The sequence below is a fragment of the Vibrio owensii CAIM 1854 = LMG 25443 genome (assembly GCF_000817815.1).
GTDB lineage: Bacteria > Pseudomonadota > Gammaproteobacteria > Enterobacterales > Vibrionaceae > Vibrio > Vibrio owensii.
In genome coordinates this window covers 1-57,671 of sequence record NZ_JPRD01000066.1, presented here as the reverse complement: position 1 = coordinate 57,671, position 57,671 = coordinate 1, and the positions used below count along the sequence as shown (strand labels likewise).

General features: G+C 45.7%; 52 protein-coding genes and 2 pseudogenes (1 of these 54 running past the window's edge). 36 read left to right on the top strand and 18 right to left on the bottom strand.

Annotated elements, in window-relative coordinates:
• The 21 genes and pseudogenes from H735_RS26775 to H735_RS26675 all read left to right on the top strand — a co-directional run.
• Positions 1-875, top strand: a pseudogene (locus tag H735_RS26775) (lactate/malate family dehydrogenase); it begins 78 nt to the left of the window's first position.
• Between the two features lie 161 nt (positions 876-1,036).
• A complete protein-coding gene (locus tag H735_RS26770) occupies positions 1,037-1,702 on the top strand; it encodes a response regulator transcription factor (protein WP_005438307.1) in 666 nt (221 codons plus the stop codon).
• The gene (locus tag H735_RS26765) at positions 1,702-3,075 is read left to right on the top strand and encodes a sensor histidine kinase (protein ID WP_020196822.1); all 1,374 of its coding nucleotides are present in this window, start codon (positions 1,702-1,704) and stop codon (positions 3,073-3,075) included. The genes H735_RS26770 and H735_RS26765 overlap by 1 nt, the downstream gene beginning before the upstream one ends.
• A gap of 206 nt (positions 3,076-3,281) precedes the next feature.
• On the top strand, positions 3,282-5,381 hold the full coding sequence (locus H735_RS26760; RefSeq protein WP_027726754.1) for a TonB-dependent siderophore receptor: 2,100 nt from the start codon (positions 3,282-3,284) through the stop codon (positions 5,379-5,381).
• A 75-nt stretch (positions 5,382-5,456) separates the two neighbouring features.
• Positions 5,457-6,224 carry a DUF3450 domain-containing protein gene (locus tag H735_RS26755; RefSeq protein WP_027726753.1) on the top strand — a complete coding sequence of 256 codons (768 nt, stop codon included), beginning with the start codon at positions 5,457-5,459 and terminating at the stop codon, positions 6,222-6,224.
• The gene (locus tag H735_RS26750; RefSeq protein WP_020196819.1) at positions 6,225-7,592 is read left to right on the top strand and encodes a MotA/TolQ/ExbB proton channel family protein; all 1,368 of its coding nucleotides are present in this window, start codon (positions 6,225-6,227) and stop codon (positions 7,590-7,592) included. It abuts the gene before it with no gap.
• Positions 7,592-8,146: a MotA/TolQ/ExbB proton channel family protein gene (locus H735_RS26745; RefSeq protein ID WP_020196818.1), complete on the top strand. Its 555-nt coding sequence runs from the start codon at positions 7,592-7,594 to the stop codon at positions 8,144-8,146. Before H735_RS26750 ends, H735_RS26745 begins: the two co-directional genes overlap by 1 nt.
• Complete coding sequence (locus H735_RS26740) at positions 8,143-8,547, top strand: ExbD/TolR family protein (RefSeq protein ID WP_005438299.1); 405 nt, start codon at positions 8,143-8,145, stop codon at positions 8,545-8,547. Before H735_RS26745 ends, H735_RS26740 begins: the two co-directional genes overlap by 4 nt.
• Entirely contained in the window at positions 8,547-9,167 is a 621-nt protein-coding gene (locus H735_RS26735; protein ID WP_020196817.1) for an energy transducer TonB, read from the top strand. The genes H735_RS26740 and H735_RS26735 overlap by 1 nt, the downstream gene beginning before the upstream one ends.
• The gene (locus H735_RS26730; protein WP_020196816.1) at positions 9,164-10,336 is read left to right on the top strand and encodes a tetratricopeptide repeat protein; all 1,173 of its coding nucleotides are present in this window, start codon (positions 9,164-9,166) and stop codon (positions 10,334-10,336) included. The genes H735_RS26735 and H735_RS26730 overlap by 4 nt, the downstream gene beginning before the upstream one ends.
• A 174-nt stretch (positions 10,337-10,510) precedes the next feature.
• Complete coding sequence (locus tag H735_RS26725) at positions 10,511-11,368, top strand: CPBP family intramembrane glutamic endopeptidase (RefSeq protein WP_020196815.1); 858 nt, start codon at positions 10,511-10,513, stop codon at positions 11,366-11,368.
• Between the two features lie 137 nt (positions 11,369-11,505).
• Positions 11,506-12,135: a PepSY-associated TM helix domain-containing protein gene (locus tag H735_RS26720; RefSeq protein WP_020196814.1), complete on the top strand. Its 630-nt coding sequence runs from the start codon at positions 11,506-11,508 to the stop codon at positions 12,133-12,135.
• A gap of 23 nt (positions 12,136-12,158) precedes the next feature.
• Positions 12,159-12,698 carry a DUF2271 domain-containing protein gene (locus H735_RS26715; protein ID WP_020196813.1) on the top strand — a complete coding sequence of 180 codons (540 nt, stop codon included), beginning with the start codon at positions 12,159-12,161 and terminating at the stop codon, positions 12,696-12,698.
• A 16-nt stretch (positions 12,699-12,714) separates the two neighbouring features.
• Positions 12,715-13,545: a DUF4198 domain-containing protein gene (locus H735_RS26710; RefSeq protein WP_020196812.1), complete on the top strand. Its 831-nt coding sequence runs from the start codon at positions 12,715-12,717 to the stop codon at positions 13,543-13,545.
• 44 nt (positions 13,546-13,589) lie between these two features.
• A complete protein-coding gene (locus tag H735_RS26705) occupies positions 13,590-13,910 on the top strand; it encodes a hypothetical protein (RefSeq protein WP_020196811.1) in 321 nt (106 codons plus the stop codon).
• On the top strand, positions 13,907-14,461 hold the full coding sequence (locus H735_RS26700) for a DUF6162 family protein (RefSeq protein ID WP_020196810.1): 555 nt from the start codon (positions 13,907-13,909) through the stop codon (positions 14,459-14,461). Before H735_RS26705 ends, H735_RS26700 begins: the two co-directional genes overlap by 4 nt.
• A 23-nt stretch (positions 14,462-14,484) precedes the next feature.
• Positions 14,485-15,411, top strand: coding sequence for a metal ABC transporter solute-binding protein, Zn/Mn family (locus H735_RS26695; protein ID WP_020196809.1), 927 nt, complete (start codon positions 14,485-14,487; stop codon positions 15,409-15,411).
• The gene (locus H735_RS26690; RefSeq protein ID WP_020196808.1) at positions 15,411-16,136 is read left to right on the top strand and encodes a metal ABC transporter ATP-binding protein; all 726 of its coding nucleotides are present in this window, start codon (positions 15,411-15,413) and stop codon (positions 16,134-16,136) included. The genes H735_RS26695 and H735_RS26690 overlap by 1 nt, the downstream gene beginning before the upstream one ends.
• Positions 16,136-17,011: a metal ABC transporter permease gene (locus H735_RS26685; RefSeq protein ID WP_020196807.1), complete on the top strand. Its 876-nt coding sequence runs from the start codon at positions 16,136-16,138 to the stop codon at positions 17,009-17,011. The genes H735_RS26690 and H735_RS26685 overlap by 1 nt, the downstream gene beginning before the upstream one ends.
• A 16-nt stretch (positions 17,012-17,027) precedes the next feature.
• Positions 17,028-17,897: a metal ABC transporter solute-binding protein, Zn/Mn family gene (locus H735_RS26680; protein WP_027726752.1), complete on the top strand. Its 870-nt coding sequence runs from the start codon at positions 17,028-17,030 to the stop codon at positions 17,895-17,897.
• A 215-nt stretch (positions 17,898-18,112) separates the two neighbouring features.
• The gene (locus H735_RS26675) at positions 18,113-19,093 is read left to right on the top strand and encodes a porin (RefSeq protein ID WP_020196805.1); all 981 of its coding nucleotides are present in this window, start codon (positions 18,113-18,115) and stop codon (positions 19,091-19,093) included.
• A 179-nt stretch (positions 19,094-19,272) separates the two neighbouring features.
• On the opposite strand, the gene H735_RS26670 is transcribed toward H735_RS26675, so the two are convergent.
• The 4 genes from H735_RS26670 to speA form a co-directional block, all read right to left on the bottom strand.
• A complete protein-coding gene (locus tag H735_RS26670) occupies positions 19,273-21,438 on the bottom strand; it encodes a S9 family peptidase (RefSeq protein ID WP_020196804.1) in 2,166 nt (721 codons plus the stop codon).
• A 266-nt stretch (positions 21,439-21,704) separates the two neighbouring features.
• Entirely contained in the window at positions 21,705-22,910 is a 1,206-nt protein-coding gene (emrD, locus tag H735_RS26665) for a multidrug efflux MFS transporter EmrD (protein ID WP_020196803.1), read from the bottom strand.
• A gap of 262 nt (positions 22,911-23,172) precedes the next feature.
• Entirely contained in the window at positions 23,173-24,093 is a 921-nt protein-coding gene (gene speB, locus H735_RS26660) for an agmatinase (protein WP_005432598.1), read from the bottom strand.
• 1 nt (position 24,094) lies between these two features.
• On the bottom strand, positions 24,095-26,005 hold the full coding sequence (gene speA, locus H735_RS26655) for an arginine decarboxylase (protein ID WP_042980664.1): 1,911 nt from the start codon (positions 26,003-26,005) through the stop codon (positions 24,095-24,097).
• Positions 26,006-26,341: 336 nt separating this feature from the next.
• Here speA and H735_RS26650 point away from each other — a divergent pair, with 336 nt between their 5' ends.
• Positions 26,342-27,091 (top strand): MBL fold metallo-hydrolase, encoded by a 750-nt coding sequence (locus tag H735_RS26650; RefSeq protein WP_027726751.1) that lies wholly within the window; start codon positions 26,342-26,344, stop codon positions 27,089-27,091.
• 59 nt (positions 27,092-27,150) lie between these two features.
• Here the strand turns inward: H735_RS26650 and H735_RS26645 are convergent, their stop codons facing one another.
• The 3 genes from H735_RS26645 to H735_RS26635 all read right to left on the bottom strand — a co-directional run bounded on the left by H735_RS26645 (position 27,151) and on the right by H735_RS26635 (position 29,484).
• On the bottom strand, positions 27,151-27,579 hold the full coding sequence (locus tag H735_RS26645) for an ATP-dependent zinc protease family protein (protein ID WP_005432588.1): 429 nt from the start codon (positions 27,577-27,579) through the stop codon (positions 27,151-27,153).
• Between the two features lie 61 nt (positions 27,580-27,640).
• Positions 27,641-28,546, bottom strand: a complete 906-nt coding sequence (gene rimK, locus H735_RS26640; RefSeq protein WP_005438260.1) for a 30S ribosomal protein S6--L-glutamate ligase — start codon at positions 28,544-28,546, stop codon at positions 27,641-27,643.
• Positions 28,547-28,869: 323 nt separating this feature from the next.
• Entirely contained in the window at positions 28,870-29,484 is a 615-nt protein-coding gene (locus H735_RS26635) for a TetR/AcrR family transcriptional regulator (protein ID WP_005438259.1), read from the bottom strand.
• Positions 29,485-29,639: 155 nt separating this feature from the next.
• Between H735_RS26635 and H735_RS26630 the strand changes: the two genes are divergently transcribed.
• Complete coding sequence (locus H735_RS26630) at positions 29,640-30,653, top strand: MBL fold metallo-hydrolase (protein WP_020196800.1); 1,014 nt, start codon at positions 29,640-29,642, stop codon at positions 30,651-30,653.
• 110 nt (positions 30,654-30,763) lie between these two features.
• Positions 30,764-31,102 carry a DUF5329 family protein gene (locus H735_RS26625; protein ID WP_020196799.1) on the top strand — a complete coding sequence of 113 codons (339 nt, stop codon included), beginning with the start codon at positions 30,764-30,766 and terminating at the stop codon, positions 31,100-31,102.
• On the opposite strand, the gene H735_RS26620 is transcribed toward H735_RS26625, so the two are convergent.
• Together H735_RS26620 and H735_RS26615 are read right to left on the bottom strand one after the other, a co-directional pair.
• Positions 31,070-31,969 (bottom strand): LysR family transcriptional regulator, encoded by a 900-nt coding sequence (locus tag H735_RS26620; RefSeq protein ID WP_020196798.1) that lies wholly within the window; start codon positions 31,967-31,969, stop codon positions 31,070-31,072. The two genes, H735_RS26625 and H735_RS26620, sit on opposite strands and share 33 nt — an antisense overlap.
• Positions 31,970-32,496: 527 nt before the next feature.
• On the bottom strand, positions 32,497-32,742 hold the full coding sequence (locus tag H735_RS26615; RefSeq protein ID WP_020196797.1) for a hypothetical protein: 246 nt from the start codon (positions 32,740-32,742) through the stop codon (positions 32,497-32,499).
• 167 nt (positions 32,743-32,909) lie between these two features.
• Between H735_RS26615 and H735_RS26610 the strand changes: the two genes are divergently transcribed.
• Positions 32,910-33,776, top strand: a complete 867-nt coding sequence (locus H735_RS26610; protein WP_020196796.1) for a helix-turn-helix domain-containing protein — start codon at positions 32,910-32,912, stop codon at positions 33,774-33,776.
• 688 nt (positions 33,777-34,464) lie between these two features.
• Here the strand turns inward: H735_RS26610 and H735_RS26605 are convergent.
• On the bottom strand, positions 34,465-34,803 hold the full coding sequence (locus H735_RS26605; RefSeq protein ID WP_005438242.1) for a YggL 50S ribosome-binding family protein: 339 nt from the start codon (positions 34,801-34,803) through the stop codon (positions 34,465-34,467).
• Between the two features lie 219 nt (positions 34,804-35,022).
• Here H735_RS26605 and H735_RS26600 point away from each other — a divergent pair, with 219 nt between their 5' ends.
• On the top strand, positions 35,023-37,059 hold the full coding sequence (locus H735_RS26600; RefSeq protein ID WP_042599970.1) for a PhoX family protein: 2,037 nt from the start codon (positions 35,023-35,025) through the stop codon (positions 37,057-37,059).
• Between the two features lie 107 nt (positions 37,060-37,166).
• On the opposite strand, the gene H735_RS26595 is transcribed toward H735_RS26600, so the two are convergent.
• Both H735_RS26595 and H735_RS26590 read right to left on the bottom strand, forming a co-directional pair.
• Positions 37,167-38,558 carry a glycoside hydrolase family 1 protein gene (locus tag H735_RS26595; RefSeq protein WP_020195182.1) on the bottom strand — a complete coding sequence of 464 codons (1,392 nt, stop codon included), beginning with the start codon at positions 38,556-38,558 and terminating at the stop codon, positions 37,167-37,169.
• Positions 38,559-38,705: 147 nt separating this feature from the next.
• On the bottom strand, positions 38,706-40,766 hold the full coding sequence (locus H735_RS26590; RefSeq protein WP_020195181.1) for a sensor histidine kinase: 2,061 nt from the start codon (positions 40,764-40,766) through the stop codon (positions 38,706-38,708).
• Between the two features lie 178 nt (positions 40,767-40,944).
• Between H735_RS26590 and H735_RS26585 the strand changes: the two genes are divergently transcribed.
• Entirely contained in the window at positions 40,945-42,294 is a 1,350-nt protein-coding gene (locus H735_RS26585; protein ID WP_005438233.1) for a sigma-54-dependent transcriptional regulator, read from the top strand.
• 64 nt (positions 42,295-42,358) lie between these two features.
• On the opposite strand, the gene brnQ is transcribed toward H735_RS26585, so the two are convergent.
• On the bottom strand, positions 42,359-43,669 hold the full coding sequence (brnQ, locus tag H735_RS26580) for a branched-chain amino acid transport system II carrier protein (protein ID WP_020195180.1): 1,311 nt from the start codon (positions 43,667-43,669) through the stop codon (positions 42,359-42,361).
• 836 nt (positions 43,670-44,505) lie between these two features.
• Here brnQ and H735_RS26575 point away from each other — a divergent pair.
• The 3 genes from H735_RS26575 to lhgO all read left to right on the top strand — a co-directional run bounded on the left by H735_RS26575 (position 44,506) and on the right by lhgO (position 48,963).
• Positions 44,506-45,516, top strand: coding sequence for a TAXI family TRAP transporter solute-binding subunit (locus H735_RS26575; RefSeq protein ID WP_005374185.1), 1,011 nt, complete (start codon positions 44,506-44,508; stop codon positions 45,514-45,516).
• 88 nt (positions 45,517-45,604) lie between these two features.
• Positions 45,605-47,728, top strand: coding sequence for a TRAP transporter permease (locus H735_RS26570; RefSeq protein WP_020195179.1), 2,124 nt, complete (start codon positions 45,605-45,607; stop codon positions 47,726-47,728).
• Between the two features lie 8 nt (positions 47,729-47,736).
• On the top strand, positions 47,737-48,963 hold the full coding sequence (gene lhgO / locus H735_RS26565) for an L-2-hydroxyglutarate oxidase (protein ID WP_020195178.1): 1,227 nt from the start codon (positions 47,737-47,739) through the stop codon (positions 48,961-48,963).
• Between the two features lie 47 nt (positions 48,964-49,010).
• On the opposite strand, the gene H735_RS26560 is transcribed toward lhgO, so the two are convergent.
• Positions 49,011-49,418, bottom strand: coding sequence for a cystatin domain protein (locus H735_RS26560; protein WP_020195177.1), 408 nt, complete (start codon positions 49,416-49,418; stop codon positions 49,011-49,013).
• Positions 49,419-49,587: 169 nt separating this feature from the next.
• Between H735_RS26560 and H735_RS26555 the strand changes: the two genes are divergently transcribed.
• Complete coding sequence (locus tag H735_RS26555; RefSeq protein ID WP_020195176.1) at positions 49,588-50,832, top strand: NADH:ubiquinone reductase (Na(+)-transporting) subunit B; 1,245 nt, start codon at positions 49,588-49,590, stop codon at positions 50,830-50,832.
• Positions 50,833-51,246: 414 nt separating this feature from the next.
• Positions 51,247-52,647, top strand: a complete 1,401-nt coding sequence (locus H735_RS26550) for a tryptophanase (RefSeq protein WP_009705100.1) — start codon at positions 51,247-51,249, stop codon at positions 52,645-52,647.
• A gap of 239 nt (positions 52,648-52,886) precedes the next feature.
• Here the strand turns inward: H735_RS26550 and H735_RS31940 are convergent, their stop codons facing one another.
• Positions 52,887-53,015: a hypothetical protein gene (locus H735_RS31940; RefSeq protein ID WP_020195174.1), complete on the bottom strand. Its 129-nt coding sequence runs from the start codon at positions 53,013-53,015 to the stop codon at positions 52,887-52,889.
• 356 nt (positions 53,016-53,371) lie between these two features.
• Between H735_RS31940 and H735_RS26540 the strand changes: the two genes are divergently transcribed.
• The 4 genes from H735_RS26540 (at position 53,372) to H735_RS26525 (ending at position 55,150) form a co-directional block, all read left to right on the top strand.
• Positions 53,372-53,773 (top strand): H-NS family histone-like protein, encoded by a 402-nt coding sequence (locus H735_RS26540; protein WP_020195173.1) that lies wholly within the window; start codon positions 53,372-53,374, stop codon positions 53,771-53,773.
• Between the two features lie 248 nt (positions 53,774-54,021).
• Positions 54,022-54,174 carry a Hok/Gef family protein gene (locus tag H735_RS26535; RefSeq protein ID WP_020195172.1) on the top strand — a complete coding sequence of 51 codons (153 nt, stop codon included), beginning with the start codon at positions 54,022-54,024 and terminating at the stop codon, positions 54,172-54,174.
• Between the two features lie 106 nt (positions 54,175-54,280).
• Entirely contained in the window at positions 54,281-54,883 is a 603-nt protein-coding gene (locus H735_RS26530; protein WP_020195171.1) for a DUF2913 family protein, read from the top strand.
• 54 nt (positions 54,884-54,937) lie between these two features.
• A complete protein-coding gene (locus H735_RS26525) occupies positions 54,938-55,150 on the top strand; it encodes a hypothetical protein (RefSeq protein ID WP_020195170.1) in 213 nt (70 codons plus the stop codon).
• Positions 55,151-55,227: 77 nt separating this feature from the next.
• On the opposite strand, the gene H735_RS26520 is transcribed toward H735_RS26525, so the two are convergent.
• The 3 genes and pseudogenes from H735_RS26520 to H735_RS26510 form a co-directional block, all read right to left on the bottom strand.
• On the bottom strand, positions 55,228-55,614 hold the full coding sequence (locus H735_RS26520) for a hypothetical protein (RefSeq protein WP_020195169.1): 387 nt from the start codon (positions 55,612-55,614) through the stop codon (positions 55,228-55,230).
• A pseudogene (locus tag H735_RS26515) lies at positions 55,614-56,120 on the bottom strand (hypothetical protein); the annotation flags it as partial. The pseudogene H735_RS26515 and the gene H735_RS26520, both read right to left, overlap by 1 nt.
• Positions 56,121-56,531: 411 nt before the next feature.
• Positions 56,532-57,671 (bottom strand): cytotoxic necrotizing factor Rho-activating domain-containing protein (locus H735_RS26510; RefSeq protein ID WP_042980654.1); only part of this gene is annotated, 1,140 nt, incomplete at its 5' end.

Here is a 57,671-nt window from a genome sequence, read left to right as displayed (position 1 = left end):
GAATTGGTTCTACTGGATCAAAACTTAGAACGTGCCGAAGGTGAGGTATTCGATTTTCGACATACCGCACACTGACCTTCTCAAAAAACACTCAGATCATTCCTACTGACGATTACCTTGATCTTTTAGGAGCGGATATTGTCGTCATCACTGCTGGTGCGCAAATCAAGCAAGGCCAGACCCGTATCGATATTGCTGAAATCAATGCCAAAATTGGTGTTGAGATTGCTCGTAAAGTTGAGCGAGTTGCACCAAATGCTACGCTTATCGTTGTCTCCAACCCATGCGATATCGTAGCTCACTTTATCGCTACCAATACTGGCTTTGAGAACAACAAAGTGATCAGCAGTGGTTGTGTAATTGATACTGCTCGCTTGATGAGTATTGTGGCAAGTCGTGTCGATTTAGATCCTAAGAACATCTTTGGTTATGTTCTCGGAGAGCATGGCAGTAACTGTTTCACGCCTAAGAGTTTGATTTCCATCGCGGGCCAACCAGCAGATTTCTATTGTGATGCCAATAAGATAGAGCGTATTGATGCCGACGAACTGCTTGAAGCGGTAAAACAGGCAGGATATGAGATTTTCCGTCGTAAGCAAAATACGGTTCATGGTATCGCAGCAAGTGTGTTCCGCATCATTCAGGCTATCAAAATTAATGAGCGCTCAGTTCTCCCTGTCGGTACCATGATGTCGGGGCAATATGGCGTTGAAGGCGTCGTGATCAGTTTACCTACAATCGTTGGCAAAAAAGGCGCGGAGTCAGTGCTTACCCATCCATTTTCTGAAGAAGAACTAGAAACACTTCACTCCATCAGCAGCAACCTGAGGGGAATAGTTGAAGATGTTGCAAAGGTAACCAGATTAAAGTGCTGATTTAAAAGAGTAAAACATACTGAATATTGCAAGAGAGAGCCTGCTGAAAAGTGGGCTTTTTTTACGCTTGTTTTTTGGGCAAAAACCTTAAAAACTATGGTTGTTTAATCTGCAAATGAGTAATAGAATGCGAACCATTTTTATTTAAGTGGTGGTGTGCAATGTCTCGAGTTTTGATCGTAGATGATGACGTTCCTTTGTGTGAATTGTTGGAAACCGTATTGCAAGAAGAAGGCTATATCGTCTCCTCTGTTCATTGCGGAGAAAGCGCATTGCAGTATATGGAAAAAACACCCGTTGACCTTGTACTTCTCGATGTGATGCTACCGAATCTAAACGGTATGCAAGTCGCTCGTCGCATTTGCCAACGCTTTGCTACCCCCATTTTGATGCTTACAGCCTTAAATGATGAGAACTCGATGTTAGACGGTTATCAAGCTGGTGCGGATCAGTACATTGGTAAGCCATTTAACGTCTCGGAACTCTTGATGAGAATCAAAGCCATTCTTCGCCGGGTTGGCTTGGAGCGCCAGAGACAGGCGATGTGTTCTACGGTACAGAGCATTAGTGATCAGTTAGACAGTCTACCTTTAACAGGAACGGAAGCAGAGCTGTTGAGTTACCTCGTAAAAAACCAAGGTGTCGTGATCTCTAAAGCGGAATTACAAACAAAAGTCCTTAAAAAGGAACTGAGCCCGTTTGATCGAAATCTGGATATGCACATCAGTAATATTCGACGTAAATTGGTAGAAGCGGGTTTATCCAAACAGCACATCAAAACGTTTCGTGGTAAAGGTTATAGCTACTTAGAGGCTGTGACTGGCTAATGCGATTTGTGTGTCCATCCTACTTTGTGAAACGAAGAGACAGCCTCGCATTTCAGCTTTTCAGTTACATGACGGCTATCGTCATTAGCATCTTAGCCGTTCAAGCGGTTGCTGAACAAGCCCTAGTCAAAGCCATGTTAAAGGTGCCTGCTAGTGTAAAGACTGAAATGTTGGACTTAGCACATCAAGCTAATGTGTTGATCGAAGAAGGCGACATGGACGAGTTGGCCGATTGGGCGAATGCACAGCACTTTTACTTGTTTGTACTTGACGAAAATCTGCGTCCTCTTACACACCGTTTGATGCACCCGCACTTTGAATTCAAGTTGAAATTTAAGCGACGTTTGGACGAACAACTGGAAGGCCGAGTAAGTCGTCCGATATTCAATATTCCTCTTGTCGGAAACAACAGCCTAGTGATTCAGTTGCCTCATCGTTTGCACCCCGCTCATGATTTCATCCTTTATTTCTCTGTATTAAAGGTTGTGATTGCGGCGGTCATTTTGGCGCTGTTCTCTTTGTTGATGGCACGGAACTTACAGCAACCATTGGACCGCTTAAGAGAAGCAAGTAAAAGACTTTCGAATGGTGACTTCAACGTCAGTGTGGTGGATGAGCTTAAGTCGAACACTCGAGAGTTTAACGAGCTGGCGCAAGACTTCGACCACATGACAAAAGAGATTCATTCTCTTGCTGAAAAGCAGCGTAGCTTGATTCGTGATGTTTCCCATGAGTTACGTACACCATTAGCGCGCCAAAACTTAGTGTTACACCTATTGCGTAAGCGAGTAGGGGAAAATGAACAAACCTTAGTGACGCGTATGGAAGAAGAGGCCAATGAGCTGAACCATCTTATTGGTGAAATCTTGGAATTCAGCCGTTTAGAGAATGCTCGCTACGATACGGAATTAAAACGCAGCGATTTAGAAGTGCTACTGGCGCCTCAAGTCGAGCGCTGCAAAATCGATTTGCAGATACAGCAAAACCTCACATTTGTTTCTGAGGCGACAAGAACAAAAGCGCAATGTGACGATACGTTAGTGGTGCGTTGTTTGAACAATTTGATTGGCAATGCCATTAAGTATGCCGGTAAGTCAGCTCAGATAGATGTTTCTCTAGCAAACAAAACAACGGACAAGCACAGCTATTTGGCTGTGACGATAGCCGACAATGGTCCTGGCATCCCACAAGATAAACTGACAGATATTTTTGATCCGTTCACTCGATTGGATGCTTCTCGAGACAAAAAGTTGGGTGGTTACGGTCTGGGGTTGGCCATTGTAAAAGAGTCCATGCGAATGATGGGTGGGAAAGCCGTTGCAAGTAATCGTTCAGAAGGTGGGCTTGCAGTGACATTACTTTTTAGACAGTAAAATCCATGTCAAAAGTGCTGATTTAATGTGATCTGGATCTCGATTATCGGCGAGTATGACCCTTTAGCGCTTTACAAAACTTTACGAATGCAAAGAATGTAAATTTAATGCAAATAGGAATAGTTATCACTTATATTCACTCGCGAAATAAATAAGAGGGAATCACATAGCAGTTATGTGCTACCCAATAATCGGAGTGAATGGGTATGTTTTCTAAGAGCCAATTGGCATTAGTGATCGGCGCGGTGTTAGCGGCACCAGCAGTGGCAGAAGTTCAAAATACGGATGAGCACCTAGTCGTAGAAGGTCGTGAATTCGGTTACAAAGCAGATACGAATACAACAGCAATGCGCATGGAAATGACGCAACTGGAAACTCCAGGACAAGTTGCTGTGATTGATGAAGCGGTAATCGATGAGCAGCGTGCAAGCACGTTAGGTGAAGTTCTACAAAATGACGCGAGTGTTAGTGCGGGCGGTACAAGCCGTAACCGCGAACGTTTCTCGCTACGTGGTTTTGAACTGAGCAGCTCAGATGGCTTCCTACGTGATGGTCGTCAGCATTGGTCACACTACCGTCAACCAATTGAGCTTTTAGAGCGTGTTGAAGTTCTTAAAGGTCCATCAGGTCTACTTTACGGTAAGTCAGAACCAGGTGGTCTTGTGAACATGGTTTCGAAGAAACCAACAACAGAAACTCACGCGAGCCTGAGTCAAGATATAGGTTCAGATGACCATTCACGAACTGTACTTGATGTCAGTGGTTCGTTGAATGAAGAACAAACGTTGCGTGCTCGTGCCATTCTTGCAAAAGAAAGCTACGGCTCATGGCGTAAATACGGTGATGGTACGGAACCACAAACTGACCGCGTAGTGGGTGGTTTGGTGGTGGAATACGATATCACTGAAAACATCATGGTCTCAGCGCACTATGACCGTACAAAAGATGACGGTAGCGTTGATTCAGGTGCTTACATTGTCGATGGCAAAGCCGTTCGCGGTGATAAGTACATCTGGGATGCACAATGGTCAGAGATCGACAATGACGTAGAAAACTACGGCATCGACATCAATGCACAGGTGACGGACAGCGTTAACGTAAAAGCGGGCTATAACCGTCAAGATTTCGAGCGTTTTGATGTGGAATCTTATCCGAGTTTCAGTAAATACGATCAAGATAACAAGATCATTCATTCTGGAAATGAACGTACAGATAATTGGGTATTTGATACGGCGTATTTAGATGTGACCACAGACTTTTCTCTACTTGGTAGTGAAAACACATTTTTGATTGGAGCTAACTATTTAGACTACAAATATGACCGTTTTCAAGAATACTACTCAACAGTAGAAATTGAACCTGGTCAGACTGTTCCTCGCCCTGACTATTCAGGAAAAGTAAAAGAGTCTACATCTGAGTACGATACTTGGGGTATCTACGCGCAAAACATGATGACGATTAACGATCACTGGCAAGTGCTTGCAGGTGTTCGTTACGATGAAAAGCGTAGTGATACTCTGACGGAAAGCCAAGTGTCACCAAAGTTAGGTGTGATTTTTCACCCAGCGAGTAACGGTTCTATTTACGTTCAATATTCTGAAAGCTTTATGCCACAGGGAGAAGTAAGTTCTAGCAGCACTAAACCTTATACAAACGATGGTGAAGAGCTAGAAGCAGAACGCGGTATCTCTTATGAAGTGGGTACTAAATGGGAACTGTTCGATGAACGCCTGCTTCTTTCTGGTGCTGTGTTTGACATCACTCTAGAAAATATCGCATTAGATGTTGAAGACGGCGTTAACTCTGACAACAAGGTGATGTACAAGAAGACTCAAGATGGTGAGCAAGTACACCGCGGTGCGGAAATCCTAGCGCAAGGTTTTGTGACTGAGGAACTTTCGCTAACGGCTTCTGCAATGTACCTAGATGCAGAAATCACTGAGAGTGCGGATTACAAAGGTAACCGTCCAGCGGACGTTCCAGAGTTTTCAGCAAGTGTTTGGTCTCGTTACAAAGTGCAGAGCAACACTGATGTTAACCTAGGCCTGATTTATGAAGGTGAGCGCTACGGAGACGCAGCGAACACATTTAAGAAAGATGGGTATGCACGTATTGATATGGGCGTTGCGTACACACACAAGTATGATGAGAACTTAGATATTGTGGCTCGTTTCAATGTTGAAAACGTGTTTGATACTGACTACCTAGCAGGTGGTGGTAGCACCAACAGTAAACAAGAAGGAGCTAGCGGTGTAGTGATAGGCGAGGGCCGAAACTACATGGCGACAATTCAGTTCAAGTACTGATAACAAACTGATTTTTAAAGGGGAAGAGTAGTCTTCCCCTTTAGTCGTTTTTGGAAAACAGAAAATATAACTCGTATGAATCTAATGAAATCAAGTATCGCTCTGTTGATCACATCGGTTTTGATTCCCGTTCAAGCGGAAAATCTTAACGATGCTCAAGCAGTGCAGAGTAAAACTAACCAAGCGTCTGCGGTAAGCCAGAAGCGTATCGATGCAAGTGCTGAGAAGTCTTTGTCGCTAGAAGCTGAAATTGAACAGTTGAATGAAGAAGTCAGCAACTTGAAGATTTATCGTGACCATCTTTCAAACCTTGTTGATAGCCAAAACGAGGAAGTGGCAAGCTTGAATGAGCAAATTGAGCAGATCGCTCAAACTCGTCAAGGTGTGGTACCGCTTATGTATCACATGCTGGATGGTCTAAAGACTATCGTTGCGAATGATAAACCGATCCGCAAAGCGCAACGTGAGGAGCGTATTGCTAAGCTTGATGCCATGATGACTCGAGCAGATGTCGCGGATGCTGAGAAGTTCCGTCGTATTCTAGAAGCGTACCAAATCGAAATGGACTACGGCACTAAGATTGGTATCTACCAAGGTAAGATTGCATTGGAAGGTAACGACCAAGTTGAGGCTGATATTCTTTACTTAGGTCGCGTGTCGCTAGTTGCTCGTAGCCTATCTGGTGAGCATTTCTGGAGCTGGTCACAACAACAGAACGCATGGCAGTCCGTTGGTTCAGAACAAAAATCTGAACTCGATAAAGCGTTTGCCATGGCAAATAAACAGATCGCACCAAGCATGCTAACTCTGCCAGTGTCTCTAAACGTAGCGGAGGGCAAATAAATGATGAAGAAATGGCTATCGGTTACGTTGATTTCTACTGCTGCGCTTTTACCGCATACGACGTTTGCAAGTGACACTCTGCTGCAAAAAGCACAACAAGAAAATCGCCAACAGCAATCCCATAATGTGGCTCGTGAATCTGGTTTTAACAAGACTCAGCAAGAGCTACAGGCAATGAAGAATAAGCTTGTAGCAGAACGTGCGGCGCTACAAGCAGAAGCTGACACGCTTGGTGTTACGTTTAGTGAAAACGAAGCTGAACTGGCGCAACTAGAAGAAAAGCTACGTTTAGAAACAGGTAGCTTGGGTGAGCTATTTGGCGTTGTTCGTCAAAACGCAAAAGAGCTGGAAGCAGAACTTAAGCATTCCGTTACTGGTGTAGACGCAAACTCATATCAGCAAAATATCGATGATATCGTTGCGGCGAAATCCCTGCCTACTCTGCCCCAGCTTCAAGCGATGTGGCGCAGTATGGAAGAACAAGTTAAAGCAAGTGGTGAGATGGCGAAAGTGTCATTCACTCTGCTTGATGGTGAAGGTCGTGAACAAACGGTCAATGGCATTCGCCTTGGCTCAATGGCGCTACTGGATGATGCTGGTTACGTGAAGTGGAATGGCCAACGCGGCGATGCAGTGAGCTACCTCCGCCAACCAGAAAATGGACCAACAGCAAGCTCGCTGAACTCGGGTGAAATCGATTCTCTCGTGATTGACCCATCACGCGGCATCTTGTTTGAGCAATTGGCAAATTCTCCGACAATGGCGGATCGCCTGAATGCAGGTGGTGTCGTTGGTCAGATCATTCTTGGCTTGTTAGCGGTTGGTTTGATCATCGCGTTGGTTCGTGGTGTGTCATTGATGATTGCTCGTCAAAAAATCGCTAAACAATTAAAGAACCCAACTCAACCAGAGGATAACCCGCTTGGTCGTATCCTTGCGGTGTACCAAAAAGACAAACATCGTAGCGTTGAAGCATTAGAGCTTCGCTTATTAGAAGCGGTAGTTGACGAGCAGACTCACCTTGAGAAGGGCTTGTCGATGCTGAAACTGCTTGCAGCTCTAGCACCGATGCTAGGTCTATTAGGTACGGTAACAGGCATGATCGAAACGTTCCAAGTGATCACTCAGTTTGGTAATGGTGATCCAAAAGTCATGGCAGGTGGTATCTCTATGGCGCTAGTTACAACTGTTCTTGGGCTTGTTGCAGCAATGCCATTGCTTCTTGCTCATAACGTGTTGAGCTCTCAAGCAGAGAACATTCGCAATATTCTTGAAAAGCAAGGCATTGGTCTTGTTGCGGAACAAGCTGAGCGCGATATGCCAAAAGGCAAAAACAACCCTAACACGACAGCGGAGAACGCAGCGTAATGGAGCAGATCCTACTCAACACATTGGGTTTGATCAGCGAGGATTGGGCCTCAACCTTGATGAGCTTTATGCAGCAAGGTGGCCAAATCCTATGGTGGCTAGCAGCCGTTGTAGCGGTGTGTTGGTTACTGGTTATGGAGCGTGTACTTTACCTGACAATGGAGTTTCCGAAGGTGAAGAAACAGCTTTGTGAGCAGTGGCTAGCAAGACCTGACCACCACTCTTGGTACGCGCATCAAATCCGCGAAGGATGGATTGCAAAAGTACACATTGAACTGCGCCAAAACCTATCAACCATCAAAGTACTCGTGGCGATTTGCCCGATGTTAGGTTTGCTAGGTACGGTGACTGGCATGATCACAGTTTTTGATGTGATGGCCACACAAGGCAGTAGCAATCCAAAATTGATGGCTTCAGGCATTTCACTTGCAACACTGCCAACTATGGCTGGCATGGTTGCGGCACTTGCAGGCATGTTTGTCCATGCACGTTTGAGCAAAGTGTGTGAGCGTAAAGCCCTCCAGTTAGAACAATCTTTAAGGAGTCAGAAGTGAGACTCGGACGTAGAAATAATCAACAAGATGAAGCGCAAATCGATCTAACATCGATGCTGGATATCGTGTTCATCATGCTGATCTTCTTCATTGTGACCAGTTCATTTGTACGTGAGTCAGGTGTAGAAGTTAACCGACCACAAGCATCGAATGTGGTTAGCCAAAAAGACGCCGGCATTTTTATTGCGGTGACAGCAGCGAACGATGTGTACATCGATAAGCGTTTGGTGGATATCGAACGTGTAGAAGCGACCATTGAGCACTTGTTACTTGAGCAACCAGAGGCATCACTTGTCATTCAAGCGGATGAACATGCATACAACGGAACGGTTGTGAAGGTGATGGATGCGGCGAAAGGTGCTGGTGTGAAGAACATCGCATTGGCAGCGGAGAAACCTTAATGGGCAGGCTACTACTCGCGCTACCAGCGTCAATTTTGATTGCGGTGAGCTTGTTTAGCTTTATGGCGTGGATGGTCGACAAAGGCAATCAACGCGCACCTCAACCATCAGAGGCGGTGCGCTTTGACATGGTGATGGTCGAGAATGATGCTGATGTTCAACGTCGTCAACGTTCTGTTCCTGAACAGCCAGAACCACCAAAAGCACCAGAACCGATGGATTTGTCTCAAGCGGAAACCCAAGTAGAGCCGATGAGCCAAGTGACGCCAATCAGCGCATTGGGTTTGAACACTGCTCTGGATGGCATTGCGATCAGTGCACCTAACTTAAAAGGCACGATGGGTAACCAGCAAGCATTGCCTTTGTACCGCGTTGATCCTCGTTATCCAAGTAAAGCACTGAAACGTAAAATGGAAGGTTACGTAGTGATGCGTTTTACCATTGACGCGACAGGCCGCCCTAAAGACATTGAAGTGATTGGCGCTAAGCCAAAACGTATCTTCGAAAAAGAAGCGATTCGAGCGCTGAAGAAATGGAAATATCAACCGAAAGTTGAAGATGGTGTCTCAATTGAGCAGTTCGGACAAACCGCTAAAGTGGAGTTCAAGTTAGCCAAATGATGAAGCAATTCTTAATCGGTGCGGTATTAAGCCTAAGTGCTTTTACCACCGTCGCGAATGAACTGAGTCAATACACGGCGACTCGTGTTCAACGCGCTCATAACCTAGCGCAAGAAGAAAAGCTGCAAGAAGCCATTTCAACTCTTGAAGGCCTCGATTTATCTCGTGGTTACGATCAAGCGTTTGTGGCGCGAATGCTGGGTATTTTCTACTGGCAGAATGAGCAAGTTAAGCCTGCAATTAAACAGCTAGAGATTGCGGTAAACAGTGGTCTTCTGGAAGATGAGCAAGCTTGGCAAACGCGCAAAATGTTGGCTGATATGTTGCTCAATGAACAGCAGTTCTCTAAAGCTTTGCCACATTATTACGACTTGAGTAAATCCGTTCCTGAGAGCCAAAAGGCGCATGAAATTTGGCTGCGTATTGCACAGTCTCATTACCAGTTAAGTCAGTGGAATAAAGTTCTCTCTGCAATGACTCGTTACGAGAAATATGGCCAGCCAGACGAAATGGCACCACTGTCCATCAAGCTATCTGCAGAGCTAGAGCTGAAAAAGTGGCAGCCTGCGATTGGCACGATCAAACGTTTGATTGCGATCGAGCCAGAGCGTGTGGAATGGTGGCGTCAGCTTGTTGCTCTGTATCTACGTGTGGATGATGATAAGCGTGCTCTTGATGCTTTGGCTCTTGCCAAGCTGAAAGGCGTAGAGTTGAACCAAGATGACCTCAAACTTCTTGCTCAGCTGTATGGTAAGCGCGGTATTCCAGAGCGTGCAGCAAAAGTGTTGGGTGAGTTAAATGAAGTTAACTCAGACAGCAAGCTTAAAGCGCAGCAAGCTACGTACTGGCAAATGGCGAAAGAATGGGATAGGTCGATAGCGAGTTGGCGCGTAGCCGCGAAGCTGGATCGCCAATACTATTGGAACTTGTCTCAGTTGCTTGTCCAAGAAGGGCACTACAAAGATGCTCTGATCGCCTTGGATAAAGTCTCGGGTCGCAAAGCGGATGTGGCATTGGTTAAGACTCGTGCCTATTACAAGCTGAAACGCATTGAAGACGCTCTTGCCAACGCAAAACGCGCCAATGAGATTGAGCCTTCAACTCAAGCTGAGAGTTGGGTGAAATACCTATCTCAGTTGCGTAAAGCGAAAGCGAGCCAGAACAGCTAAGTCCATGTGACAATAGACCATGTATTAATGTTCGAAAGACCCGGGTTATATCTCGGGTCTTTTTGTTTGTAAATATTGAGTCTGGTTCGATCTCTTTTTAAATATCATAACGTTATATTACCGCTATCCAGCGATAAGACTGGAACGTCAGCTTTTGTTTATAAGGATAATAAAATGATTCTCGATTCTGACATCTGGCTATGGTGCCCGTTAATTTTGGCGATAGCAGCGGCTTTTCTCAGCCATACTGGAGTCGCACTCGTATTGCTTGGCATCACCTTGGTTAGTGGCTTTATTCTTGGCCGTCTTGAGCTTATCGCCTTGGTCAGCTCTTTGTTTGTGCTTGGCGTGTCATACCGACTTCCAAGCCTCGTTTCAAGGCTAAAAGCGCAGCCAAAAACGAAACCCATTTTCTATTTGGGGTGGGGAGTCGTGATTGTTTGGTGTGCCTTGTTGTTTGTTCATCTGATCCCAGGATTCAATAATCTGCAAGTGCTCGACAAGGTATCTGCGGGGCCGTTAAGCGCTCCATTCTCTATGTACCTTAACTTAGACAAGCCGCTTGCCTTCTTTGCACTCTTACTGGCTTATCCTATTTTGCTAGGTGGAGAGTCAAAGGTACGAGTCAAACCAGCATTGCTAGTGATGATTCCTTTACTCCTATTGTTGCCTATTGCGTCAGCGTTTGGTGCTATAAAACCGGAATTGAGTTTGCCACCTTGGTGGTGGTTATTTGCTTTGAATAACTTAGTGCTGACTTGTGTGGCAGAAGAAGCACTATTTCGTGGATTTATACAGCAGTCGCTGTCCCGCCGCTTTGATTGGCGAGTAGGCTTGGTAGTAGCGAGTCTTTTGTTTGGCTTGGCTCATTTTGCTGGTGGTCCACTATTAATGGTATTTGCCGCGCTTGCTGGGGCTGGGTACGGTTTGGTCTTCCATTTTACTGGCCGTTTATGGTGCGCTGTGCTCGCTCACTTCGCGTTTAATTTCTGTCACTTGGTTTTCTTTACTTATCCCATTCTCGCTCGATAACGCCTCCTCCCATTTGCTCCTGTCAGTATCGACGGGAGCAATGCTTTTTGACCAAACGTAAACAATGTAAATTAAATGCCAATACGAATGATTATCACCTAAATTACTCCCTCATTTACTGGTGATGATTGTTTTCTATGTTGCTCAAAAGCAAAGGCGTCCAGACTTGGGCACGCCGTCTGCACATTTATATTTCTATGGCTCTTTTATTGGTGACGCTGTTTTTTGCGTTAACTGGTATTACGTTGAACCGTCCAGAACTGTTTGAGCGCAGTGAACCCATCATTCAGCAACACACACTCACAGTTCCTTCCGAGCAATTATTGGCGAATGAAGCAAGCTTCCAACCCAATCGATCTGCCCTGTTGAGTTTCTTAACACAAGAAACAGACCTACGAGGCACACCATCAGCACTCGATGTGTATACCGAGGTTGAGGATGGTGAATTGATGATTGGTGAACTCTCTTTAGATTTCAAAGGCCCAGGCTACAACGCCACCGTTTTCGTCGATATGACGACGGGTGAAGCTGAAGTTGAAACCACTAACTACGGCATGGTTGCGCTACTAAACGACCTACATAAAGGTCGCAACAGTGGTGATACGTGGAAATGGTTTATCGACATAACAGCCCTTCTAATGGTGTTTTTTGTGCTGACCGGTGTGTGTTTGCTGCTTCCAAAGAAAAAGACTTTTAGAACATCAATGCAGTGGATGAGTTTTGGCACTGCGTTATCACTCGTTATTTATTTTTTCGCTGTGCCATAACAGCCTATTCAGAGAAAAAACCAATGTTAAACATGGGCCGAATTTTTCGCCGTCACCCGTTTAGTAAAGCCGCACTGATCGCGGCTTTATCTCCTTTGCCGCTTATGGCCGCTCCTTTTCCAGATAATGCCAAAGTCGACTTTGAGTTTGAGTTACCAAAGATTGATACCTCGATGTATGCAAGGCCCTATGTCGCAGTATGGATCGAAGATGAAAAGCGTAAGCCAGTCAAAACCATTCAGCTTTGGGTAGGTAAAGATGAGTGGTTAAAAGATCTTCGCAGCTGGTGGCGCAAAGTAGGTCGTTACGATCGCGAATTGGTCGATGCTGTAACGTCAGCCACTCGACCTGCGGGCCAATACCGATTTGTTTGGGATGGCACTAGTGATGATGGTCAACGACTCGAACAGGGCAATTACACCCTACATGTAGAAGTCGTACGTGAACACGGTGGCCGTAATTACCTACGTCAAAAAATGCAGTTAGCGGACAGTGAAGTGCGCTACCAAATAAAACCAACGGAAGAGACGGGCGTCATTACCGTCAATTACCAAGTTAAGTGATAGAGAAGGAATAACAATGAAAACCAAAATGAAAGCGGTGGCATTAGCAAGTGTAATGGCAATGGGGCTAGCGGCCGCGACAACAGCACAAGCGCACCCTCGTTGGGTTCTCCCTTCTCACTTTACGGTATCAAAAGAAGGCGGTGATTGGTTAACGTTCGACGTGACAGCGTCTCACGGTACGTTTGTATTCGATAAGCCAGCAGGTAGCGAGCAAGCGTTCGTGATCATGCCTGATGGTCGTTCTGAGCGTCCGAACTTTGTCGTACGCGGTAAGCGCCGTTCAATGTTCGATTTCTTCTTTGTTGAAGAGGGCACGCACAAAGTGGCTATCAATAACCAACCTAGCTACTACACCCAGTACAAAGCTGGCCGTCGTGACACGGTTAAGTGGGCGAAAGCGAGCAAAGCAGACCGTGCAAGCGTGATTCCTGAAAAAGCACGTGATGTCGTTACCCAACTTAGCCACACACGTGCAGAAAGTTATGTAACGGTTGGTATGCCAACAGACAAGGCACTAGAGATTGAAGGTAAGCTGTTGGAAATGAAGCCGATTACGCACCCTTCAGACATTATTGAAGGTGAAGAAGTGACATTCCAATTCTTCTTTAACGGCGAGCCTCAGCAAGGTGTCACTGCGGAAATTACGCGTGAAGGTACTCTGTATCGTAACCATCAAGAGCAAATCGATGTGGTCAGCGACAAGGATGGAAAAATCACCTTCACTCCAGATGTAGCGGGCCGCTACCTAATGAAAGCAAACTACAAGGGTGAGCTGAAAAACGATCCACTTGCAGACAAAGCAAGCATGAACGTTCACCTAACGTTTGAAACTCAACTTAACTAATCAAAATTTGGCTCAGCCCTTCGCTGAGCCAATTTGGATGCATCATGAAAAACGTTTCTATTCTTAAAACCTCAGTGTTGGTTGCTGGTTTTATCTCTTCTCAAGCGTTCGCGCATTTCCCATTGATGAGTTGCCATTTAGAGCAAGACAAAGTGATTTGTGAGGCGGGCTATTCAGATGGTTCTACCGCCGTGGATTACGACGTTGAAATGTACGATTACGACGACAACTTGATCGCCAAAGTAACGACAGATAAACGCTCCATTGCTGAATTCACTCATCCTCAAACCGACTTTTATTTGGTTTTCGATGCGGGGCATGAAAACCTAGTAGAAGTGGATATCGTTGAGTTAAAAGAGAAATGATTACCCAGAAGATCAGACCGGATAACGGCAGTCGAGAAGGTAAATGGGTTGCTCTAACCATCGCAGGTATTCTTGCGGTCTCCACTATTTTTCTGCCTCACCATCAAGCCGAGACAGAACATACCGAAGTGCTGGCTCATCAAGTTCTCATCACTGATCTTGAACAAGAAGAACTTGCGATGATTGCCGAGCTAAAGTTGGCACATGAAGAGATTCGAGATCTTCATCTAGACGCTGGCGAGTGGCCTGCCATCAGCGAATTGGAAGAATTTTGGGTTGCGCCATTTGTACAAGATCAAAGCTGGCAGCGAAAAGGCTCTCATCAATGGCAACGCTTAGATGCAGGGATTTATCTCGGTGTAAGGCAAGATGAAAAAGGCGCGGCTTCCATGCTTCTCGATAGTCGTAATGAACACGCTGACATTTGGTTTATTCAATCCACAACAAAGGCGTCTAATTTATCTCTTACAGAAGTAAGCGAACGCCAGAAGCAAGGTTGGCAACAAATAGTTCTTGTCCCTGCTACTTCTCCAAATGCTCACGCCCATTAAGCTCAATTTTAACGATAACAACTATGATGAAACGATCTTTTCTACGTCGAATTATAACGGCTAGTGCATTGCTGGCAGTAGCTTCATCGAGCTTTGCAGCAGATAAGCTCAATATTGGTATTACTCTTCAACCGTACTATAGCTATGTAAAAGCGGTGGTCGGTGACAAAGCAGAAATTCTACCGCTGGTTGATGCAGGCTTTAACCCTCATAACTATTTACCTCAACCTAATGATCTAAAGCGTTTGAAGCAAATGGATGTGATTGTGGTCAATGGTATCGGCCACGATGATTTTGCTCTTAAAGTGATTCAAGCTTCACAACGTGACGATCTTGTGGTGATAGAGGCGAACAAAGAAGTACCACTGTTACCTGCGATGGGTCAATCAGTAGGGAAAGGCGCAGTTAACCCACATACGTTTGTTGGCTTATCTACCACGATTCAAAAGGTCTACACGATAGCGAGTGAGCTAAGCAAACTCGACCCAGACAATGCTGCGTATTACCGCAAGAATGCTCGCTCTTACGCAAAAAAATTCCGCCTTTTGAAGCGTGATGCCATGTTGTCTTTAGGGCAACTTGATACAGCAGGCATGAAGGTCGCTACTACGCATAATGCTTATGGTTACATCTTGCAGGAATTCGGCGTCGACGTCGCAGCAGTTATCGAACCTGCTCATGGTGTAGAGCCAAGCGCAAGCCAGTTGCAAGAAACGATAGAGAAGATTCGCCAATCTGGTATTGATGTGCTGTTTTACGAACTGAACATGCCAAATCGCTTTGTTGACACGATCGAAGAAGCGACCGGTGTGCAGCTTTACCGTTTTTCTCACATGACTCATGGCGAATACGAAGCTAATAAGGTTGAAGTCGAAATGCGTGAGAACGTCGCGACTCTGATTGAAGCGATGAAGTTCGTTGCGAACAAGCACGAACAGGAGAAAGCTTGATGTTAGGGCCTTCTATCTCTCTCGACGGGGTAAGCCTTCAATATGGCGACAATCTGATTCTGCAAGACATTCAAACCCAATTTGAAGCTGGCCAATGTCACGTCATCATGGGGCCTAACGGTGGCGGGAAGACCTCTCTTTTGCGCTCTGTTTTGGGCTTAACCCCATTTACTGGTGACATTTCTGTCCATTGGCCAGACAGCAAACATACTGCGAGAATCGGCTATGTTCCGCAAAAAGCCATGTTTGAAGCCAGTCTGCCTCTCACGGTTATGGATTTCGTATTGCTTAACCAAACCAGAGTGCCGCTGTTTTGGCGACGTAAAACCAAGCAAACTCAACAAGCGCTTGCTCAACTAGAGCGCGTTGGTATGGCTTCACGTAGTGACCGACGAATGGGACAGTTATCGGGGGGGGAACAGCAACGTGTTTTATTCGCTCAAGCGTTATTAGACGATCCAAGTCTGCTTGTTTTGGATGAGCCAACGACGGGCATGGATGAGCAAGGTGTTCGTTACCTTGAAAGTTTAATTCATGAAGTTGTTGGGGAAGGTAAAACCGTGCTTGCTGTGCATCATGATGTGACGGCTGTACGTCGTTTGGATGCTCAGGTCCATGTCGTGAATCGTCAAATCGTGGCGTCAGGGCACCACTCAGAAGTATTGAGTCCAGAACGTATCGAGTCGCTATTTAAGCACTACACAGCAAAAGTGGAGGCGGCATAATGGATTGGTTAAGAGAGCTTGCTCTGCTTGGTGTGGAAGCGGGTTGGCTTAGCGACAGTTTTGCTTACGCGTTTATGGTCAACGCGATAGTGGCTGCGCTCATTCTTGGTCCCTTGCTGGGTGGTTTAGGCACGCTAGTCATTGCGAAGCGTTTAGCGTTCTTTTCAGAGGCCGTCGGTCATGCTGCGCTAACAGGTATTGCGATTGGTGTACTGCTTGGTGAGCCACCAGAAAACCCATTCATTGGATTATTTAGCTTCTGCATGATCTTCGCACTGCTGCTGCATTTCGTGCGAAATCGAACCAATGTTCCTTACGATACATTAGTCGGCGTATTTCTAGCACTGGCACTGGCGGTCGGTGCAGCCTTGCTGATGTACGTGGCACGCAAGATCAACATCCACATGCTAGAGAATGTTCTATTTGGTTCAATTCTGACGGTAACAGACAGAGACATTACGATTCTGGCCGTGAGTTGCTTGATCATTTTATTGCTTTTGATCCCGACATTTAACCGCATATTACTGACTTGTATCAGTCCAGATATCGCACGTGTCCGTGGATTCAATACCAGCTTCTACGATTACTTGTTCGTCATGATGATCACGCTTGTGACCATTGCAGCGGTGAAGATCATTGGCGCCGTATTAGTTGGGGCATTACTGCTGATTCCTGGTGCAACAGCCCGCCTTCTTACTAAAAGAATGGGCAGCTTTGTGTTGCTCTCATCACTGCTGGCGACCATCGCGTGCTTGGTTGGTACGGTCTTACCGATGGAGTTGGAACTCCCTGTGCCATCTGGCGCGTCGATCATCATTGTTTCGGCAACCTTCTTCTTAACTGCGACCATGTATCGCATTGTGCGTAAAGCTTAAATCTGGATATTCGAATATGAACACGAAAAAGATAATTATGGGATTGAGCTTGGCAATAGCGAGTACAGCAGCGCCGTTTGCTTTTGCCAAAGACATCGTTACGAGTACTCCTGTGACCTACATGTTGGCTCAGCAGTTGATGCAAGGTACGGACATCGAGACGACTTACTTGCCGCCTAAACGTTATGGGATTGAACGTTTGGTGAATTGGTTTGCAAGCAAAGGACATGAACAAGCTACCGCAGCAGGAAAGAATGCAACGGTAGCGATCACGTTAGGTGCTGTTTGGCATCAAGACCCTACTTTTGTGTATGCGCGTCAGGGAAATGTGCGCTTGATAGAGATTGATGCCTCGCAAGCGATTTCACCGAGAGCGCAAGGCGTTGCGGCATTAACGTTGGATAATGGTGAGACTTCGAAATACGCGTGGATGAATCCGAGCAACTTGATTCGAATGGCAGCGATTGTTGGTGAGGATCTACAAAAGGTATACCCTCAATATCAAGCTCAGATTGAAAAGAACCAGCAAGCCTTGATGCTAGACGTACGGGAACTGATCAATCAACAACAAGACGTAATTTTCGAAAAAGAGATCGATTCGGTGGTATTGTTGGGTGAATCGTTAGAAGATTTTGCATCGGGAAACCAACTGTTTGTGGTCGATCGCCAATTCAAACCAGAATTGGAATGGTCAGAGGCAGAGAAACTATCTTTAAAAGCTCAATTTGAGGAAGATGAAACTCTGTGGCTGATCACTGATAAACGCCCGTCAAAAACGTTAACTTCATTAGTTTCACGGGATCGCATACTGCAAATTGATGTTATTGACCGATGGGGCAGTAAAGGTATCAAAACTGAGAAGCCACTCGCACGCTGGCAGTTGTAACACGCAAAACACCACACAAATTATGAAGGGAACTGAAAAGTTCCCTTTTTTTATGGGATCGTGATCAAAAATTAGCCACAAATAACACCAGTTGCATAAGAAAGTATTTGTTTTATTTATATTTCATTACTACTTTGTTATCTGTTCGTTGCGATTGATGCATTTTATTTTGCTGTCGGGGCGAACCAGTACAAACAACTATATGGATGTTAACAATGAAAATGAAAACTCTAGCCGTTGCAGTGGCGGCACTAGCATGTGGTTCTCAAGCTTTCGCAGCTGAAGTTTACAACAGCGAAGGCACATCTCTCTCTATCGGCGGCCACGTTTCTGTGGGCGTGGGTGAGTACTTTGAGGAAGATGTACGCATTCATGACGTATCTCCTCGTATCAATGTTGGCGGTAAACAGGACATCGGTAACGGTGTGACAGTTGACGCTAAAGGCGAATGGTCTATCAAGCTACTAGACGGTGGTGAAAGCTCGTTCAACACTCGTTTGGGTTACATTGGTGCGACACATGAGCAGTTTGGTCGTGTTGTTGCTGGTACACAATGGTCACCATACTACGACGTAGCGGGTGTTGCGGATTTACCAATCGCGTTTGCCAACGACTTCTTGTACGCAGATCAATACAACCTTGGCTCGGCTCGTGCAGAACGTATGCTTAGCTACCGTAAGGGTTTTGAGTTTGGTGAAGGCTTCGGCTTTAACCTAGGTCTTGGTTGGCAAGGTGAGCACGATATGTATGATGCTCGTGGCCAAATCGCTCTGAGCACTGAACTAGCAGGCTTTGGTCTAGGCTACGTTTACAGTGGCGGTGACCGTCAAATCGGTACTAAGAACGAATCTGCGACATCTCATGTATTCTCTGCTAATTACGGTAAATACGGCTCTGGTTTGTATGCTGCTGTAGTTTACGGTATGAACGAATATTTCTACCTAAGTCTTCCAGAAACAGTTCAGCTTGAAGGTTTACTGGCTTACGGCGTAAATGATTGGACGTTTAGTGTTAACTACGAGTCTGTAGAAAATGATAAGACTAGTAAGACTCTATTTAGTCAATCAGCGCTGCAAGCGGAATACGCTATCACTCCAGCATTCGTAACTTTTGCCGCTTATCAGTTTGACCTAGGTAACGACATTAATGCTGAAGAAAACGACTACTGGACTCTAGGTGCTCGTTACTACTTCTAATAAATAGGACAGTTTCTACTGCCTAAACACATTTATTGTGTTGACGCCTACTCGCTGTGAGTAGGCGTTTTTCTTTCTGTTGTCTCATCTGAGTCATGTCACCGAGTATCTAGATTGAAAAATGCCCGCGTAAAAGCGGGCATTGTTTTCGATGACTCATAGTGAATGATGACTAAAGCTTATTTTGTCTCCAACAGATCTAGGAAGAAAGCGTACTCAAGCGCGTCTTCTTTTAATCGTTTGAATCGACCAGAAGCACCGCCGTGGCCTGCTTCCATATCGGTTTTGAATAGCAAGACATTGTCATCAGTCTTCATCTCGCGGAGTTTTGCTACCCACTTCATTGGCTCAAAGTACTGAACTTGTGAGTCATGCAAACCCGTTGTCACTAACATGTTCGGATAATTCTGAGCCTTCACGTTGTCGTACGGTGAGTAGCTCAGCATGTAGTCATAGTAGGTTTTGTCGTTTGGATTTCCCCACTCATCGTATTCGTTGGTGGTTAGAGGAATTGATTCATCCAACATGGTCGTCACGACATCAACAAACGGAACGTGCGCGCCAATACCACGGTAGAGCTCTGGTGCTTGGTTGATTATTGCGCCCATCAGCAGGCCGCCCGCAGAACCACCAACCGCAAACACTTTATCTTTTGCGCCATAACCTTCTTCAACAAGTCCTTTGGTTACGTCGATGAAGTCATTGAAAGTGTTTTGTTTAGTCAGCTTTTTGCCATCTTCATACCAAGGACGCCCAAGCATTTCTGAACCACGAATATGCGCGATTGCGTACACGAATCCGCGATCAAGTAAGCTCAAACGAGTTGAACGGAATGTTGGCTCGATGGTGGAACCGTATGAGCCGTAACCGTACTGGTAGATTGGGTTGGTGCCGTCTTTCTTGAATAGGTCTTTGCGGTAAACCAATGAAACTGGCACTTGTTTACCATCACGAGCAGTTATCATGATTCGCTCTGACTGGTAGTTATCGGCATCAAAATCACCAAGTACCGGTGTTTGCTTCATGATTTCAGATTCACCTGTATTTAGGTCGAAATCGTAGTAAGTCCCCGGTGTCGTCAAGCTACTGTAGTAGATGCGTACTTTTGAATTGTCTAGTTCAAGGTTGCCCGTTAGATAAGCAGCAAAAGCCGTATCGTTGAACTCGAGTGGAAACTCTTTTCCTGTTGATAATTGACGAACCTTCACGGTCGACAAGCCATTCGTACGCTGCTCATAAACAAGGTGATCGTCAAACAAGTCGAAATCAACTAGCTGAGAATTGTCGTTAGCAGGAATGACATCGACCCATTTAGAGCGGTCATGCATCTCTTCTGCTTTCACTTTCATCAAACGAAAGTTGACAGCTTGGTAGTTAGTGTAGATGTAGTACCAATCTCCCAGTTTGGCGATGCTGTACTCAATACCAGTCTCTCTAGGGTAGAAAGCTTCGGCTTTGGCATTCGGGTTGTTAGCATCAATCACAGACACGCCACTTGTTTCTGTACTTGAGTGCCAAATGTAAACTTGTTCACCGTCTTTACTCTTACTCAAGAAGGTGTAGTAAGCGCTATCAGTTTCTTCGTAGATCAGCTCATCGCTTGTTTGAGGCGTGCCCAATACATGGCGGTAAACTTGATAACCTAAAAGTGTTTGCGGGTCTTTCTTGATGTAGTAGAAAGCTTGGTTGTCGTTTTGCCACGCAATCGCACTTGATGCACCTTCAATTTCATCTTTTAGATATTTGCCCGTCGTGAGGTCTTTGATCTTGATGGTGTAAATGCGGCGACTCAGCGTATCTTCGCCATAAGCCAACAAGTTTTCATTTGGGCTGATCGTTAAGCCGCCAATACTGAAAAACTCATGTTCTTTTGCTAGCTCGTTAACATCTAAGATGACTTGCTTATCTTTACCTGCAAAGTCTTTTGCACGCAGGTGAACTTCGTACTCGTTGTCGCCTGTCACTTCATTTGAGTAGTAGTAACTGCCTTTTCGAACCGGAACTGAATTGTCATCTTTTGCAATACGCCCTTTGATCTCTTCAAAAAGCTGTTCTTGCAGTGCTTCGGTGTGTTTTAAAACGGTTTCTGCGTACTGATTCTCTTGCTCAAGGTGTTGCAAGATTTCTGGATCTTGGCGCTCATCATCACGCATCCAGTAGTAATTATCGATTCGTGTATCACCATGAATATTCATTGCATGAGGGACTTTTTTTGCAACGGGTGCTTGGGTTTGTTGAGCAACGAGTTGCGATTGGGAGTAATGGTTCATGGTTGGTAATCCTTGATTGCTGCATCCGGCGACTAGCGCGACCGATACGGCCAACGTGGTTAAAGTGAAACGCATCTGTGTATCCTTATTGTGTACTCTTCTCGTGTTTTTTCGCCATTCATTTATCTTGCGAGTAAAAGTACGTTTGTGTTCTTCCAGTGAATATCTTTATATCGAATGGCAAACGAATAATTTCTGTATAAGCAACTGTTCTTTTTAGCAAAGATTGGATGGGATGTTAAATGCAATTGCTGGTGGATGAGAGCTAAAGGGTAAGATGTGTGCAACAAAAAAGGGACACACTTTTCAGCATGTCCCTTTTGGGTGATGAGAGTCAGATTTTAGATCGCCAATGGCATTTCGTTTGAGTGATCGTGCTTGCGATTAACCCAACGCAAACCAAACATAGCAATGATCGACATTGCCATCATCAAACAACCTAGCGGCATTTGGTCTTGTGCCGGGAAGAACGAAGCCAACAGCGTCGCGATACCCGCACCTAGGTTTTGCATGCCACCCAAAATCGCACCGCCAGTGCCCGCGTGGTATGGGAACGGTGACAGTGCACCTGTTGTTGCCGCTGGGAACAAAATACCTGCACCCAAGAAGTAAATGGTTGCACCGCCAATCAGAGTCAACGCCGTTGTTAGACCAAACAGACCCGGAATCAATACGACTGCTGAGCCAACTAAGATAGCGACTAGACCAACATTTAAAGCACGGCGCTCAGAGCGACGTTGCGCGATGTAGCTAGATAAGCCTGCACCGACTAAGTAACCTGGAATCGGCAAGACAAACAGCAAGCTTACTGTGGTTGCTGGTAAACCAAGCACGCCGCCCAGTAGCACACCGGCTGCTGCTTCAAATACTGCTACGCCTGCGAACGTTGCGACCAACACTAACAAGAAACCTTGGAAGCGTTTGTCTGAAAGCACGAACTTGTAGCTCTTTGCCACAGGCTCATGTTTGCGACGCTCTTTCGGCAAGGTTTCCATCATGCTTGTCATCATGGTGATGACCACCGCGATACCAAATAGTGCTAGGAACAGGTAACTTGAACGCCAACCGAAAGCTTCAGTTAGGTAGCCGCCCAATACTGGCGCAATCAATGGTGAGAAAATTACACACATGCTGATCAAGCTGTTTGCGCGGTGCAACTCTGCACCCTCAAAGCAGTCACGAGTCAGTGTACGAGACATAGCTCCACCACAGCCAATACCCAAACCTTGGATGAAGCTGCCTGCTAGAAACCATTCGTACTCATGAGCAAATAGCGCCACCAAAGTACCAAGAATGTAGATGATCAAACCCGCAATGATGATCGGCTTGCGACCAAGACGATCAGAAAGCGTACCGTACACGAACTGCGATAGACCATAAGGGATCAGGTAACATGCCATCACAGCTTGAAGTGAAGACGCTGATACCAAGAACTCACCCGCCATATGACCGATAGAAGGCACGTACATCGTTTGAGTCATTTGACCTACGGCAGTCAGAATTGCGATTAAAAAGGTAAGTTTCGCTAATGGAAACGAGGCGGACATTTGCGTATCTCTCCAGAAATTTAAGACGTAAAAAGCCTTAGCGCTCCATATAGGAGAGCCAAATAAACAAAGTGATTAGGGAATCTAGGCGCGAGATATTAGAGCTTGAGTGCTGACTTAGCAATCAAAAAGTGTGAAGTTGAGCAAGATAAAAATCTATGTTTTGGATTAGAAAATCTAATCTATTTTTGTTGAGTGTTGAAAACGAAAAAGGGAGCCGAAGCTCCCCTTGAAATTCTGTGCTCATTGAGAACAACTTTCGTTATTCACGGCCTGAAGCGTAAGCGTAAAGCAACTCAAGTGCGATTGTCGCGCCAGCCAAGGCCGTTACATCGCTGTGATCGTAAGGAGGCGAGACTTCCACTACGTCCATACCTACGATGTTCATGCCAGCGAAACCACGAATGATCTTCAGAATTTTATCTGAGTTCAGACCGCCACAAACTGGCGTACCAGTACCCGGAGCAAATGCTGGATCCAGACAGTCGATGTCAAAAGTGACATACACAGGCTTATCCGCAACCGTGCGACGAATCTCTGCCAGAATCTCTTCTACCGACATGTCGTTCGCTTGCATCGCGTTGATCACATTGAAGCCGTGATCTTGTTGGTCATATTCAGTACGAATACCAATTTGAACTGAGTTCTTCGCAGAAATCAGACCTTCTTTTGGCGCATGGTAGAACATAGTACCGTGGTCGTAAGAACTGCCGTTTGCGTATGTGTCAGTGTGCGCATCGAAGTGAATCAGTGCCATTTGACCATGGTGTTTTGCGTAAGCACGTAGGATTGGTAGCGTGATGAAGTGATCACCACCCAAGCCTAGCATTGTCTTGCCGCTCTTTAGAATCTCACTTGTTGCCGCTTCTAGGCGGTAAGTGAAATCTTCAGCATCACCACAATCGAACACAAGGTCACCTGCGTCGATCACTTTCAATTTATCAAATACGTTGAAGTCCCAAGGGAACTTCTTGCCTTCCCAAGCAAGGTTTACTGATGCACGACGGATCGCATCTGGACCCATACGTGCACCAGGACGACCAGAAGTCGCCATGTCCAGAGGAACCCCTAGCACTACAACGTCTGCGTCTGCCGATACTGGATTTTTGATGTACGGTCGACGTAGAAACGACATTGAGTTGGAGTAAAGCGAATAATCGGTTTTAGTAAACAAATCATTCATATCAGAAGTCCTCTAAATAGGTGTAGCCTGCCAAACCTTGTTCTAGTTCAGCTAGGATTTGTTCTTGTTCACTGGCTTCAACACGTGCTGAAACCAATTGTTTGTAATTGTCACGAATCGCATCTACGTCGATGTGAACGTAGCGCATCATGTCTTCTACGCTATCACCTTCGTTGATGTAGCTGATCTCAAATTGACCTTCTTCATCAACATTGACTACTGCACTGTGGGTATCACCAAATAGGTTGTGCATGTCACCAAGGATCTCTTGGTATGCGCCTACTAGGAAGAAGCCCATTAGGTACGGTTTGTCGTTGCTCCATGCTGGTACTGGTAGTGTGCTCTCAATGCCTTGGCCATCAACGTAATGGTCAATTGCGCCATCGGAGTCACAAGTGATGTCCAACATCACCGCACGACGCTCTTCCACATCGCCAAGACCAGAAAGCGGCAGAACAGGGAATACCTGATCAATACCCCATGCATCTGGCAGGGATTGGAAAAGAGAGAAGTTCACGAAGAACTTGTCTGCAAGACGTTCGCTCAACTCATCCAAAATAGGACGGTGGAAACGGTTCTTGGTACTCATTTGACGACTTAGCTCGAAGTAAATGCGCAGTGACAGTTGCTCTGCCCACGCACGTTGTTCAAGGCTCAGTACGCCTGTAGCGAATTGTGAGTGCACCTCAGCCAAATCGCTTTGGGTATCGTTGTAAATTTCAATTAATGCACGCGCATCCGTACCATCTTGCAGGTTCTCCCAGTTTCGCCACATGTTTTGTAGCAAGAATGGAGCGTCTGCTGCTGGCTCGAACACTTCTTCCGGTTGGTATGTTTCAGTACCAATAACGTTAGAGATAAGTACAGCGTGGTGTGCAGTCAAAGAACGACCTGATTCAGAGATGATCACAGGCATCGGTTGCTCGTATTGCTGACACACATCACCAACAGTATTTACGATGTTGCGCGCATATTCTGCAAGACCGTAGTTCATCGAGTTCGAAGATTGGCTACGCGTGCCGTCGTAGTCTACTGCTAAACCGCCGCCAACATCGAAGTAATCAATGTTTGCACCCATGGCACGTAATTCACAGTAGAAACGTGCTGATTCGTTTACACCATTACGCACGTCACGGATGTTTGCCATCTGTGAGCCAAGGTGGAAGTGAACCAACTGCATGGTGTCTAGTTTGTCTTCGCGTTTTAGACGCTCAATCACGCTCAATACTTGAGACGCAGATAGGCCGAACTTCGATTTCTCACCGCCGCTCGCTTGCCATTTACCCGCACCTTGAGATGCAAGGCGGATACGCAAGCCAAGACGTGGTGTTACGCCCAAGCTTTTTGCTTCTTCAAGTACCAGATCAAGCTCAGATAGCTTCTCTAGTACGATAAATACTTTGTGACCTAGCTTTTCACCGATCAGTGCTAGACGCACGTATTCACGGTCTTTGTAGCCATTACACACGATCACGGAGCTGCCTTGTTGGGCCAGTGCAAGTACTGCCAATAGCTCTGGCTTACTGCCTGCTTCAAGACCCAGCTGTTTATTTTCTAGCTGTGCTTGGCTTGCTAAGATCTCATCAACCACTTCACGCTGTTGGTTTACTTTAATTGGGTACACCAGCAGGTATTTGTTTGGATATTGGTATTCTTCAATTGCTTGGTTGAAAGCTTGGCAAATGCCATGCACGCGTTGGTGTACGATTTGTGGGAAGCGCACTAACACAGGCAGATTCAACTGCTTAGCTTCTAGTTCATTTACAATCGCACTGAAAGGGATTTGGTGTGCACGGTCACTACGAGGAGATACGTATACCTCGCCTTGGTCATCAATTCCGTAGAAGCCTTGGCTCCAGTAGTGAACGTTGTAGTCCGCGCGGATGCGGTCTAATTTAGTTGCTTTTTCCAACTCGATTCTCACAAAAATGTATTTAAGCCCTCATTGGAAATAGAGGAGAAAATACAAAAAAGCAAATCATGAGGCGCTAACCTCATACCCTGACACGAACTCCGTGTGCGCGCATTAACGGATAAAACCCAACTAGAGTCTAATGATTAAAATTTGTGCTTTCGATTAACAACTGTTGTTGATGGTTGGTGTAAACATTTATTTAACAGACTGTCCATTCTGCTGTTATAGTTGGTCTGACCAGTAAGGAATTGGTCGACAAAAAATAAGAACAAAGACTCAACAAAACAAGGACATGTTTTGCAGCTGCACAGAATTCAGGGATACATTCAAACCATGTATCTTGCCGAGTATCCAGACAAATTGATGCTGCTTGATGGCGCAAGTCGAGCGGATATTCCTCACCTCAAAGATTTTATCGAGCACCAGCTCAATCGCCCGTTCACAGACCTAACACTGGTTGTCGTTACCCACATGCACCCAGACCACGCTGGTGCGGCGCACAAACTAAGAGATTTGACGGGCTGCAAGCTATTGGCAGCCAAACGAGATACACATTGGTATGGCGGTTTTGATGGTTGGCTAATGCATCTTACGGATTTGATTTTGGCACGTTGGATGGCGAACCGAATGCGCAAACCCAAGCGCAACTTATGGTATTCGCGAAAACTAAGGCCGGATATTGAGCTGGTGGATGGAGAGGTGATTCCCGGTTTTGCCGATTGGCAGATATTGGAAACACCGGGGCATACCGACAGGGATTTATCGGTTTATCACGCCGAACAGAGTGTGTTGTATGTAGCGGATTTAATGGTGCAGGTAAAAAGCCATTTGATAGCGCCATTTCCTATCTTTCATCCCAACCAATATCGCAGTTCGTTAAAGCGTGTTTTTGAGATGAAACCAAGCTGTTTATTGGCGGCACATGGGGGAGAGGTTGAGTTTGATGAAGGCGCGTATCAACACATCATCAACACCGCACCGGTTAGACCCATTACGCATTGGCGAGTAACGAAGATAAAACTGAAAGGACTAATGCGTTCTGTTCTGAAAAGGAAGAACGATAGACAGGAGAAGGGCAGCTAGAAAATCAGAGAAGAGCCAGATGAGCGACCACGGAGTTCGCTCATCTGAAGCTACGGGGATTATGGAGCCAATAAATGAGATTGGCTCGGGTCTACCAGAACTTTGTCTGCCATACCCTGACGACCTAACAACATCATGTAAGTCATCTTTTCACGGTTAGTTAGCGTGATGTCGATTGGCCACTCTTGGTCGCCCATGCGTAGCATCGTTGTGATCACGCAGCGGTGTTCGAAAGTACCGTTTGATGATTTCACTTTGCGGTTCGCCTTCAGTGGAGCTTTACAGCGAACGACTTGCTCTAAGTGGTAAACATCTGGGTGTAGATCGAACTCTACGTATGACTGACCGTCTTGTTCAGTGCACTCTAGGTTATCTACGTGCAGAGAAGAAGTCTGTGCGCCTGTATCAATACGCGCTTCAAGGTGAGTAATCCCTAACTCAGGTAAGCAAATTGCTTCGGCGTTCCCAATGATCATTTTCTGATTCATAGTGTCATCCTAGCGATGAGTTAAAAGAGAGCCCTTTATCAGGCTCTCACTCAAACAATTATCAGCCTTTACCGCGAGTACGGTTAGCGTTTGGTTTTGCGTTCTTCTCGATGAAGTCGAAGATCATGCCTGCAACGTCTTTTTCAGTTGCTGATTCGATACCTTCAAGGCCTGGAGAAGAGTTCACTTCCATTACCACTGGGCCGTTCTTCGATTGAAGAATATCAACACCACATAGGTTTAGACCCATCACTTTCGCTGCGTTGATTGCAGTTGCGCGCTCTTCTTTGCTTAGTTTTACAAGCTGAGCAGAACCACCACGGTGAAGGTTAGAGCGGAACTCGCCTTCTTTTGCTTGGCGTTTCATTGCTGCGATAACTTTGTTACCCACTACGAAACAACGGATGTCTGCGCCGTTTGCTTCTTCAATGAACTCTTGCACCATGATGTTTGCTTTTAGGCCCATGAATGCTTCGATCACGCTTTCTGCTGCTTTTGTTGTTTCAGCAAGAACAACACCGATACCTTGAGTACCTTCAAGTAGCTTGATAACCAATGGTGCGCCGCCAACGTTTTTGATCACGTCCTGAATGTTGTCAGGGTGGTGAGCAAAACCTGTGCGAGGTAGACCAATGCCTTTACGTGATAGCAGCTGCATAGAGCGTAGCTTGTCACGAGAGCGGCTGATTGCTACTGACTCGTTCACACAGAATGTGCCCATCATTTCAAACTGACGTACAACCGCTGTACCGTAGAAAGTGATAGATGCACCGATGCGTGGAATAACCGCGTCGTACTTTGGCAATTCTTCACCCATGTAACGGATCTTAGGGTTGTTACTCGTAATATCCATATAACAGTGCAGAGTATCGATAACATCAACTTGATGTCCGCGCTCTTCACCCGCCTGCTTTAGGCGCATGGTTGAATATAGATTCTCATTACGAGAAAGAATAGCAATACGCATGGCAATTCCTTAGTAAGTCAGTACCAAATTAAAAATGTAAGTATAGAGTATAGTGAGTGGGTGTAATTGATGTGACAGAATCCACTCTCTTCAGCGACTTAGAATTGTGGTTGGACAACCACGTCGTCAGAGGTGCGAACCTTAGGGCGTTTTCTCAGTAGATGAAAACGAAAAAATATCGTCGATACGACAAAAATAATTTATCGAACTCTCGCGCCTTGCTGCATGCGACTGTCAAGGGAATGAAAAAGAAAAATGAGTCAAAATTTCATCAATTTACTATGGCATAAATCACAAAAAAGCGGCCATTCAGCCGCTTTTTGTTATTGAACTAAGTAATGACTTAGGAAGAGTTCAGCCGTTTGGGTGGCTAAAACCCTAGATTCTTCCAAGGTTAGCGAAGCTCGCATCCCCATCAATTGTGGCCAGAATGCACTGCCTTTAATTAAGTTGTGCAATTGAATGCTTGCCACGTCCACATCATCAACCTTCAATGTATTTTTTTCTGATTGCTGAGTGAGCCAACGGTACAAGGCCGTTTCTTGCTTCGACATGTGTTCCGCTTGTTCTTTGAGATCTTCCGGCTTAAACAAGAAATGTCCGAAAGCCACTTTCGCCAGTTCAATATAATCAGGTGCGGTTACAACGATAATTTCGCTGTACAACAATTCGACCAGTTGATCTTTTAGCGGGAGTGTTGGTAAACGTTCAATGTCGCTATCCATCATTGAAGAACGCCATAGTTCCGTTAGTAACTCTGTCACGATCGCTTCTTTAGAAGGGAAGTGGTTGTAGACCGTGCGCTTAGAGACTTGCGCGATAGCAGAGAGCTTATCCATGCTGGTGTTTTGCACCCCAAACTCTTGGAACGCTTGCTTTGCTGCGCACAGGATGGCTTCTCTTTTGGTCTCACTGCGACCTTTTCTTTTTACATTCATAAACTTGCCGAGTTAAGAAGATCATTTCTGGATCTATTTTACACTAAGTAGTTTACTTTTGATAACTAGAATATAAACTGCACCGTGTAGTTTACTTTTGTTCGGGTTAACTTTTTATGAAAAAAACTTTGCTAGCCACAGTAGGAGCGTTCGCGATGGGTACATCAATGATTTCTTGTTCTAATGTTGATACTGAAAAAGCGCCAACATACCCGGACAAATTTGCAAACACAGAGTTGGAATACAAAAGCAGCTTGGGTGACATGTTCGGCATCATGAAAGCCTACTTTACGACTGAGCGCCTCAATCCAACGCCAACGATTGAAATTCCGGTTCATGTCATGATGGCGAATCAACTGTTAGAAGAGCAAGATGACGTTATCTACCGCTTAGGTCACTCAAGCGTAATAATGAAGCTCGATGGCAAACTGGTAATGACTGACCCTGTATTCAGTGATCGCGCTTCTCCTGTGCAATGGGCAGGGCCAAAACGTTTTCACCAAACACCAATCACGCTAGAAGATTTACCAAGTATCGATGTGGTGGTGATCAGCCATGACCATTACGATCACCTAGATAAAGCTTCTATTAAAGTGCTAGGCGATAAAGTGGGCACTTTCTTGGTGCCGTTAAAAGTGGGGCAATTGCTGGTGAATTGGGGCGTGCCTAAGGAGAAAGTGATCGAGCTAGATTGGTGGGAATCACATTCTGTCGACGGCATTGAATATACACTGACTCCGACTCAGCATTTCTCTGGTCGAGGTTTGACAGACCGTGATACGACGCTGTGGGGCAGTTGGGTTATTAATGCACAACAACACAAAGTGTTCTTCAGTGGTGACTCAGGTTACTTCAATGGCTTTAAAGAGATTGGCGAAAAGTACGGTCCGTTTGATTTCACTATGATTGAAACCGGCGCATACAATGAACTTTGGTCAGACATTCACATGTTCCCTGAGCAAAGTGTTCAAGCACACATTGATGTGCAGGGTAAAGTGATGATGCCGATTCACAACAGTACGTTTGATCTGTCGATGCACGATTGGAATGAACCGATGCAACGCGCGTTAGACATCAGTGAAGAGCGCGGTGTGACGTTAGTGAGCCCTGAGATTGGTCAACGCTTGGCGATTGCGGAGCCTCAGCCTGCTAAGGCGTGGTGGCAATAATGTCTGAGCTAAACAGCCAAACACCAGAATAGTTAAGTCATTTATTAGTAGTTACTTGGTATTAGGTACTTGCTATTAGTTACGTGGTCAGGGATAAGGATAAAGGTGCGATGAAAGCAAAGTGGACGTTGTTACTTACATTAAGCATTCTGCCTACCTTTGCACTAGCAGAGCAAGATATCTCGACGTTGATAACACGAGTTGAGCAATCCTCTTGCACCTTTATCCGCAACGGCAAGTCGTACACTAATCAAGAAGCGGCAGAACACATGCGCAATAAATGGGATTACGCCAAAGATGACGTTGATTCTGTAGATGTGTTTATAAAAGAGGTTGCGTCAAAGAGCTGGTTATCTGGCAAACCATATTGGGTGGATTGCCAAGGTAAACGCATTACCAGCGAAGAGTGGCTAACATCATTGATGAGCCCCACCAATCACATCCAATAATACTTCTTTGATGGTCTGATATCGCAGCGGCAGTGTGCGGCTGCGTTTTCTCACCAAAAACAAATCTTCGTATACAGGTTGTTTTAACTCAGCCACATACAACTCTTCTCTGAATGGAAAGCTCTCCACCGCACTGTAGGGCAAAACGGTAAAACCCAGTCCTTTACTGACGGGCAATAGAATCTGACTGAGTTGGTTAACGTAGCCTGATAATGGCATGTCACTGACCTTGATCTCTTTGAGTAAAGGTTCTGCACATTGGTCGAAAAACAACGTCATATAATGTTCTGCATCTGGGTGACCAATCACGCCGCAACTTCGAAGCAGTTCAGGTGTTAACGTTTTTCCATGATAGGACTTTGGTAAGATCAGACACAGTGCCTCTCTGCCAATTTGTTCACTTTGGAAAACACTCTTGTTGGGAGAGTAAGTCACGATGCCCATATCAATACGGCCATCAGCAACTCCATTTAGAATCGACTGGTTTGGTGCCGCTTCCAAGTGAATCGACAATCCGCGATGCTGGGTTTGTTTTTCAAGCAATGGATCAAACAGCATTAAGGCAAGTGCTCCGGAACAAGCTAGCTTGCAATGACCTGCAAAGGGATCATCGAAGCTCAGATCTTCCAGTAAGTTTTTCTCTTTCTCTTCCAACTCTAACGCGTAGGCATACACCATTCGGCCTTGCTCCGTCAGTTCAAAGCTTTTGTTCTCGCGCTTAATCAATGGGTGCTGACAAGCTTGCTCTAGCTTTTTGATGTGCTGACTGACACCGGGCTGGGTCATATAGAGCTTTTCTGCTGTCTGAGTAAAGTGGCCGACTTCGACAAGAGTTTTGAATGTGTGTAACCAAACTGGATTAAGCATAGGACGTTGTTTGCTCAGCGTTTATTAAAGAAAGCGTTTCGAGAGAAAGTGTAGAAATAATAGCATGATGCGTGGAATAACGCAGAGGAGGATGCTAAATGACAGGCAAAATAAAACCCCGCCTGGTTTCCCAGACGGGGCTTATTCTTTTTCGCAGCAATCCGGCTACTAATAGGTGCTCCCTGCATCTATCCTTGATTGTGGCTAAGTCCTTTAACCGAGTTCCTTGTTCATCGCCTTCCTAGCGGTGTCCATTCTTGCCTATCATCCTGACGGGCGAACTCTATCCTAGAGCTTAACTACATCCTTGCTGACAACTCATCCTAAGCTATCAAATCTTCATCCTGAAGATACCCAATCCTTTAGGCTTTTTTCCTGTTCCCGCCAACATCCTGTCGACACACTTAGTATTGTTGTTTTGCTGATTACTCTCAATCAGCTAGGTAAAAAAACTTTGGCAGCGAATATTGCTTAAAAAAGGATAATTATTAATTTTCAGTTAGTTAGGTTTGTTGTTCGATTTGTTCTTAGTCAAAAATGGTCGTTTTGCTTACATCGCTTGTGAGAGATCTCGCACAAGATGCCGAGCGAATGTACGAATCGGCGTCTTTTTCGTCTTGTTTAAGAATTTGCTCAAGATCACAACTCGACTTGTAGCCATAAGATTTGGCGATGGCTTTAGATGAAATTCCCATTTCCTTTATCGCAAACGCAGCCCACTCATCACGAGTTTTTTGCATGATCTGGCGCAGCTTGGTTTTAAAGTTACTCATAAAAGCTCCTTAGTTAGCTTGTCTTTACAAGAGAAGAATAAGGAGCGTGATAAGGCTTAGTTGATAGTATGCCGCTCAATATCAATACTATTGAGGCGTGATGAAGAATATGTCGGTAATACTGATATTATTTGCGCGTGAAACAATACTATCTTGTGGAGTGGCAAATGGCGCACATCGAAAAAGTACCGCAAAGGCCTGGTTTTTCTTGGCGCTACCGTCGTATTGATGAACCAGCGAAAGAATACGATTTTCATTTTCACGATGACGTTTTTGAGTTGGTCATCCACCGCCACTTTACGGGGACTTTGCACATTGGACACCACGAGCTAGAGGTGACTCATGACCAGATGCTGTTAATTGCGCCGGGTGTGCCTCACTCTATTCACTCCACGTCCGTAGAAAGCAACTGTGAGACTCATGTGATTTGGTTTAAGCGTGAGTGGATCGCGAACCTAATGTTCTATTGTACTGAGTTACGCAAGCTAGACCCGTTGTTGAAAGCCGCAAATAAGGGAGTAGTGTTCTCTGAGCGAACGGCTCAGCAAGTCGTGGATCTTCTGCAAGAGTTGATGAAAGTGCCCGCGATGGAGCAATTGTCGAGATTTATTCATATCCTATCTTTGGTTGCCCATGACGAAGCGGCGAAAACCTTGATGACCCATTCATACCTTTCGATGAGTGAACACGAGCAACAAGAAAGAGAGCGCGTCGCAAGTGTGAATGCGTATCTTGAGCAGCATTTTGCCAACAAGGTGACATTGGCCGATTTAGCCAATTACTTGTCGTTGAGTGAAAGTGCGGTCACACGGTTGTTTCAAAAGCACTTTAAAGAGCCGTTTAGCCAACGTTTGATGAAGCTAAGAATCAACCATGCCGCGGATTTGTTGCAATCGACTGAGTTACCAATAGGAATCGTGTTTGAACGAGTAGGCTATCGCAATCAAGCTTTGTTTAATCGCCATTTCAAGACCTACAAGGGGCTGACTCCGAGAGATTACCGACAGCATTACCAGCAGCGAATCCAACCTTAGTTTGAACATGTGCGTACTTTTGTTGTGTACTGAACTGGAATTTATGTGCAACTGGTATATTATTTGCTAGGTTATCTAAGAATCGTTATTAAGATTCGATGACAGGTTAAATAGGGAACTTGATTGCCATATTTCTGTCATAAGTGATGAGTAAGTTGACCGTATCAACAAGATAAAAGCAGTTTTACTGGTCAAAAAATGACTGCAACGCTTCTACTTTTATCATTATGTTGTGAAATTAGTCACGGTTAATTGATTCGTTCCTCGATAGATTGAAGGGGAATACAACCTTAGACAATAAGCTCAAGATGAGCGTTACCTATATAGATGAGGGAGATTGCTATGAAAAAGATGAGAAGAGCCCAGCTACATCGTGTTCGTATCCAATACTGGAAAGACACAAAGACTGAGACTGCTAAAAAAGCATAGTAAACCATACTCAATGGCACTGAGCTGGCAATGGACGGATAACCTTCCATAAAATGCCAGCTCTAAAATTATCTAGCACATCCATACTCTCCAAGACTCCTGCTTTCCTAAACTAAGCTTCCAAAACAACCAAACACTCCACTCTTTCTAGATTCAACATTTCAGCACAAAACCATAGCCTTAAATGCAAAAAAGCCAGTCCGAAGACCAGCTTTCTCATTACTTGCTCAACCCTGTTTATTCCAGAGTGATTCTGTAATTACAGGTAGTTTGCGTCAACCAATTCGCCAGCTTTTGCGCTGCTTACTTCTGGACGAGCTTGTAGCCAAGCTAGAACCTGTGCTTTTTGTTCTTCAGTTGCGCTTTCGTAACGCTCTGTTGAACATAGGAAGCCTTCAAACAGCTCTAGACCGCCGCCACCAAAGCATAGGTTTAGGCCATCAATGTAGTCGATAAACTCATCAACGAATGCATCGTAACGGTCGAAGTCGTTGATGTCTGTTTCACAGCTGATTTCAAAGCCTAGGATCGCGAATTCACCTAGGAATAGCTTCTTACGCAGACGACGATTTTTGTTATCGATTTTATCTAGTTTCATGATTATCTCTCGTGGATGATTTGAGTACACCTTATACCCCCAAATCTGGCTTAGCCCAAGCAAAATCGGGAGTACATAGAATAGATGGGTGCTTTATAACATTTTCTAAACACAAAGTTCATAAAGATAGACTAGTTCTGTCACTTTTCTCTTCCAAACTTCCCCTCGCTCAATGATTTACAAACCTATAATTCAACCTAACACTGGGAAAGCAACACCATGAGTAAGGAAACCTTCGACGCGACGCGTTACAACCAGAGTAATAACAAGCCTTTTGAAGAAGTACTGGAAGCGAGCCTATCTCGACGCAGTATCCTGAAAGGTGGCCTAGGTATCAGTGCGATGACCGCTTTTGGCGCATTTGGTCTATCTGGGTGCAACTCTTCTAGTTCAGGCACTTCTGCTGGTGGCGGCTCTGGCGTTTCAAGTGCAGTCCTCAATTTTGATTCGATTCCAGGCTCACTGACGGATGCAGTTTCGATTCCGCAAGGTTACGTCGCACAAGTACTGGTGCCATGGGGTACGCCTCTAAACGCACAAGGTAACGCTTGGAAAGACGACGGCAGCAACACGAGTACCGACCAGCTTAATGCATTGGGTATGCACCACGACGGCATGCACTTTTTCTCGCTAAACGACAGCGATACTGACGGCTTGTTGTGTATCAACCACGAGTACATTGATACCGCTGCTCTGCACCCAAGCGGTCCGACAGCTGTGGGCGGTGTGCGTACTATCGTCGACGAAGTTCGTAAAGAAATTAACGCACATGGTGTGTCTGTGGTTCGCGTTCAACTTGAAGACAACATGTGGAAGTTGGTGGATACCGATCCACTCAACCGCCGTTACACTGGCGCGACAGTCATGGACCTTTCTGGGCCTGTCGCGAATACAGAATTGACCGTGACTCGCTTCTCACAAGATGGCAGCCAAGCGCGCGGTACACTGAACAACTGTGGTAATGGTTTCACGCCTTGGGGTACTTACCTAACGTGTGAAGAGAACTGGCCGGGTTACTTCGTTAACGCTGGCGTTCGTACTGAAGAACAAGATCGTATTGGTGTTGATGACACAAGCACTCGTTACCTATGGGAAACGTTAGCGGGGAATGCGGAAGAGCGTTTGGACGAATTCACGCGATTCAATGTAGAACCAACAGGCGCAAGCGCATTGGACGATTATCGTAACGAGGCGAACGGCCATGGTTACATTGTTGAAATCGACCCTTACACGCAAAACTCACGTGCGAAGAAGCGTACTGCACTAGGTCGTTTCCGCCATGAAGGCTGTACATTCGGTAAGCTTGAAGAAGGCAAACCAGTAGTATTTTACTCTGGTCACGACTCTCGCTTTGAGTACCTATACAAATTTGAATCTGCGGCAGCGTGGGATCCTGCGGATGCTAACCCTGATAACCGCTTGGCGATGGGTGACAAGTACATGGATGAAGGCACACTGTATGTGGCGCGCTTCAACGAAGACAGCTCTGGTACTTGGCTACCATTGACACTAGACAGCACGACGGTTTCTGGTGGCACTTTGGCAGATAGCTTCAATTCTCTAGCAGAAATCATCCTGAACACGGCTGGCGCAGCTGACCTTGTTGGTGCGACGCCAATGGATCGCCCTGAGTGGTGTACCGTTGACCCGTTCACAGGCTCGGTTTACCTGACGCTAACGAATAACACTAAGCGTACAGAGGAAACTAACCCTGCAAACCCACGTTTGAACAACAAGTTTGGTCACGTAATCCGTTGGGATGAAGGCGAAGCAGCAACAGACTTTACGTGGGATATCTTCGTGTTTGGTTCTCCAGCAAACGGCGATGCGGACACTAACCGTTCGAGCTTGACCGAGCTTAACCAGTTTGCGAGCCCAGACGGCTTAGCGTTTGACCCTCGCGGTATTCTGTGGATTCAAACGGATAACGGCGCAGATGAAGTGACGTCTTACACCAATGACCAAATGCTTGCTGTGGTGCCTTCAAAACTGACGGATGAAAACGGTACGCAAGAGGTGATTGGTGCAGAAAACCAAGCTGAGCTGAAGCGTTTCTTTGTTGGTCCTAACGGCTGTGAAGTGACGGGCTTTACCATTAGCCCAGATTACAAATCGCTGTTTGTGAACATCCAGCACCCGGGTAACTGGCCATACAGCGACAATGCTGCAGAAGAAACACCAACAGGAATGACACTGCGTCCACGTGCCGCGACGGTGGTTATTCGCCGTGAAGACGGTGGTGAAATTGGTGTTTAACCAATAGGTCATACGACTGAATATCGGGAATAAGAAAAGCCCTGCGTTTGCAGGGCTTTGTTTTTTTCTATCTAAATACACATGCACTTTATATCTAGGCAAGTAACTTAGTTTTTGAGCGAGCCGCCCGCAGTGCGAATCACATCTTGATACCAGAAGAAGCTCTTCTTACGTTTACGTTCTAACGTACCTTGACCATCGTTGTGGCGATCAACGTAGATGTAACCGTAACGTTTGCTCATTTCAGCAGTTGAGTTCGCGACCAAATCGATTGGCCCCCAACTGGTGAAGCCCATCAGCTCAACGCCATCAAGAATCGCTTCGTGTGCTTGCACGAGGTGGTCGTTCAAGTAAGCGATGCGGTAATCATCTTGAATCTCACCGTTTTCGTCGATTTCATCACGCGCACCCAAGCCGTTTTCTACGACGAACAATGGTTTTTGGTAGCGATCGTGTAGGAAGTTCAGAAGAACGCGAAGGCCTTTTGGATCGATCAACCAACCCCATTGGCTCTTTTCAAGGTATGGGTTTGGTACGCTATCGACGATGTTACCTACTTCTTTCTGTTTCGGATCCGCACTTGCACAGCCACTTGCGTAGTAGCTGAATGAGATGAAATCGACACTCGCAGACGCAATTTCTTCTAAGTCGCCTGCTTCCATCTGAATTTCAATGCCATTTTCACGGAAGTAACGCTTCATGTAGCCTGGGTACTGACCACGTGTTTGTACATCACCGAAGAACAACCACTTGTTGTTTTCATGCATTGCAGCAAGCACGTCATCAGGATTACAGGTGTATGGGTAGTTGATGGCGCCAAGCAACATGTTACCAATCTTGCCGTTTGGTACGATTTGCTGACACAGTTTTACCGCTTTTGCGTTGGCGACTAGTTGGTGGTGAATCGCTTGATAAATCTCTTGTTCACTGGCGTCTTCTTGCAAACCAACACCAGTAAATGGTGCGTGCAGTGACATGTTGATTTCGTTGAACGTTAACCACAGTTTTACTTTGTCTTTGTAGCGTTCCAGCACGGTGCGGGCATAACGTTCGAAGAATTCGATGACGCGACGATCGCCCCAACCACCGTAGTTCTCGACCAGTGCGTAAGGCATTTCGTAGTGAGATAAGGTCACGAAAGGTTGGATGTCGTGCTCGGCAAGTTCGTCAAAGATTTTATCGTAGAACGCCAAACCTTCTTCGTTAGGTTCTAGCTCGTCACCGTTCGGGAAGATGCGGCTCCATGCCAAAGATAGGCGCAGACAGTTAAAGCCCATCTCTTTGAATAGCGCAATGTCTTCTGGGTAGCGATTGTAGAAGTCGATCGCCACGTCTTTTATACCCGGCGTACGTTCTTCACGGGTTTGATGCGGACTCAAAATACCGTTTGGCAGCATGTCTGATGTCGATAACCCTTTACCCCCAAGGTTGTACGACCCTTCTACTTGGTTTGCAGCAATGGCACCGCCCCAAAGAAAATGTTCAGGAAACTTAATCATGTTTCTCACTCTTTATCGTTCGGAAGTTATTCGTTCTATTTGCTTGAGAATAGTGTAGGTCAAGGAGGGATTCTTGTATCGAGATCGTGTTTTTCTCAAACAGCGGGGATGCCTAGTTCTAATGATGATTTTGTAATCAATATCAACTTAGGCTGATTTGAACAATAGAGTGAAAGTCAGCCCATTTTGTTCATTCTTATGCACGCTAATTTGTCCATTCATATCACGCATATTGTTGGCCGTAATTGCTAAACCTAGCCCCAATCCTTCCCCAATTTTCTTTGAGGTTTGGAATGGCTCGAACATGGACTCAAGCATCTCATCTGACACGCCGCAGCCATTATCACTGACGATCAGTTCGACCCGATTGCCGGTTGGGTTGACGATCAAGTTGAGCTGCGGGTTGGTGGTGTTGTTCATTGCGTCTAGCGCATTCGAGACAAGATTACCGAGCACCTGAAGCAGTCGTTGTTCTTCACCCATGATGTTAGGTAAGTCATGAGGAACCCGGACACGCACATCCACCTTGTCTAATTGAGATTGATAAACGCGTAAGGTCTCTTCGAGTGCGGAGGTAAGAGAAATTGCTTGTAGGCTTTCTGGTTTGTTATAGGCGAACGTCTTTAGCTGACTAGTCATGCTTGCCATGCGATCAATCAGCTTCTGGACCAATACGTTGTTGGCTTTCATCATCTCGGTTTCACCGCGTTCTGCTAACAGTTCGTTTGTGGTGAGCAGGGTACGCAAGCCTGTCAGTGGCTGATTGAGCTCATGAGTGATCGCGCTCGACATGCGACCCAAGGCGGCCATTTTGCTCGATTCAATTAACTGGCTTTGCGCTTCTTTTAGCGCTTGAGTTCGCTCTTCTACTCGCTGCGCCAGCTCTTGGTTGACCTGTTGCAGTGATTGCTCGGCTTTTTTCCGCTTGCTGATGTCGATGATCGTCGCAAGGAAATACTGCTCGCCATGCCAAGGGAAACTGGTCAGTGAGAACAAGACAGGGAAGACGCTACCGTCACTGCGTCTGGCAATGGTTTCGACCGTGCTGATCTCTGCGAGTTCTTTATGCTTAGGCAAGTCCTTTAGTAACTTGAGTGTGGTGGAATTGGGATTGCCTGCATCGAATAACTCCCAAGCAAAAGCATGTCGATTGACGCTTTCTGGTAAACAGAACAAACGCTTCGCCATTGGGTTGAGATCGAACAGTTGCCCTTGTTCATCAATCAATAGCAAACCAACGTGGGTCTTATTGATCATCTGCTTCAAGCGGCGTTGAGACTCTTCCAACAGAGCTTGAATTCGCTGTTGATTGATGTGCTTTTGGCGACGTTGTAGACCAATGATGACGAGTAATACAACTAACAAGAGCAGCGCCGCTAAGCTCCAACCAATCACGTTGATGGTTTGTTGAATCGGCTTAGAAGGGGTGAGGTAGCTGACGTACCAATTCAAATCATCCAATTTAACGGTGTGTGCAAAATAGCGTTGCTGGTTGAGCGTCCACACACTGATATTGGTGTTGTCGTATAAGCGTTGCGTTTCTAACTGAACGGTGTTGCTTGGTTCGTTAAACCAGTCTGCGTTATAGAGCGAGCTGCTTGATAGGAAAAAGCGTTGCTGGCGATTTTGCAACGTAATGATGTCTTGGCTAGTAATGGTCTGTTCGGTCAATAGGCTAAGGTTGATTTGTACCACCACAATGCCTGCGATATCCAGACCGTCGTAGATAGGGGCTGCAAGATAATACAGCGGGCTCGAACCTTTGGTTTTGTTCACCAAGGAAACACCGCCGCCTTGATTGTGAATTTGTTCCACAATCGCTTTTCGATCAGACAGGCTAAAGCGCTCTTCGATTAGGCTCGAGACCAATACTTCGCCAGAGTTAGACAGGATTAGCCAACCTTCCGTATTGGCGGCTTTATCTAGCTGAGTCAGTTGGGTTTGCAACGGTTCGTAATAAGTCAGATTCCCTTTCACAAACGCGATGGTTTCTGGATTATTGGTTACGAGGTAAGGTAAGTGATAGAAGCGTTTGAGTGCACGGCGAACTTCACCAATATAGTCGAGCAGCTTTTGTTGAGCTTCGGTTTGAGTTTGTACACTCAACCACTGACGGGCAACCTCTCTGCTGGCGCTATAGCAAGACAACATCAGCACTGCCGCAATTGCGACCACAAGCCATGTTTTGCCATTCCTTTTGCGCTGCATACCGACTCCATTCAGCTAGTGCGTTCTCACCAACAGTCATTAAAGAGTGCGCCTAACTGGTTGGATGTTAAAGACTTGTAAGCAAGAAGTGAGATCTAGCTCCTTTTCTCCTCAGTGGTTTTTGCTACCGTTAATGGAGAGCGATTTCTTTCCCACCCCATAAAGCAGGCAGTAACTCATGGCTTTTGACGACACCCCTAAAATTGCACTTATCGAAGACGATGACATTGTTCGTCAGGCTACCAGCCAATGGCTACAACTGGCGGGGTTCGATGTGACCGCATTCAGTTTAGGCGAAGAGGGCAAAGCGGCCATTCTTAGCCAAGAATTTGATGCGATTGTCAGTGACGTTCGCCTGCCAGACACCGATGGCTTGTCGATACTAGAAAGCCTGATTGCCAATCACATTCCAACGCCAGTTATTTTGATCACCGGACATGGTGACGTCGATATGGCGGTAGGGGCGTTACAAAACGGTGCGTTCGATTTTATCGAGAAACCTTTTCAACCTGAGCGCTTGTCCCAACGAGTGACCGAAGCGGTAGAGAGCTATCGCGCGCAAACGTCTACTCAAGATCGCCAAGAGTACCTATCTAGCGTTAGCGGCTTAGAAGAAGTGTTGATTGGGCGAAGCCGAGTGATGCAACAGCTTAGAGAACAAGTTGCCAAGTTAGCGCGCATTGATACCAATGTGATCATTTACGGTGAGACAGGTTGTGGTAAAGAGCTGGTGGCGACCAGTTTGCACAATGAAAGCCAACGTAGAACCCATCATTTTGTGCCAATCAACTGTGGCGCAATTCCTGAGAATCTGTTTGAAAGTGAGCTGTTTGGGCATGAAGCTGGGGCTTTTACCGGAGCGGGTAAAAAGCGTATTGGTAAGTTGGAATACGCGGATAAAGGCACTTTATTCTTTGATGAAATCGAGAGTATGCCGCTGTCCATGCAGGTGAAAGTGTTGCGTTCATTACAGGAACATACGGTTGAGCGCGTTGGAGGCAATCAACAGATCTCAGTTGATTTGAGAGTGATCGCCGCCGCGAAAGAAGATCTCAATGATCATGATGAGTTTCGTCAGGATTTGTACTATCGACTCAATGTGGCGCAGATCTATTTGCCACCGCTACGTGAGCGAGAAGAAGACGCGTTGATCTTGTTCGAACACTTTGCTTTGAAAAGTAACCCTGAGAGTCGTCCGCTTAGTGAGGCCGATAGAAAAGCCATTCTTGCTTACGCTTGGCCCGGTAACGTGCGCGAGCTAAGGAATGTCGCGATGCGTTTTGCACTGGATGAAACCGTCTCCGTAATGGAAATTCTCTCCAGTCGACCATCTTCTACAACCGAAGAGACACAAGCAGGCGTTCCGTTGGCGATTCAGCTGCACAACTTTGAACGTAAGGTGCTGCATGACTCGCTAGTTCGACATCAAGGACGAATTACGGATGTGATGGTCGAGCTAGATTTACCGCGCCGAACCCTCAACCAAAAGATGCAGAAGTTTGGTTTGAATCGCTCTGATTACACATAGAAAAAACGGCTTCTGAGGAAGCCGTTTTTTGTTGAGGTACTTATTTGTTAAGGTACTTGCCAATCTAGGCTTGGTTTACCAACTCGGCTTGTTGTTGGTTTGCCTTGCGGGTAAAGACTACACCCACAATCACCATCGCAATGGTTGGAACAATCCAGCTTGCAAAGTAGTGGTACAGCGGCATGTTGCTGTCTAACCATTGGTTTGCGGCTTCTGGCATGTAACCTAGGATGTGCAGCGCATCAACACAACCAAACGTTAGAGCAGTGAACGCCGTCGCGACCACCATGATTTGCGACATCTTGTTGCGCACTGGTGCCATGATCATCAACGCAATCGCTACTGGGTGAAGCGCTACAACCGCAGGTAATGTGATAGCCAATAGCTGCTCTAGACCTACGTTAGCGATCAAACCTGCCAATACCATGGTCGTGATAACGCAGCCTTTGTAGTTCACTTTGCTGAAAGTGTTGTCGTAAAACTCACTGCCTGCTGTGGTTACGCCGATAGCAGTAGTCAAACACGCTAATACCATCACGGCACCTAGTAATAGTGAGCCAAATGCGCCGAAGTGGCTGAAGGTGAATGCCGTTAAAATGTCGCCGCCATTACTGAACTCAGAACCCAAGTATGAGCTTGTCGAACCAATGTAAGCCAATGAGATGTAGACAAATGCCATGGCAACTGCGTACATCAAAGCTGCGATTAGCGTGTATTTTGCGGTGGCTTTCGGACAATCCACACCCATGCTGCGAATCGCTCGGAAGATGATCCAACCAAAACCGATAGAACCTAGCGCGTCCATGGTCATGTAGCCTTGGGTTAAGCCTTCAGCAAATGCGCCAGATACATATGGTCCCGTTGCAGTAGTAAGCTCGCCGGCTGGATAAACCAGAGCGGTTACAGACATGATCATTAAAATAGCCATCAATGCCGGGGTTAAGATCTTGCCTAGGTTGTCGACTAACTTGCCCGGGTATAGCGCAAACAAAATGGTGATAACACAGAAAGCAATTGTGAAAGGTACCAAAGCGGCATCACCAAACATTGGTGCAAAGCTAAATTGGTAAGCGACGGTAATCGCACGTGGGATCACGAACGCAGGACCAATCACGATAAATACCATTACCCAAAAACTGGTCGCCAAAGGTTTAGGTAGGGCGGCGGTTAATTTGTCTGAACCGTTTACGATAGCGACCATCACCAGTGCCATTGCAGGCAGACCTACGCCCGTTAAGAGGAAGCCAGACATCCCGCTCAGAAAGTTTTCACCTGCTTGGTAACCCAAAAATGGAGGGAAGATCAGGTTACCCGCGCCTAAGTACATGGCGAAAGTCATGAAGCCCAAAGCGGCGATATTGCGTGCGCTTAACATTGTTATTCCTCTTATGTTTCGCTTGGAAGAAACTGAAAGGAATGGGAGGAGTATGTGGTGTTCCCGTCAGCTTCTTCTCAAGCTGACAGAAAGTTTAGATATAGCCTGTCAGCTCTGAATCAGTTCCAGAGAGAGCAGGAGGATCGCAGCAGCAACGCCAGATGGGCGTTTTAAAGCGAATTGTGATTGCGCAGTTGCTGACATGAGTGATCCTTAGTGACAAAAAAGCACCAAGGAATACGTTTGCCTTGGTGTGTAGTTACCCTAACGAACATGAGGCTATTGGCACAACCCCGAAGTAGAAAATAAGTTGATACGGTCAATGTTTGTTTCTGAACTGGTGGATCGAACTGGTTTTTAAACTCAAAATCAGAATAAATGACTTTTCATTTCTGTAACATGGCTTGTTTTGCTGTATTTTTGTGCTATTTGTAGTCGTTTAGGCTATACACCTCCGCTGATAAAGTGAGCAGTTTAGAATGATGCGCTTTTTCTTCTTATTGTTAAGACGCTTATTAGTTGCAGTTCAATCCAAAATTGCATCGGCAAAATATTGCTTATTAGCGAATTAGGCATTTGTTTCGTGTTGGTCACATTTCATTAACCTTTTGCGATCTAGGCGTGCAACCTTCTCCTCTTGAATAAGCAAGATCTTGCTCATCGCTTTGCTACCAAATCAGCATAATTTTGCTCATTTTTGATGTCTTTCTGTGCTTAGGTCAATAAATACAATGACTTAAAAGTTGGCATTTCAATTGCTCTTGGGAATTTGTTGTTAATAAAGATTTACCATGATGTAAATCCCCAATCGTGAAACGACTACACGGAGAGTAATAATGAAAATGAACAAGCTGGTAAAAGCTTTGGCTGTCGCTGTGACTTCTTTTGGTATTGCTGCTAATGCTGCGGCAGAAGATCGTAGCTACATTCTTGCAACGGCATCGACAGGTGGTACTTACTACCCTGTGGGCGTAGCACTGGCGACGTTAAGCAAAGTGAAATTGGCACCAAAGCACCACTTCTCCCTTTCTGCTATCAGCTCTGCGGGCTCTGGTGAAAACGTCAAACTGCTGAACGAAAACGAAGCACAGTTCGCGATTCTACAAGGTCTTTATGGTGCGTGGGCTTGGTCTGGTGAAGGTCCTTATGAGAAGAGCGGTCGTCAAGAACAACTACGTTCAGTCTCTATGCTGTGGCAAAACGTTGAGCACTTTATTGTTCGCTCTGACTTAGCAAAAACTGGCACAGTGACTGACCTGAACAACCTAGATGGCAAGAAGTTCTCTATCGGTAAGAAGAACTCTGGTACTGAGAACTCGGGTCGCCAAATCATGAAAGGTCTGAAGGTAGACCCTGATAAATTCAATCTTGCTTACATGGGCTACGGCGGCAGCGCGAGCGCACTTCAAAACGGTACCATTGACGGCATGAACACGCCTGCAGGTGTACCTGTTGGTGCGGTTACTCAAGCTTTTGCTGCGTTGGGTAAAGACATTTCGATTCTTTCGTTTACTGACGAGCAAATCAAAGAGGCGAACGGTAACTACAACCTATGGACGAAGTACGAAATTCCTGCGAACACGTATCCAGGTCTAGATAAGCCGATCACTACCATTGCACAGCCAAACTTCTTGGCAGTTCGTGAAGATATCTCGGAAGAAGACGTTTACCAGCTAACCAAAGCGATCTACGAGAACCTGCCTTTCCTACAAGGCATCCACAAAGCAACAAAAGCAATGGCGATTGAGAAAGCGATTGCTGGCTTGCCAGTGCCTCTTCACCCAGGCGCGGCGCGTTACTACAAAGAAATGGGCATCGAAATCCCATCAGACCTAATGGCGAAATAACGCCTACTTCGCCCCGAGTTTCGGCTCGGGGCATTTTATCCCTACCGATTTCTAAGATGGAAAAAGCCGCCAGAGCTTGGAGTATGAGATGAGCGACTCAATAGAAAAGGAATTGCAGAAGTTTGAGCTGCCCACACGCACTGATTTTCCGTGGGTAACCACCACAATTACAGTGTTTGGCGTGGTGTTGTCTGCTTTGCACATTTGGTTTAATACCTTATCGACGTTACCAGAGTTATGGATTTCCGCGACCCACTTTGCTGGCTTTGCGGTGATTTGTGCGCTTTGGTATCCGGCTCATATCTCTCTCAAGCAGAGTAAGATTGCACTCGGCATCGATGTGTTGATTGCCATGGGCGCGGTCGCGTGTTTGCTCTACATTCCCTATGCCGAAGATGCGCTATATGAACGCGGTGTGAAGTTTGTGACCAGCGATTGGGTCTTCGCCATCATGGCAATCCTGATTGTTATTGAGCTGATTCGACGCACCATGGGTTGGTTTATTCCAGTGCTGATTGTGGTGTGTTTAAGCTACGTTGTGCTTTGGGGTAAGTGGGCGACAGGTATTTTCCACTTCCCGGGTTTGAGCATGGAAACCTTGCTCTACCGTAGCTTCTATTCTTCCGAGGGCATGTTTGGTTCTATCTCGCGCATCAGCTGGACTTTCGTATTCATGTTCATTCTGTTTGGTGCGTTTCTTGTGCGCTCTGGTGTTGGTGATTACATCATCAATGTGGCTCGTGCTGCGGCTGGAAAAATCATCGGCGGTCCGGGTTTTATTGCGGTGATTGGCTCCGGTTTGATGGGCTCAGTATCGGGCTCTAGTGTGGCAAATACGGTTTCCACCGGTGTTATCAGTATTCCTTTAATGCAAAAAGCAGGTTTTCCTTCGCGCTTTGCGGCGGGGGTTGAAGCTGCAGCGTCGACAGGTGGTCAGTTGATGCCACCAGTGATGGGGGCGGGTGCTTTCATCATGGCGTCTTACACGCAAATTCCTTATGTCGATATCATCGCAGTTTCTTTCATTCCTGCTCTTATCTATTTCTTGTCTGTGGCGTTCTTTGTGCGTATTGAAGCTAAACGCAGCGGCGTTCAAAAAATCACGACCAGCGATGAATCTCTACTGAAAGTGCTGATCAGCGGTTGGCACAACCTTATCCCGCTGGCGGTATTGGTTACTTTGTTGGTTCAAGGTTTTACACCGACTTACGCCGCGGGCTTGTCGATCATCTCAGTGGTGGTGGCGTCTTGGTTCTCGAAAGATCACAAGATGGGACCAAAAGCGATCATCGAAGCACTTTCGCAAGGCGCGAAAAACATGGCGACAACTGCCGTATTGCTGGTGGGTATTGGTCTGGTGATCAATGTGATCAGCACAACGGGTATCGGCAACACGTTCTCACTGATGATCGACGGTTGGGCGAATGGCGACTTGTTCATCATGATCGTTCTGATTGCGCTCGCTTCTCTTGTTTTAGGTATGGGTTTACCTGTGACAGCGGCGTATATTGTATTGGGTACTCTGTCTGCCCCTGCGCTTTACAAGTTAATTGCGGAAAACCAATTGCTTGAATTGATGGTGTCGGGTCAACTGCCTGAACAAGCAAAAGCCATTTTTATGTTGGCGGCGCCAGAAAAGCTGGAACTGCTTAACGCACCAATGACGTTGGAAACCGCAAAAGAAATGGTGGCGCTAGTGCCTGCGGACTTTATGGAAACTCTATTAGAGCAAAGTTTGGGTATGGAAGCGGTAGGCTTGGCATTGCTGGCTGCTCACCTCATCATCTTCTGGTTATCGCAAGACAGCAACGTTACGCCTCCAGTGTGTTTGACCGCCTTTGCTGCGGCAACCATCGCGAAAACACCGCCAATGCGTACCGGTTTGATGGCATGGAAAATCGCTAAAGGTTTGTATCTTGTACCGCTGCTGATTGCTTACACAGGCTTAGTAAGTTGGGATGTAACGTCGGTAATTACCGTGGGCTTCTTCGCCATCATCGGAACCTATGCATTGATTGGTGCGATTGAAGGTTACTTGGAAGGTCCTCTAAACATTCTGACGCGTCTCTTGTTGGTAGTGGTGGGTACATTGCTGGTTTGGCACGACATCCCAATGTTGCTTCGTGTGGCAAGCTGCGCGGTATTTGTCGCGGTATTCATTTACAGTGGTCGCAAGTTCAAATTGCAACAATCTCAACTATCGGTTTTATAAGAGGTCGTATGAAATCAGTCTATGACTACATCATTGTCGGTGGCGGTATCGTTGGTGTGTCGACGGCATGGCAACTGCAGCAACGTCACCCAAACAAATCCATTTTATTGGTTGAGAAAGAGTCCGGTTTTGCCAAGCACCAAACCGGACACAATAGCGGCGTGATTCATGCCGGGGTGTACTATGCTCCGGGCAGCTTAAAAGCCGATTTTTGTAAGCGCGGGGTAGAGCGAACTATTTCGTTCTGTGCTGAGCACGGTATTCCGGTGGAGAACTGTGGCAAGTTATTGGTTGCGACCAATGAGCAAGAAGTCGAACGCATGAATGCCCTCTATGAGCGCTGCCATGTCAACGGCATTGACGTAAAGCTACTCGATGAAGTTCAGCTTAAACTCGCTGAGCCAAACATCACGGGCTTGGGCGCGATTTATGTCAAAACCACCAGTATTGTCGATTATCGTTTGGTCACTGAGCAGATGGCGGAAGAGTTCAAAAAGCTCGGAGGGCAAATCAGCCTTAGGACCAAAGTTGTGGCTGCCGAAGAGAAGGATGAAGAAGTCCAACTGACCTGCATTTCAGACGGTCAAACGATGCAGCTCAATGCCAAATTCTTGGTCACTTGCAGCGGCTTGATGGCGGATCGCATGACTAAGATGATGTCTATTCCGACCGATTTCCAAATCATTCCTTATCGTGGTGAATACTACCGCTTAGATAGCAAACACGACCAGGTGGTGAATCATCTTATTTATCCAATTCCAGACCCTGACTTGCCTTTCTTGGGTGTCCACCTGACTCGCATGATTGACGGCAGTGTGACCGTCGGTCCAAACGCGGTGCAAGGCTGGAAGCGAGAAGGGTACGACAAGGTTAACTTTAGCCTGCAAGATACCATGCAAATGCTGAGCTTCTCCGGTTTCTGGAAGGTGACACAAAAGCATCTAAAAACCGGACTGGATGAGTTTAAGAACTCGTGGTGGAAGCCGGGCTACCTCAAGTTGGTCAACAAATATTGCCCTAGCATCAAGGTAGAAGATCTCAAACCATATCCTGCGGGTATTCGTGCGCAAGCCGTGTTATCCGATGGCACTTTGGTTCATGACTTTTTGTTTGCCGAGAGCGCAAGAAGCCTGCATGTTTGCAACGCCCCCTCTCCTGCAGCGACATCTGCAATGCCGATTGGGGAATACATTTGCGATAAAGTGAATGAGAAGATAGAGGCGAAAACGGTATAAAACAAAGGCGACGTAACTGTCGCCTTTATTGTATTTGAATCTGGGAATTAGGAGCTGCCATCTTTAGGGCAGAGTTCGCCTTTCTTGGCGTGCCTTTCTATCATGTAATCGCCGCGAGCACTGTGCAGGACAATTGCGTTCCAGACTTCTCCATCTTTAAGCTCGAACTCCATCGCATAGTGTGTACCGCCGACGATTTGAGTTCTGACATCATTAATTTGTTTTAGCTTATCCGTCGCATTCATTTGATGCAGAATCATGCTGAGCGAGCGCTCGGCATCCGGTGTCACTTTCGCCACTTGCCAACCACCAGGGACACCACCTTTTGAGCCGCAGATGGCTTGCATTTTCTTCTTCAAACCAGGAGACATTTGCTTGTCTACGGCTAATGCATTACCTGCAAATGAAAAAGCGGCCAACGACATCATCGCGGTCCACATCATCCTTAACTTCATAATCCACTCCATTGTTTTGTTATTGATTGAGTATAAGCACGCCTTTCACGGTTTACATAATAGCAAGGTCTTCTGTGCCAACTGATAAATACGTAATGGGGGAGTTAAACAGGCTAAAAACGATCGCTTTTGATAGCGGCTCGTAACATTCTTTAGAGGAGGAGACGTTATGAGTCTGAAGCATTATTTTGAAAAGGTCTCACCAAAGTTTGAACCGGGAGGCCAGTACCACAAGTTCTACCCACTCTTCGAAGCTGTTGAAACCCTTTTTTATACGCCAGGTAAAGTGAATCACGGCGTAACCCATGTTCGAGACAGCATCGATTTGAAGCGCATCATGATCATGGTGTGGTTAGCCGTATTCCCCGCGATGTTTTGGGGTATGTATAACATCGGTCAGCAATCCAGCGATGCTCTGCTTTATGGTCTTGACCAAGCTGCCGCTCAACAAGCCATTGATGCCTCTTGGGGGCTGAGTTGGGTTTGGGGTTCAGTAGAGGCGGCCAGCCAAGCGGGTTGGGCGAGTAAAATGCTGGTCGGTGCAACCTACTTTTTGCCTGTCTACGCGACTGTGTTTGTAGTTGGCGGTTTTTGGGAAGTGCTGTTTGCTATCGTCCGCAAGCACGAGGTGAATGAAGGCTTCTTTGTTAGCTCCATTCTGTTTGCGTTAATTCTCCCGCCTACCATTCCGTTGTGGCAAGCCGCACTGGGTATCACTTTTGGTATCGTGGTAGCGAAAGAGATCTTCGGTGGCACGGGACGTAACTTCTTAAACCCCGCATTGGCAGGGCGTGCGTTCTTGTACTTCGCCTATCCTGCGAATATGTCTGGCGGCGCCGTTTGGGTTTCGGCTGATGGCTACTCTGGTGCAACCCCTCTTAGCCAATGGTACGAAGGTGGTCAGAGCGCTTTGACCAACAATATGACAGGCCAACCTATCTCTTGGATGGACGCTTTCGTCGGTAATTTGCCGGGTTCTATGGGAGAAGTCTCGACCCTGCTGATCGCGCTTACAGGTCTGGTGCTGATCTTTATGAAGATCGCTTCGTGGCGGATTGTTGCGGGTGTCTTTGTTGGCTTAGCCGTGACGTCGTTACTGCTTAATGCTATTGGTTCGAATACGAATCCTATGTTCTCTATGCCTTTCTATTGGCACTTTGTGATTGGTGGTGTCGCGTTTGGTACTTTCTTTATGGCGACAGACCCCGTATCGGCTGCCTTCACCAATGGTGGTAAATGGGCTTACGGGATCTTGATTGGTGTGATGACGATATTTATCCGAGTGCTCAACCCTGCTTACCCAGAGGGCATCATGCTTGCCATTTTGTTCGCTAACTTGTTTGCGCCGTTGTTTGATTACATGGTGAAAGAGCAGAATATTAAACGTAGAGTCAAGCGCCGTGCCGCAGGGTGATTTGTAATAAGTAGCCCTAGTTATATTGAGGTTTCCACCTGCAACTGGTTGCCAATAAGTCCTTAAAAACTTGGAATTTTATAGTTTATTGGTATGAAAAATGAGGGCGGGTTCACTGAAAATTGTTTAAATCTTGCTCTATAGTGAAAAGGTCAGCGGCGCAGTGTCACTGACCTTTACTTTATTTAGAACAGGAGGACGAGAATGACGAGAATTAAGGATATTCTTGATAGCCGTTTAGTGCTGTCGTTCTGGTATAACCTCGATTACGGTTTGTCCCTTCTCAGTAAAATCTCTCTTCGTTAATTTCCTCAATGCGCCCGCATTGAACCTTTCTATTTTTCTAATAAAAATCAAGAATTTGAAGCAGATTGCGCTTATTCGCGCAAAGCAATGCGTATAAGGAAATTAATAATGAAACGTATCCCAGAACCGTTCCGCATTAAAATGGTTGAGCCAATTAAAATGACGACATTGGCTGACAGAGAGATTGCCCTTAAACAAGCAGGTTTTAACCCATTTCTTCTTCGCAGTGATGATGTTTACATCGACCTGCTGACCGACTCTGGCACTGGTGCTATGAGTGACAATCAGTGGGCAGGCATCATGATGGGTGATGAGTCCTACGCGGGGAGTCGCAACTACTACAACTTGTGTGATGCGGTAGAGCACTTCTTTGGTTACAAGCTTACTGTGCCAGCGCACCAAGGCCGTGGTGCCGAGCAAATCTTATTCCCAGCTCTGATTGAGCGTATGCGTCAGGTTCGTGGAGGTGAGACTCCAGTGTTCATCTCTAACTACCATTTCGATACTACAGCGGGCCACATTGAACTCAATGGCGGTAAAGCGATTAACGTGGTGACGGAAGAAGCGTTCGATACGACAACGCCATATGACTGGAAGGGGAACTTTGACCTGAATAAGCTGGTGGCAACGATTGAAGAACATGGTTCTCACAATATCTGTGCGATCATCACAACGGTCACGTGTAACAGCTCTGGTGGTCAGCCTGTGTCGATGGAAAACATGCGCAGCGTGTACGAAATCGCAACTAAGTACGACATCCCTGTGGTGATCGATTCGGCTCGCTACTGCGAAAACGCTTACTTTATCAAGCAGCGTGAAGCGGGTTACGAGAACAAGTCGATTCTGGAAATCATCCGTGAGATGTACCAATACGGCGATATGCTCACTATGTCTGCGAAGAAAGACCCAATGGTGAACATTGGTGGTATGTGCTGTATTCGCGATCATCAAGAGTTGTTCCAAGCGGTACAAACACGATGCGTTCCGATGGAAGGTTTTGTCACTTACGGTGGTATGGCTGGACGTGATATGGAAGCCTTGGCTCGTGGTCTGTATGAAGGCGCTGATGAAGATTACCTTCACTACCGCATTAGCCAAGTTCAGTACTTGGGTGAGCGTCTGCGCGAAGGTGGCATTCCAATCCAATACCCAACCGGTGGTCATGCCGTCTTTGTTGATGCGGCTAAGATTTTGCCTCATATCCCACCAGAGCAATTCCCTGCACAAGTGTTGTGTAATGCTTTGTACTTAGAGGCGGGGATTCGAGCGGTAGAGATTGGTTCGCTGTTGCTTGGTCGAGATCCGGAAACAGGTGAACAGAAAGCCTCTGAGCTGGAGTTGATGCGTTTGACCATTCCACGTCGTGTGTACACTAACGACCATATGGACTACATCGCCGATGCAATCATTGAGTTGAAGGACCGAGCGCATGAGTTGAAGGGGTTAACCTTTGATTACGAGCCGCCAGTGCTTCGTCACTTCACTGCACGTTTTCATAATATTGAATAAGATGGGTTTCTAGAAAAGCAAAAGGCTGCGGTGTTCGCAGCCTTTTTCATCTGTGCATGAATTTTATTGATGAGCACTTGTTGTCGCTCTTCTGAGCTGCGCTGCGGGTAATCACTTTCCATTTCATAAACCAGAGCAAATTTGAAGTTTTCATTTTTGCTCATCCAAAGCAGACCAGAAAGAGAGTCACCGGTATCAAAAGCGGTCCCTCCTTTTTCAAGATGCTCTTGGTAACGTCGCTAGATGCCCGTCATATACTCATCGTAAGATGAATACACTGAGCTTTGAAATGCCGCTTTAAAATCTTCGGTTGTTTGACCGTCATCATACATAAATTCACCGGTCTTCGTGGCCATGATGCGTTTCATATCACCTCCTAGTCGCCATGCACTAAATATAATGGGTCAACATTCTTCAACATCCCCTGCCTTGGGGTGACGATCTTAGACCATAGATGGAAAATACAAGCGGAATGCCGCCCAACGTAAAGCCTTTCCCATAGGGTAACACCCAAGTCACTAACTGTATTAAGAAAGTATGTTTGCTTTTCTTGGCCGATCTACATTGATCAAACTCAAAATATTTTCGTGATACACCTAAATAGACAATTTACGACAAACGTTAAAACCAAATAAAGATAGAAATGCTTACAAATACGGAATAAGAACGTAATACAATGCCCTTTCCATACTCTAATTACATACGATTAAAACAAGAGGAATTCATGTCGGAAGAACTAGCCAAAACGTTATTAAATATTCGTTCTCTACGAGCTTATTCAAGAGAACTCACCCTTGAACAATTAGAAGAAGCGCTTGATAAACTAACGACCGTGGTTTTAGAGCGTCAAGAAGCGGAAGAGGAACAGCAAGCGGCGCAAGCCGAGCAAGAAGCGAAACTGGCAGAGATAGCTAAACAGATAAGTACAAATGGTATTGATGTAGATGCCCTCGTTAATGCTCTATCAAGACAAAAAGTAGCGAAAACAAAACGCGCACCACGTCCAGCAAAATACAGTTACTTGGTGAATGGCAAAGAGAAAACTTGGACGGGTCAGGGTAGAACCCCTGCGACAATTCAAGAACAATTGGACGCAGGAAAAATCCTTGACGATTTTCTGATTTAAACCAATTGAAAGATGGTCATGATGCCTTAGCGTTTGCTAGGGCATTTTTTTACTTGAGGCATGGGTAGAGCTTTGAAAAGAAAAGCTTTAAAATGTCGCTGGGTGCTCTTGGTTTTCTGCCATGAGCAAAACCTGTTTTGTTAGTGGTAGAAAATACAAAGCCCCGAATGAACTATAAATTCAAACGAGGCCACGTATATGTACTTCACAATACAGATACTAGCCTCTTCGCTAATAGGAGGCAAGTTATGCCGAATAAAAAATATGCTCTTTTAGGGCTTGTCACTGTTTGTATTACCGCGCTATGCGCGTTGGGACTGGTACGCGACTCACTCTGTGAATTTGAATATCACACCGCAAATACAAACGTTCTGGCAAAATTGGCCTACGAAGCGAAGTAAGCTGGACAAGGGGCGGTTCCGAACCGCCCCTTGATTCAGTCTTGTTAAGATGTAGACCAACGAGCACCCATATTTCATATCATGATTAGAGCAATCCTAAAACACGATGCAAATCAAACGAGACGTTGAGTATTATCACAACCTGCATAACCTAGTCACTCATGCCTTGCTTCACTTACTTCACTTGCTTGGTAAAGTATCAGCGACGATTCGCCACGTTCCAGTCAGCACCCGAAACGAAATTCTCATCAAATACTTAAAGCCCAAGGTGGCCGATAAATCCTTATCGAACATCAAAAAGGACATTAAGTTGATGCTCAATGTTGCACGAAAGAAAGGCGGGAATCTAGAAATGAGACTGTACGACTTGAACTCACAAGCCAATCAAACGAAACTTGTTAGCGCTGAAAAGTTGTATAACTTACTGGTTCATTTATATGACGCAGAAGGGATCGAATTTCGATTGTTTGAAGAAGGCAGTGAAGCGGAAACCGGTATTCTTTACATGATTGAAGACCAAATAGAACATGGCTTCGATCAACAACATAAGCAAGTTGCCCCACTTTCGATGCTCATCCAGTTAGAGCGAGCCCCCGCTCTTATTGACTCGATAAACCAGCACGGTCTTTTCGTTGCTGAAATGAAAGAATGGAATGCTGAGACACATCAAGCGCACATCCTTATTCATCCAGTTAACCATCAGATGTAATATCGCTACGAAATTTGCACTGTAGAACACAAAGCAACTTAGGACACCGATTTTATGCCGACTTTTCACGTTACGTACTTCAATGCGAAAGAAAAGGAAATTGAGGAAGAAAGCATCTTCATGAAGAATCTAGTGACAGCAAAACGCTCTGCGTCTCACCATGCTCCTGATGACACTCGACACATAGTAATTAAAGACTTGATGGAAAAAACACTAACGCGCTATGACGAGGGCGAAGGTTGGAATGACACACCTAAAGAAGCATAACGTCAAAATGACAATGACATTTTGACGTTATTCACCGAGTTAGGACTGAGTTCGCACTAAGTGCCATTACGTTAAATTCATGGCATATATCCCGTTAATTTTAATAAAATTAAACTCAATACAAGTACAATATAACTCCACATTCCTAATGCGTTAATCCACATAAATCCTTTAAATTTTTTTGAATCAGTTTGTTTGCGATGTCGAATAAAAGGATAAGCAACACAGTAATTGATAAAACGACTTCCAACATCCCAAGATGCTTGATGCTTCGGTCGCATATAGCCATTATTGTCGTAATACTTACTCAGATCTTTAGCTAGCTGCTTATCTATGAAAATAATGTGTTTAAAGCTCCCTAAAGAAACAACAGCAATCATTATTACAGCAGGAATAGACCAAACAAGGGCATAAGTTCCAAAGATCAAACCTAACGAAGCAGCAAGAAGTTCATACCAAGCCATTAGAAAGTTGCCTCAATTTCCGAAACAATGTCTATCGCACTTTCATACAAGAAATACAATCCATCACCTATTGCTTTACCAGTCGCACCGCCAGCTACACCACCAATAAAACCTACAACTTCACGTGTTGTTGTCTTACCACAATCCCCCGAACCATCGACCTTGCACGCCTCATAGATAGAGCTCATGCCACTGGCTGCACCAACCACTAAGCCGACATAACCCAAACCTCTAGCAGCAGAAATCCCTTTCGCTATATTGCCAATGCGCTTACCAAGCTCTTTAACAAAGCCTGTTTTTAAAATTTCATCCGCATTGTGAATAATGGACTTAGTAGAGAGTATGAGATTACGCTTGATTTGTGTGTAAACAGGAAGTTGAACACTGCGCTTAGATAGCATCGCAAATGAGCCATCGAGCTTTTTAAACAGCTCGGCACGGTCAGCAACGAATGCACCGTAATTCATCCCCATACCACCGGTTCGGCTCGCCATAGCAACTTGAGCATAATTTTAGCTATTTAACGTAATGTACACAATGTCGCCCACGGTGTCGGTAGTAAGCCCCGTGTAGCCTCCTCGAATGTAGTAACAAATTGAGTTCTATGGATTATAGTTTGTTCATCCACATAAAAGATGGCACTCTAAACGTAAGAAATACGGCTGAAAGTCGTATAGAAAGCGTTATTTCCGCAACAGATCTCTCAGGCTGAATGTACGTGGTTGTAGCCTAAGAGTGAAAGTGGCGGGGTAATAGGGTGGAAAACAGGCGGCCAGAGATAACCCTGACCGCTTGACCTAATGTTTTCCTGTTAGTTGGCTCTGCCAATTTAATTTCAATGGTAATGATACTTCGACAATACTATCTATTAAAAATTAAATTGGCATGAAAGCATTTTATTTTATGGCTTTTAGAGACTAAAAGCATCTATATTTATTCTTTACAGAACTTGAGTGCAACGTAGTTTTCATTGATGCCAGTGTTTTTACAGAAAAATCAGAAGTTGTGTTTATTTTATCATCTTCAGAATAAGATTTAATTGTTACATTACTTCCAGAACGACTAAGAAGCGCATAAGCTAACCCGATAGAGATATCGTATTTACTCCTTTTGGCTTCATCGTAGTTAAATGTTTCTACAGTCAAACTTTTCTCCGTGATTTTTTTGTCCTCTCTACCGCTATTGGTATATGTAATTGAAGCTTGGTCGTAATACTCACTGAAAAGTGAAACTAATGAGTTATTGCTTAAACCTTCCTTATTTACATTTAAACCAGTAAGCTTCTCATGTGCTTCATGTATTGATTCAACACCATTTATGGCTGTTTTCCAATCACCATTGGCATTAGCAGTTCCTGCATGATAGGCATAAAAGCTATTTTTCCTAGTCGCGTAAACGGCCGTACAACCACTTAAAGCCCCCATACTTACAATAATTGGGGAGTTTTCAGGAATACTGAAATAGGGAATTTCTATACCCAATGAACCATCATATCCATTAGATAATTTAATGACATTAACTGAGAGATCTAGTTTATTATCTCCCCAGTAAGACCCAGCCTTCATTCCAGTATACAAGCTATTTATTTGATCTCCTTTGAATGTATTCAGTATTACGGCATGGCCATTGTCTGTTGCATGTTTTTCACCATAAAAATCAGAATCATTTAAAGAAAAGCTGTCTTTTATGACATTGTTATATTTATCAACACGTACAGCTCGCATATTTACCCCAATCTCTGTTGAGTCACTCGAAGTAATTAGCCCTCTATTCTTTAACGGGCTAATCTTTCCTTGAGCAAGGCGTAAAGTGTCTTTATTTGGCGCCAATCCATCAATATCTTTCAACGTCACAGGGTTATTCCTTACCATCCGATACAGATTTAGCCCATCCACCGTCCCTGCCGGATCTGAAGAAAGCCATCGACCCACCCAAGGTTGGTAGTATCGATAACCATAGTAATACAACCCGGTTGCATCACGCTCTTTGCCCGAATAGCGGACCGTTTTATACTTCACTTCCGCCTGGTTGCGCGCCGTTAAAATAGCTGTCCCCCC

Bases quoted from the DNA above. Each gene is read 5' to 3' on its own strand.
- H735_RS26770 (WP_005438307.1), top strand. From the start codon at position 1,037: ATGTCTCGAGTTTTGATCGTAGATGATGACGTTCCTTTGTGTGAATTG.
- H735_RS26765 (WP_020196822.1), top strand. From the start codon at position 1,702: ATGCGATTTGTGTGTCCATCCTACTTTGTGAAACGAAGAGACAGCCTC.
- H735_RS26760 (WP_027726754.1), top strand. From the start codon at position 3,282: ATGTTTTCTAAGAGCCAATTGGCATTAGTGATCGGCGCGGTGTTAGCG.
- H735_RS26755 (WP_027726753.1), top strand. From the start codon at position 5,457: ATGAATCTAATGAAATCAAGTATCGCTCTGTTGATCACATCGGTTTTG.
- H735_RS26750 (WP_020196819.1), top strand. From the start codon at position 6,225: ATGATGAAGAAATGGCTATCGGTTACGTTGATTTCTACTGCTGCGCTT.
- H735_RS26745 (WP_020196818.1), top strand. From the start codon at position 7,592: ATGGAGCAGATCCTACTCAACACATTGGGTTTGATCAGCGAGGATTGG.
- H735_RS26735 (WP_020196817.1), top strand. From the start codon at position 8,547: ATGGGCAGGCTACTACTCGCGCTACCAGCGTCAATTTTGATTGCGGTG.
- H735_RS26730 (WP_020196816.1), top strand. From the start codon at position 9,164: ATGATGAAGCAATTCTTAATCGGTGCGGTATTAAGCCTAAGTGCTTTT.
- H735_RS26725 (WP_020196815.1), top strand. From the start codon at position 10,511: ATGATTCTCGATTCTGACATCTGGCTATGGTGCCCGTTAATTTTGGCG.
- H735_RS26720 (WP_020196814.1), top strand. From the start codon at position 11,506: ATGTTGCTCAAAAGCAAAGGCGTCCAGACTTGGGCACGCCGTCTGCAC.
- H735_RS26715 (WP_020196813.1), top strand. From the start codon at position 12,159: ATGTTAAACATGGGCCGAATTTTTCGCCGTCACCCGTTTAGTAAAGCC.
- H735_RS26710 (WP_020196812.1), top strand. From the start codon at position 12,715: ATGAAAACCAAAATGAAAGCGGTGGCATTAGCAAGTGTAATGGCAATG.
- H735_RS26705 (WP_020196811.1), top strand. From the start codon at position 13,590: ATGAAAAACGTTTCTATTCTTAAAACCTCAGTGTTGGTTGCTGGTTTT.
- H735_RS26700 (WP_020196810.1), top strand. From the start codon at position 13,907: ATGATTACCCAGAAGATCAGACCGGATAACGGCAGTCGAGAAGGTAAA.
- H735_RS26695 (WP_020196809.1), top strand. From the start codon at position 14,485: ATGATGAAACGATCTTTTCTACGTCGAATTATAACGGCTAGTGCATTG.
- H735_RS26690 (WP_020196808.1), top strand. From the start codon at position 15,411: ATGTTAGGGCCTTCTATCTCTCTCGACGGGGTAAGCCTTCAATATGGC.
- H735_RS26685 (WP_020196807.1), top strand. From the start codon at position 16,136: ATGGATTGGTTAAGAGAGCTTGCTCTGCTTGGTGTGGAAGCGGGTTGG.
- H735_RS26680 (WP_027726752.1), top strand. From the start codon at position 17,028: ATGAACACGAAAAAGATAATTATGGGATTGAGCTTGGCAATAGCGAGT.
- H735_RS26675 (WP_020196805.1), top strand. From the start codon at position 18,113: ATGAAAATGAAAACTCTAGCCGTTGCAGTGGCGGCACTAGCATGTGGT.
- H735_RS26670 (WP_020196804.1), bottom strand. From the start codon at position 21,438: ATGCGTTTCACTTTAACCACGTTGGCCGTATCGGTCGCGCTAGTCGCC.
- emrD (WP_020196803.1), bottom strand. From the start codon at position 22,910: ATGTCCGCCTCGTTTCCATTAGCGAAACTTACCTTTTTAATCGCAATT.
- speB (WP_005432598.1), bottom strand. From the start codon at position 24,093: ATGAATGATTTGTTTACTAAAACCGATTATTCGCTTTACTCCAACTCA.
- H735_RS26650 (WP_027726751.1), top strand. From the start codon at position 26,342: ATGTATCTTGCCGAGTATCCAGACAAATTGATGCTGCTTGATGGCGCA.
- H735_RS26645 (WP_005432588.1), bottom strand. From the start codon at position 27,579: ATGAATCAGAAAATGATCATTGGGAACGCCGAAGCAATTTGCTTACCT.
- rimK (WP_005438260.1), bottom strand. From the start codon at position 28,546: ATGCGTATTGCTATTCTTTCTCGTAATGAGAATCTATATTCAACCATG.
- H735_RS26635 (WP_005438259.1), bottom strand. From the start codon at position 29,484: ATGAATGTAAAAAGAAAAGGTCGCAGTGAGACCAAAAGAGAAGCCATC.
- H735_RS26630 (WP_020196800.1), top strand. From the start codon at position 29,640: ATGGGTACATCAATGATTTCTTGTTCTAATGTTGATACTGAAAAAGCG.
- H735_RS26625 (WP_020196799.1), top strand. From the start codon at position 30,764: ATGAAAGCAAAGTGGACGTTGTTACTTACATTAAGCATTCTGCCTACC.
- H735_RS26620 (WP_020196798.1), bottom strand. From the start codon at position 31,969: ATGCTTAATCCAGTTTGGTTACACACATTCAAAACTCTTGTCGAAGTC.
- H735_RS26615 (WP_020196797.1), bottom strand. From the start codon at position 32,742: ATGAGTAACTTTAAAACCAAGCTGCGCCAGATCATGCAAAAAACTCGT.
- H735_RS26610 (WP_020196796.1), top strand. From the start codon at position 32,910: ATGGCGCACATCGAAAAAGTACCGCAAAGGCCTGGTTTTTCTTGGCGC.
- H735_RS26605 (WP_005438242.1), bottom strand. From the start codon at position 34,803: ATGAAACTAGATAAAATCGATAACAAAAATCGTCGTCTGCGTAAGAAG.
- H735_RS26600 (WP_042599970.1), top strand. From the start codon at position 35,023: ATGAGTAAGGAAACCTTCGACGCGACGCGTTACAACCAGAGTAATAAC.
- H735_RS26595 (WP_020195182.1), bottom strand. From the start codon at position 38,558: ATGATTAAGTTTCCTGAACATTTTCTTTGGGGCGGTGCCATTGCTGCA.
- H735_RS26590 (WP_020195181.1), bottom strand. From the start codon at position 40,766: ATGCAGCGCAAAAGGAATGGCAAAACATGGCTTGTGGTCGCAATTGCG.
- H735_RS26585 (WP_005438233.1), top strand. From the start codon at position 40,945: ATGGCTTTTGACGACACCCCTAAAATTGCACTTATCGAAGACGATGAC.
- brnQ (WP_020195180.1), bottom strand. From the start codon at position 43,669: ATGTTAAGCGCACGCAATATCGCCGCTTTGGGCTTCATGACTTTCGCC.
- H735_RS26575 (WP_005374185.1), top strand. From the start codon at position 44,506: ATGAAAATGAACAAGCTGGTAAAAGCTTTGGCTGTCGCTGTGACTTCT.
- H735_RS26570 (WP_020195179.1), top strand. From the start codon at position 45,605: ATGAGCGACTCAATAGAAAAGGAATTGCAGAAGTTTGAGCTGCCCACA.
- lhgO (WP_020195178.1), top strand. From the start codon at position 47,737: ATGAAATCAGTCTATGACTACATCATTGTCGGTGGCGGTATCGTTGGT.
- H735_RS26560 (WP_020195177.1), bottom strand. From the start codon at position 49,418: ATGAAGTTAAGGATGATGTGGACCGCGATGATGTCGTTGGCCGCTTTT.
- H735_RS26555 (WP_020195176.1), top strand. From the start codon at position 49,588: ATGAGTCTGAAGCATTATTTTGAAAAGGTCTCACCAAAGTTTGAACCG.
- H735_RS26550 (WP_009705100.1), top strand. From the start codon at position 51,247: ATGAAACGTATCCCAGAACCGTTCCGCATTAAAATGGTTGAGCCAATT.
- H735_RS31940 (WP_020195174.1), bottom strand. From the start codon at position 53,015: ATGAAACGCATCATGGCCACGAAGACCGGTGAATTTATGTATGATGAC.
- H735_RS26540 (WP_020195173.1), top strand. From the start codon at position 53,372: ATGTCGGAAGAACTAGCCAAAACGTTATTAAATATTCGTTCTCTACGA.
- H735_RS26535 (WP_020195172.1), top strand. From the start codon at position 54,022: ATGCCGAATAAAAAATATGCTCTTTTAGGGCTTGTCACTGTTTGTATT.
- H735_RS26530 (WP_020195171.1), top strand. From the start codon at position 54,281: ATGCAAATCAAACGAGACGTTGAGTATTATCACAACCTGCATAACCTA.
- H735_RS26525 (WP_020195170.1), top strand. From the start codon at position 54,938: ATGCCGACTTTTCACGTTACGTACTTCAATGCGAAAGAAAAGGAAATT.
- H735_RS26520 (WP_020195169.1), bottom strand. From the start codon at position 55,614: ATGGCTTGGTATGAACTTCTTGCTGCTTCGTTAGGTTTGATCTTTGGA.